Genomic DNA, 57,671 nt, shown 5'->3' with positions numbered 1-57,671 from the left:
TTCTCCGATCTCGTCGACGGAAACATGGCCCGCCAGCTGGGCCGCTCCAGCCGCTGGGGCGCCTTCCTCGACTCCACGCTCGACCGGGTCGCCGACGGCGCGATCTTCGGCGGGTTCGCCCTGTGGTACGCGGGCCACGGCGACGACAACACCCTGTGCGCGGTGTCGATCTTCTGCCTGGCGAGCGGCCAGGTGGTGTCCTACACCAAGGCCCGCGGCGAGTCGATCGGCCTGCCGGTCGCCGTCAACGGCCTGGTGGAGCGGGCCGAGCGGCTGGTGATCTCGCTGGTCGCGGCCGGGCTCGCCGGACTGCACGCGTTCGGGGTGCCCGGCATCCAGTACCTGCTGCCGGTCGCCCTGTGGATCGTCGCCGTCGGCAGCCTCGTCACGCTGGTCCAGCGGGTGGTCACCGTCCGGCGGGAGTCCGCCGAGGCGGAGGCCGCCGCCCACGACCGGCCCGAGGGCGCCTCCCACGGGAGCGAGGCCTCGTGAGCGTGCGGGACCGGCTGACCGACCTGGCGTACGGAGCCGGCTGGAGCACGGTGAAGACGCTGCCCGAGCCGGTCGCCGTCCGCCTCGGACGCTCCCTCGCCGACCTAGCCTGGAAGCAGCGCGGCAAGGGCGTGCTGCGCCTGGAGTCCAACTACGCGCGCGTGGTGCCCGACGCCACCCCCGAGCGCCTGGCCGAGCTGTCCCGTGCGGGCATGCGGTCCTACCTGCGCTACTGGATGGAGTCCTTCCGGCTGCCCGCGTGGAGCGCGGAGCGGATCGGCACCGGGTTCGAGTGCAAGGACCTGCACCACCTCACCGACGGCCTGGCCTCCGGCCGGGGCGTCGTCCTCGCCCTGCCGCACCTGGCCAACTGGGACCTGGCCGGCGCCTGGGTCACCACCCGGCTCGGGGTGCCCTTCACCACGGTCGCCGAGCGCCTGAAGCCGGAGTCGCTGTACGACCGCTTCGTCGCCTACCGCGAGGGCCTCGGCATGGAGGTCCTGCCGCACAGCGGCGGCTCCGCCTTCGGCACCCTGGCCCGCAGGCTGCGCGACGGCGGCCTGGTCTGCCTGGTCGCCGACCGCGACCTGTCCGCCTCCGGCGTCGAGGTGACCTTCTTCGGCGAGACCGCGCGGATGCCCGCCGGACCGGCCCTGCTGGCGCAGCAGACGGGCGCCCTGCTGCTGCCGGTCACACTCTGGTACGACGACTCGCCCGTCCTGCGCGGCCGGATCCACCCGCCGGTCGAGGTGCCCGCGAGCGGGACGCGCGCCGAGCGGACGTCCGTCATGACCCAGGCGCTGGCCGACGCCTTCGCCACCGGCATCGCCGACCACCCGGAGGACTGGCACATGCTCCAGCGGCTCTGGCTCGCCGACCTCGATCCCGCGAGGGATCCTGGAAATCCCGGGAAGGCAGCCTCGTGAGGATCGGCATCGTCTGCCCCTACTCCTGGGATGTCCCGGGCGGCGTCCAGTTCCACATCCGGGACCTGGCCGAGTACTTCACCGGCCTCGGGCACGAGGTGTCGGTGCTCGCCCCCGCCGACGACGACACCCCGCTGCCGCCCTACGTCGTCTCCGCGGGCCGCGCGGTCCCGGTCCCGTACAACGGCTCCGTGGCCCGGCTCAACTTCGGCTTCCTGTCCGCGGCCCGGGTCCGGCGCTGGCTGCACGACGGGGCCTTCGACGTCATCCACATCCACGAGCCGACCTCGCCCTCCCTCGGCCTGCTGACCTGCTGGGCGGCCCAGGGCCCGATCGTGGCCACCTTCCACACCTCCAACCCGCGCTCCCGTGCGATGATCGCCGCCTACTCGATCCTGCAGGCCGCGCTGGAGAAGATCAGTGCGCGGATCGCGGTCAGCGAGTACGCCCGCCGCACCCTCGTGGAGCACCTGGGCGGGGACGCGGTGGTCATCCCCAACGGCGTCGACGTCGACTTCTTCGCCAAGGCCGAACCGAAGGCCGAGTGGCAGTCGGGCCGGGCGCGGTGTGCGGCCGGCGGCCCCGTCGACGACGGCGCGGCCGACGCCACGATCGGCTTCATCGGGCGCATCGACGAACCCCGCAAGGGACTGCCGGTGCTGATGCGGGCGCTGCCGAGGATCCTCGCCGCCCGCCCCGGCACCCGGCTGCTGGTGGCCGGGCGCGGCGACGAGGAGGAGGCGGTGCGCACCCTGCCCGCCGAGCTGCGCTCGCGCGTGGAGTTCCTCGGCATGGTCAGCGACGAGGACAAGGCGCGCTTCCTGCGCAGCATCGACCTCTACGTGGCGCCGAACACCGGCGGCGAGAGCTTCGGGATCATCCTGGTGGAGGCCATGTCGGCGGGCGCCCCGGTGCTCGCCTCCGACCTGGACGCCTTCGCCCAGGTGCTGGACCAGGGAGCGGCGGGCGAGCTGTTCGCCAACGGGGACGCCGGCGCGCTCGCCGACGCGGCCGTGCGGCTGCTGGCCGACCCCGCCCGGCGGGCGGAGCTGGGCGAGCGCGGCAGCGCCCACGTGCGGCGCTTCGACTGGTCCACGGTCGGCGCGGACATCCTGTCGGTGTACGAGACGGTGACGGCCGGCGCGGCGGCGGTCGCCGCCGACGACCGCGCCACGGGTCTGCGGGCCCGGCTGGGCCTGGCCCGGGACTGATCTCCCGGGCCCCGGGTCCGGGGTCCGCCGGGGGGCGCCCGAACCCGGTTCGGACCGGCGGGCGGGTCCTCACCGCCGGGCACGGGCCCGGTGCTCGCCCCGGTAGCCTTGCCGCCCGTGACCGCAACCCTCATCTGGATCCTCGTCGCGCTCGTCGCCGTCGGCCTGTACCTGAGCTGGACGGCGGGCCGGCTGGACCGGCTGCACGCCCGCATCGACGCCGCCCGGGCCGCGCTCGACGCCCAGTTGGTGCGCCGCGCCTCCGTCACCCAGGAACTGGCGACCTCCGGCGTGCTCGACCCGGCCGCGTCCATCGTCCTGTACGAGGCCGCGCACGCCGCCCGGCAGGCCGAGGAGGACCAGCGGGAGGTCGCGGAGAGCGAACTGACCCAGGCGCTGCGCGCGGTCTTCGCGGAGGCCCAGCAGGTGGACGAGGTCCGCGGGGCGCCCGGGGGAGAGGACGCGGCCCGCGAACTCGCCGAGGCGGTGCGCCGGGTGCCGATGGCCCGCCGCTTCCACAACGACGCGGTGGGCGCGGCCCGCCGGCTGCGGGAGCACCGCAAGGTCCGCTGGTTCCGGCTCGCCGGCCACGCCCCGTTCCCCATGGCCTTCGAGATGGACGACGAGCCCCCCGCGGCTCTCACGGAGCGCACGGCGGCGGCCTGAGCGACCGTCCCGAACGACGGCCGGAGGGCCCCGGGGCGGTTCCCGGCGGCGCTCCCGGGGCCGGAACCGTGCGGGGCGCGCGGGCGAAAAGGATCCACCGGGTTGTCATTGGCCCTTGCGGTGGCCTGGTCCATTCGCGTTGTCTCGGTCCAGCACAACACCCTCTTCACCCAGTGAGGTCACCCGTGTCCACCACACCCGACGCCGCCCAGACCCCCGAGACCGGCACCGCCCGCGTGAAGCGCGGCATGGCCGAGCAGCTCAAGGGCGGCGTGATCATGGACGTCGTCACGCCGGACCAGGCGAAGATCGCCGAGGACGCGGGCGCCGTCGCCGTCATGGCCCTGGAGCGGGTCCCGGCCGACATCCGCAAGGACGGCGGCGTGGCCCGCATGTCGGACCCGGACATGATCGAGGGCATCATCGACGCGGTCTCCATCCCGGTGATGGCCAAGTCCCGCATCGGCCACTTCGTCGAGGCCCAGGTCCTGCAGTCCCTCGGCGTCGACTACATCGACGAGTCCGAGGTCCTCACCCCGGCCGACGAGGTCAACCACTCCGACAAGTGGGCCTTCACCACCCCCTTCGTCTGCGGTGCCACCAACCTCGGCGAGGCCCTGCGCCGCATCGCCGAGGGTGCCGCGATGATCCGCTCCAAGGGCGAGGCCGGCACCGGCAACGTCGTGGAGGCGGTCCGCCACCTGCGCCAGATCAAGAACGAGATCGCCCGGCTGCGCGGCTACGACAACAACGAGCTGTACGCCGCCGCCAAGGACCTGCGCGCCCCGTACGAGCTGGTCAAGGAGGTCGCCGAGCTGGGCAAGCTCCCGGTGGTCCTCTTCTCCGCCGGCGGTGTGGCCACCCCCGCCGACGCCGCCCTGATGCGCCAACTCGGCGCCGAGGGCGTCTTCGTCGGCTCCGGCATCTTCAAGTCCGGCGACCCGGCCAAGCGCGCCGCCGCCATCGTGAAGGCCACCACCTTCTACGACGACCCGAAGATCGTCGCGGACGCGTCCCGCAACCTCGGCGAGGCCATGGTCGGCATCAACTGCGACACGCTCCCCGAGGCCGAGCGCTACGCCAACCGCGGCTGGTAGTCGGCCCGGTGAAGGACCCGGTACCCACCTCATGAACACTCCTGTCATTGGCGTCCTGGCCCTCCAGGGCGACGTACGGGAGCACCTCATCGCCCTGGCCGCGGCGGACGCCGTGGCCAGGCCGGTGCGGCGCCCCGAGGAACTCGCCGAGATCGACGGCCTCGTGCTGCCCGGCGGAGAGTCCACCACCATCTCCAAGCTGGCCGTCCTGTTCGGAGTGATGGACCCGCTCCGCGCGCGCGTCCGCGACGGCCTGCCCGTGTACGGCACCTGCGCGGGCATGATCATGCTCGCCGACAAGATCCTCGACCCCCGCTCGGGCCAGGAGACCATCGGCGGCATCGACATGATCGTGCGCCGCAACGCCTTCGGACGGCAGAACGAGTCCTTCGAGGCCGCGGTCCACGTCGAGGGCGTCCCCGGCGAACCCGTGGAGGGCGTCTTCATCCGCGCCCCGTGGGTCGAGTCCGTCGGCGCCGGTGCCGAGGTGCTCGCCGAGCACGAGGGCCACATCGTCGCGGTCCGCCAGGGCAACGCGCTGGCCACCTCGTTCCACCCGGAACTGACCGGTGACCACCGTGTGCACGCCCTGTTCGTCGACATGGTGCGCGCGAATCGGACGCCCGAGTCCTTGTAGGATCTCTGGCGTTCACACAGAGACGGGTTACGCGAAGGAGACAGGCAGATGTCCGGCCACTCTAAATGGGCCACGACGAAGCACAAGAAGGCCGTGATCGATGCCAAGCGCGGCAAGCTCTTCGCGAAGCTGATCAAGAACATCGAGGTCGCGGCGCGCATGGGCGGTGTCGATCTCGAGGGCAACCCGACGCTCTATGACGCCGTCCAGAAGGCCAAGAAGCAGTCGGTCCCGAACAAGAACATCGACTCCGCGATCAAGCGCGGCGGTGGTCTCGAGGCCGGTGGCGCCGACTACGAAACGATCATGTACGAGGGCTACGGCCCCAACGGGGTCGCGGTGCTCATCGAGTGCCTCACCGACAACCGCAACCGTGCCGCGTCGGACGTCCGCGTCGCGATGACCCGCAACGGCGGCTCCATGGCCGACCCCGGTTCGGTGTCGTACCTCTTCCACCGCAAGGGCGTCGTGATCGTCCCCAAGGGCGAGCTGGCCGAGGACGACGTCCTCGGGGCCGTCCTGGACGCCGGCGCCGAGGAGGTCAACGACCTCGGCGAGTCCTTCGAGGTCCTCAGCGAGGCCACCGACCTGGTCGCGGTCCGCACCGCCCTCCAGGAGGCCGGCATCGACTACGACTCCGCCGAGGCCAACTTCGTCCCGACCATGCAGATCGAACTGGACGAGGACGGCGCCAAGAAGATCTTCAAGCTGATCGACGCGCTCGAGGACAGCGACGACGTGCAGAACGTCTTCGCCAACTTCGACGTCAGCGACGAGATCATGGAGAAGGTCGAGGCGTAACGCACGCGCCGCAGACGGGCCGACGGGGCGCCCCCGTCGGCCCGTCGCGTTGTCCGGCGTCGGTGCGGGGCGTTGTCGGTGCCACCCGATAGCCTGCACGAATTGGGGACACCGCCCGGCGGTGGCCGGGGCAGATCGATGGGAGGGGCCCGATGCGGGTGTTGGGGGTGGACCCCGGACTGACCCGGTGCGGCGTCGGCGTGGTCGAGGGGGTGGCCGGCCGTCCGCTCGCCATGGTCGGCGTCGGCGTCGTGCGGACACCGGCGGACGCCGAGCTCAGTCACCGCCTGCTCGCCGTCGAGCAGGGCATCGAGCACTGGCTGGACGAGCACCGGCCCGAGTTCGTCGCCGTCGAGCGCGTCTTCAGCCAGCACAACGTCCGCACCGTGATGGGCACCGCCCAGGCCAGCGCCGTCGCCATGCTCTGCGCGGCCCGTCGCGGCATCCCCGTCGCCCTGCACACCCCCAGCGAGGTCAAGGCGGCCGTCACCGGCAGCGGCCGCGCGGACAAGGCCCAGGTCGGCGCCATGGTCACCCGCCTGCTGCGGCTCGACGCGCCCCCGAAGCCCGCCGACGCCGCCGACGCCCTCGCGCTCGCCATCTGCCACATCTGGCGGGCCCCCGCCCAGAACCGTCTGCAGCAGGCCGTCGCCCTGCACGCATCGAAAGGCCGTACGGCATGATCGCGTTCGTCAGCGGCCCGGTCGCCGCCCTCGCACCGGACTCCGCGGTCGTCGAGGTGGGCGGGATCGGCATCGCCGTCCAGTGCACGCCCGGCACCCTCGCCGGGCTGCGCCAGGGACAGCCGGCCCGGCTGGCCACCTCCCTGGTCGTCCGCGAGGACTCGCTGACCCTGTACGGCTTCGCCGACGACGACGAGCGCCAGGTCTTCGAGCTCCTCCAGACGGCCAGCGGCGTCGGCCCCCGCCTCGCCCAGGCCATGCTCGCCGTGCACAGCCCGGACGCCCTGCGCCGCGCGGTGGCCGGCGGTGACGAGAAGGCGCTCACCGCCGTCCCCGGCATCGGCAAGAAGGGCGCCCAGAAGCTGCTCCTGGAGCTCAGGGACCGCCTCGGCGAACCGCTCGGCGCGGCGCCCGCCATCGGAACCCCCGTCACCAGCGGCTGGCGCGACCAGCTGCACGCCGCCCTGATCGGCCTCGGCTACGCGACCCGCGAGGCCGACGAGGCGGTGGCCGCCGTGGCCCCGCAGGCCGAGGCCGCCGGGGGCACTCCGCAGGTGGGCCGTCTGCTCAAGGCCGCCCTGCAGACCCTGAACCGCGCCCGCTGACCTGCGCCACCCCGCTAGGAGACTTCGTGAACCGGGACGACACGACCGGCAGCCCCGCCCCGGAGCGGCTGGTGGGCTCAGCGGCCGACGGCGAGGAGCAGGCCGTGGAGGCCGCCCTGCGCCCCAAGGACCTCGACGAGTTCATCGGCCAGCAGAAGGTCCGCGAGCAGCTCGACCTCGTGCTGCGCGCGGCCCGCGCCCGCGGCGCCACCGCCGACCACGTCCTGCTCTCCGGCGCCCCGGGCCTGGGCAAGACCACCCTGTCGATGATCATCGCGGCCGAGATGGGCGCCCCCATCCGCATCACCAGCGGTCCCGCCATCCAGCACGCCGGAGACCTCGCCGCGATCCTGTCCTCCCTCCAGGAGGGCGAGGTCCTCTTCCTCGACGAGATCCACCGGATGTCCCGGCCGGCCGAGGAGATGCTCTACATGGCCATGGAGGACTTCCGGGTCGACGTGATCGTCGGCAAGGGCCCCGGCGCCACCGCCATCCCGCTGGAGCTCCCGCCGTTCACCCTGGTCGGGGCCACCACCCGCGCGGGCCTGCTGCCGCCGCCGCTGCGCGACCGCTTCGGCTTCACCGCGCACATGGAGTTCTACGAGCCCGCCGAGCTGGAGCGCGTCGTCCACCGCTCGGCACACCTGCTCGACGTCGGGATCGAGGCCGAGGGCGCCGCGGAGATCGCCGGCCGCTCCCGCGGCACGCCCCGCATCGCCAACCGCCTGCTGCGCCGCGTCCGCGACTATGCGCAGGTCAAGGCGGACGGACGGATCACCCGGGAGATCGCCTCCGCGGCCCTCGCGGTGTACGAGGTCGACGCCCGCGGCCTCGACCGGCTCGACCGGGCTGTGCTGGAGGCCCTGCTGAAGCTGTTCGGCGGCGGCCCCGTCGGCGTGTCCACGCTCGCGGTCGCGGTGGGGGAGGAGCGTGAGACCGTGGAGGAGGTCGCCGAGCCGTTCCTCGTCCGGGAGGGCCTGCTGGCCCGCACCCCGCGCGGGCGGGTGGCCACACCCGCCGCCTGGACGCACCTCGGCCTCACCCCGCCCCGCCCGGCGTCGGCGGGAAACGGACAAGGGGACCTCTTCGGGGCGTGACGGCGAGGGCATTGGCCGGGGGCGGAACCCAGGTGCCATGCTGAGCGTTGTTCCATGCGCGTGGACTCGCTTAGACTCCGCCGATGCCGCCCTCGACGGCAGCACCCCCTGCACCCCCGACCAGCAGGCCGCTCACCACCGCGGTCGCGTGAAGGAAGTTCCCACCCGTGAAGCTCGTGACCCTCCTCCCGTTCATCGTGCTCATCGGGGCCATGTTCCTGATGACCCGGTCGGCCAAGCGCAAGCAGTCGCAGGCAGCCGACATGCGGAACCAGATGCAGCCCGGCAGCGGTGTCCGCACCATCGGCGGCATGTACGCCACGGTCAAGGAGGTCAGTGACGAGACGGTCCTCCTCGACGCGGGCCCGGGTGTCGAGCTCCTCTTCGCCAAGAACGCGATCGGTGCCGTCCTGACCGACGACGAGTACAACCGCATCGTCCACGGCGTCGAGCACGACCTGAAGTCCGACGCCGACCTCGTCCCCGACGACGCCTCCTCCCTCACCGAGACCGACGGGCCCGTCGCCGACGCCGCCGCCTCCGACGACAAGCCTCTCGACCTCGGCAAGAAGGACGCCGCCGAGAAGCCGGCCGCTGGGAAGCCCGTCGTCGAGAAGCCGGTCACCGAGGAGCCCGCCGCCGAGAAGCCGGCCGCCGAGGCCGCCCCGGTCGACGCCCCTGCGGCGAAGGCGGACGAAGAGCCGAAGAAGACCGACGGCGACACCGACGCGAAGTAGCCGCCCTCCCGGTCCCGCGGTCCGTCCGCGGGACCGGGGACGTGCTCTTGTCGCACGGATCCCGACACCATGTCATGGCCGTCGCCGAGCCCGACCGGCTCGGGGCGGCCCGAGAGGGAGTACGAGAAGGTGGCAGCACCTAAGAAGGGCCGGAGCGGGAGCGCCCAGAGCAGGCCGGGGCGCGCGCTGGCCTTCATCATGATCGCCATCGTGGCGCTCACCGGGGGAATGTTCGCCTCCGGACACATCACTCCGCGTCTCGGCATCGACCTCGCCGGCGGCACCAGCATCACGCTGACGGCGGTCAACGAGCCGGGTCAGCCCAATGCGATCAACAAGACCAACATGGACACCGCGGTCGAGATCATGAACCGCCGTGTCAACGGTCTGGGTGTCTCGGAGGCGGAGGTCCAGACCCAGGGCGATCGCAACATCATCGTCAACATCCCCCGGGGCACGAACTCGGAGGAGGCCCGCCAGCAGGTCGGCACCACCGCCAAGCTCTACTTCCGCCCGGTCCTGCAGAGCGCGGCCTCCGGCGCCGCCCCGGCCACCCCGAGCCCCGCCCCGGCCACCGGCAGTCCCTCGCCGAGCCCGTCCGGCTCGAAGGCCGCCACCGGCAAGAACAAGGCGACGCCCGGCACCCCCGCTCCCTCCGCCACCACGCAGGGCCGCCCGCTCACCGGCGCCCTGAAGGCCGGATCGCCCACGCCGTCGCCCACCGGCTCCGCGCCGGCGAAGCCCTCTGCCGGGTCGCCGTCGAAGCCCGCCGCCGGGTCGACGTCGAAGCCGTCCACCACGCCCGCCCCGAGCGGCAGCGCCGCCGCGACCGCGGCCAAGCTCGAGGCGCAGTTCGCCGCCCTCGACTGCACCAAGCCGGCACAGCGAGCCGCCGCCGGCAAGGGCGTCAAGCCGGGCGAGCCCACGGTCGCCTGCGGCCAGGACGGCAAGGTCTGGAGCAAGTTCCTGCTCGGCCCGGTCGCCGTCGACGGCACCGAGGTCAGCAAGGCCCAGGCCACCTTCGACACCCAGGGTGCCTCCGGGTGGCAGGTCGAAATGAGCTTCACGTCCAGCGGTTCCACGAAGTTCGCCGCCGTGACCAGCCAGCTCGCGCAGAAGCAGTCCCCGCAGAACGAGTTCGCGATCGTCCTCGACGACGCGGTGGTCTCCCACCCCTACGTCCAGCGGGCCATCACCGGCGGCAACGCGTACATCTCGGGCAGCTTCACCCAGGAGGAGGCACAGAGCCTCTCCAACATGCTGTCGTACGGTGCGCTCCCGCTCACGTTCAAGGAGTCCAGCGTCACCACGGTGACCGCCGCCCTCGGTGGCGAGCAGCTCCAGGCCGGCCTGATCGCCGGCGCCATCGGCCTCGCCCTCGTGGTGATCTACCTGGTGGCGTACTACCGCGGTCTGTCCGTCATCGCGGTCGCCTCGCTCCTGGTCTCGGCCGCGCTCACCTACGTGATCATGTCGCTGCTCGGTCCGACGATCCACTTCGCGCTGAACCTGCCGGCCGTGTGCGGCGCCATCGTCGCCATCGGCATCACCGCCGACTCGTTCATCGTGTACTTCGAACGGGTCCGGGACGAGCTCCGCGAGGGCCGCTCGCTGCGTCCGGCGGTGGAGCGCGCCTGGCCGCGCGCCCGGCGCACCATCCTGGTCTCCGACTTCGTGTCGTTCCTGGCCGCGGCGGTGCTGTTCATCGTGACCGTCGGCAAGGTCCAGGGCTTCGCGTTCACGCTCGGCCTGACCACGCTGCTCGACGTCGTCGTGGTGTTCCTGTTCACCAAGCCGCTGCTGACCCTGCTGGCCCGCACCAAGTTCTACGGCGGCGGCCACCCCTGGTCCGGCCTCGACCCCAAGCGGCTCGGCGCGAAGCCCCCGCTGCGCCGCACGCGCCGTCCCTCCCACCCCGCCGCAGGCCCTGTCGACCCGAAGGAGGCGTGAGATGTCGAAGCTCGGCAACCTCGGCGCCCGTCTGCACCGCGGCGAGGTCGGCTACGACTTCGTCGGCAACCGCAAGATCTGGTACGGCGTCTCCATCCTGATCACCATCACGGCCATCCTCGGCCTGGCGGTGCGCGGGCTGAACATGGGCATCGAATTCCAGGGCGGAGCCGTCCTCACCACGCCGAAGACCTCGGTGTCGGTGAACCAGGCGGAGACCTACGCCCAGGAGGCGTCCGGCCACCCGGCCGTGGTGCAGGAGCTCGGCACCGGCGGTCTGCGCATCCAGATCGCGGGCATCGAGACCGGCAAGTCCGACCAGATCAAGCAGGAGCTGGCCAAGGACCTCAACATCGACGCCAACAAGATCAACGCTGATCTCGTCGGCCCGAGCTGGGGCGAGCAGATCGCCAACAAGGCCTGGGAGGGTCTGGCGATCTTCATGGTCCTGGTCGTGATCTACCTGGCCATCGCCTTCGAGTGGCGCATGGCCCTGGCCGCCCTGGTCGCGCTGATCCACGACATCACCATCACCACCGGCATCTACGCCCTCGTCGGCTTCGAGGTCACGCCCGGCACGGTGATCGGTCTGCTGACGATCCTCGGCTACTCGCTCTACGACACGGTCGTCGTCTTCGACAGCCTCAAGGAGCAGACGAAGGACATCACCCGGCAGAGCCGCTGGACCTACAGCGACATCGCCAACCGCTCCATCAACGGCACCCTGGTGCGGTCGATCAACACCACCGTGGTCGCGCTGCTCCCGGTCGCGGGTCTGCTCTTCATCGGCGGCGGCTTCCTCGGCGCCGGCATGCTCAACGACATCTCGCTGTCGCTGTTCGTCGGCCTCGCGGCCGGCGCGTACTCCTCGATCTTCATCGCCACGCCGCTCGTCGCCGACCTCAAGGAGCGCGAGCCGCAGATGAAGGCCCTGCGCAAGCGGGTCCTGGCCAAGCGCGCCCAGGCCGGCCCCGCCGGTGCCCAGGAGACCGACCTGCGGGACGCCGACGGCGCCGAGGACGCGGCCCCCGCCGTCGTCGGCCCGCGCAACCAGCCCACCTCCCGCGGCCGGGGCCGCGGCCGTCCGTCCGGGAAGCGCCGATGACCGACATAGAGGAGCTGCTGCTCAGCCGCATCCGCGACGTGGCCGACTATCCGGAGCCGGGCGTGATGTTCAAGGACATCACCCCGCTCCTGGCGGACCCGCCGGCGTTCACCGCGCTGACCGACGCGCTGGCGGACATCGCCCTGCGCACCGGCGCCACGAAGATCGTCGGCCTGGAGGCCCGCGGCTTCATCCTGGGCGCCCCGGTCGCCGTCCGTGCCGGACTCGGCTTCATCCCGGTCCGCAAGGCGGGCAAGCTCCCCGGAGCCACGCTCAGCCAGGCCTACGACCTGGAGTACGGCTCCGCGGAGATCGAGGTGCACGCCGAGGACCTGCTCCCCGGCGACCGCGTGCTCGTCGTCGACGACGTGCTCGCCACCGGCGGCACAGCGGAGGCGTCGCTGCAGCTGATCCGCCGGGCGGGTGCCGAGGTCGCGGGCGTCGCGGTCCTCATGGAGCTGGCCTTCCTGTCCGGCCGCGCCCGTCTGGAGGCGCCCCTCGCCGGGGCGCCGCTGGAGGCGCTGATCACCGTCTGAATCAGAACGTCACCACCGCGAAGGGCGCCCGGCACATCGCCGGGCGCCCTTCGCGTCATGGCCGTCCGCGGGCGTCATGCACATGCGAAATTAGCTCAGATGTTCCTCAAGAATGTGTTCGCCTGCTGGCTCTGGGTGATTGGATCTCTCCGATGCCACTGACCAGGGCATCACATAGGAGGATTCAATGAGCAAGTCGGGCAAGTTCACCACGGGGATCGTCACAGCGCTCTCGCTGGCCGCGCTCACCGCCGCAGCGGCGCCGGCCAGCGCCACTCCGGTCGCGGTGGCCAAGTCCCCTCACCCCGTGGCGGCCAGCTGCGGCGAGTGGATCCGCGCGGGCAGCCTCCCGTTCAAGTGGAGCACCGTCAAGGACGGCTGCGGCCACTTCGGGCGCCCCGGGCTGCGGATGGGCTACTCCTGGGCTGTCTGGAAGGGCGGCGCGATCTGCGTCAAGGTGGAGGGCTTCAAGAACGGAAAGAAGACCTGGTACAACGCCGGCTGCGGCAAGAGCGGCTCCGTCACCGTGCCGTGGGGGAACGTGCTGGCCGAGAAGCAGATGCAGGTGAAGAACGCGGCGCTCTTCAACTGGAAGTGACGCGTGCCCCGCTGCCGGCGATCTGATCGGTAGGCGGAGCGATGTCGGGGACCCGGGCCGTGTCCGGGTCCCCGACGGGCCGCACACCACCTCGTCGTCGCCCGGGACGTCCGCTCGCTACCATGGGATCTCCGGAGCCTGACCGGGGGACCCGGATCGCGCACGAGGAGCCCTCTTGCCAGACGAGGCCCAGCCACTGACCGCCGCCAAGCCCGAGTCCGCCTCGGAGCCCGCGGCGAAGCCCGCGCCGGCCGCGAAGAACGACACCCGCGGGTCGACCGAGCACGACCGGTCCGCGCCCGCGGACCGGTCGGCCGAGTCCTCGCGTCCCAAGCCGGCCGCGCCCGAGGGCCCCTCCCGGCCGCCGGCGGTCCGCCCGGCCGCGAACCAGCCCGCGCGCTCCGGCTCCTCCAACCGCGTGCGGGCCCGCCTGGCCCGCCTCGGCGTCCAGCGCGCCAACCCGTACAACCCGGTCCTGGAACCGCTGCTGCGGATAGTGCGCAGCAACGACCCGAAGATCGACGCCGCCACACTCCGCCAGATCGAGCGTGCCTACCAGGTCGCCGAGCGCTGGCACCGCGGCCAGAAGCGCAAGAGCGGCGACCCGTACATCACGCATCCGCTCGCCGTGACCACGATCCTCGCCGAGCTGGGCATGGACCCGGCCACCCTCATGGCGGGCCTGCTGCACGACACGGTCGAGGACACCGAGTACGGCCTCGACCAGCTGCGCCGCGACTTCGGCGACACGGTCGCCCTGCTGGTCGACGGCGTCACCAAGCTGGACAAGGTCAAGTTCGGCGAGGCCGCGCAGGCGGAGACCGTGCGCAAGATGGTCGTCGCCATGGCCAAGGACCCGCGCGTCCTGGTCATCAAGCTCGCCGACCGGCTGCACAACATGCGCACCATGCGCTACCTCAAGCGTGAGAAGCAGGAGAAGAAGGCGCGCGAGACCCTGGAGATCTACGCGCCGCTCGCCCACCGCCTGGGCATGAACACCATCAAGTGGGAGCTGGAGGACCTCGCCTTCGCGATCCTCTACCCCAAGATGTACGACGAGATCGTCCGCCTGGTCGCGGAGCGCGCCCCCAAGCGCGACGAGTACCTGGCGAAGGTGATCGACGAGGTCCAGGCCGACCTGCGGGCCGCCCGCATCCGCGCCACCGTCACCGGACGCCCGAAGCACTACTACAGCGTCTACCAGAAGATGATCGTCCGCGGCCGAGACTTCGCGGAGATCTACGACCTGGTCGGCATCCGCGTCCTCGTCGACACCGTCCGCGACTGCTACGCGGCGCTGGGCACCGTCCACGCCCGCTGGAACCCGGTTCCGGGGCGGTTCAAGGACTACATCGCGATGCCCAAGTTCAACATGTACCAGTCGCTGCACACGACGGTCATCGGGCCCAGCGGCAAGCCGGTCGAGCTCCAGATCCGCACCTTCGACATGCACCGCCGCGCGGAGTACGGCATCGCCGCGCACTGGAAGTACAAGCAGGAGGCCGTCGCCGGAGCCTCCAAGGTCCGCACCGACGCGCCCCGCACGTCCGGCAAGGACAAGGACGCCATCAACGACATGGCGTGGCTGCGGCAGCTGCTGGACTGGCAGAAGGAGACCGAGGACCCGGGCGAGTTCCTGGAGTCGCTGCGCTTCGACCTCTCCCGCAACGAGGTCTTCGTCTTCACCCCGAAGGGCGACGTCATAGCGCTCCCGGCCGGGGCCACCCCGGTGGACTTCGCCTACGCGGTCCACACCGAGGTCGGCCACCGCACCATAGGGGCACGGGTCAACGGCCGTCTCGTCCCCCTGGAGTCGACCCTCGACAACGGCGACCTGGTCGAGGTGTTCACCTCCAAGGCGACCGGCGCCGGGCCCTCCCGGGACTGGCTCGGCTTCGTCAAGTCGCCGCGCGCCCGGAACAAGATCCGCGCCTGGTTCTCCAAGGAGCGCCGGGACGAGGCGATCGAGCAGGGCAAGGACGCCATCGTCCGCGCGATGCGCAAGCAGAACCTGCCGATCCAGCGGATCCTCACCGGCGACTCGCTGGTCACCCTCGCGCACGAGATGCGCTACTCCGACATCTCCGCGCTCTACGCGGCGATCGGCGAGGGCCATGTCTCCGCACAGAACATCGTGCAGAAGCTGGTCCAGGCGCTCGGCGGCGAGGAGGCGGCCACCGAGGAGATCGACGAGAGCGTGCCGCCGGCCCGCGGGCGCGGCCGCAAGCGCCGTACCAGCGCCGACCCGGGCGTGGTCGTCAAGGGCGTCGACGACGTGTGGGTCAAGCTGGCCCGCTGCTGCACGCCGGTCCCCGGCGACCCGATCATCGGCTTCGTCACGCGCGGCAACGGCGTATCGGTTCACCGAAACGACTGCGTCAACGTGGACTCACTGTCCCGCGAGCCCGAGCGCATCCTGGACGTCGAGTGGGCCCCGACGCAGTCCTCGGTGTTCCTCGTCGCCATCCAGGTCGAGGCCCTGGACCGCTCCCGGCTCCTGTCGGACGTCACGCGCGTGCTGTCCGACCAGCACGTCAACATCCTCTCCGCGGCCGTCCAGACCTCCCGCGACCGCGTCGCCATCTCCCGCTTCACCTTCGAGATGGGCGACCCCAAGCACTTGGGCCACGTCCTGAAGGCGGTCCGCGGCGTGGAGGGCGTCTACGACGTGTACCGGGTGACGTCGGCACGGCATCGGTCGTAGGGAGCAGCCGCCTGCTCGGGACACATGGTGGCGTCGCGCACCGTGCTGCACGCACAACGCCCGGCCAGGAAGCCTGGCCGGGCGTTGTGCGTCATTGAAGAACGGTCTGTCCGTGACACGCTCAGCGCGTTCGTCGAAGACGCACCGTGTATTCGGTGGCCAGGAAAGGACCGGACCCGGTGAGCAGGGCTCCCAGGGCCACGATCCATCCGGACTTCTCCGGCTCCGTTGCCAGATGCCCCAGGCCTGTCAGGGCCGGAAGGACACCCAGGACGAGGCCTGAGAAAGGTGCCCGGAGAGGCTTCGTGCCGACTCTCCTCCGGTCGGGTCTCGTCACGAAGTTCCGAAGACGGGCCACAGCCTCGGGTTGCTGCGACTCGGCTGTGGCGGAGTCCGCGGTCCCTACCTGAGTACCGTACCGGTGAAGATCATCGTGCCGCCCGGGTTGCACGCTCTCTGGCCACGGGAACGGCCGGACTCTCCGCTGCAGGTGGACCTGATGTCGTGCTCTGCACCGGAGATCCCTGGAATCCACCGGGCGAGGAGCCGGCGCAGGCGGGTGCCGACGGCGGGAACGGCGCCCCCGTGCAGACTGGCCCCGATCCGGGCGGACCGGGGCCAGAATCCCGACTCAGCGAGCTGCTAGCCGCCGAACTCCTCCAGGCCCTTCAGCGCCTGGTCGAGGAGTGCCTGGCGGCCCTCCAGCTCCCGCTCGAGCTTCTCGGCCCGCGCGGTGTTGCCCTGCGCGCGCGCCTGCTCGATCTGGCCCCGCAGCTTGTCCACCGCGGACTGGAGCTGACCGGTCAGACCCGCGGCACGCGCGCGTGCCTCCGGGTTGGTCCGGCGCCACTCGGTCTCCTCGGCGTCCTGGAGGGCCCGGTCCACCGCGTGCATCCGGCCCTCGACCCGGGGACGGGCGTCCCGGGGCACATGGCCGACGGCCTCCCACCGCTCGTTGATCGAGCGGAAGGCGGCCCGGGCGGCCTTCAGGTCCGTGATCGGCAGCAGCTTCTCGGCCTCCTCGGCCAGCTCCTCCTTCAGCTTCAGGTTCTCCGACTGCTCGGCGTCCCGCTCCGCGAAGACCGCGCTGCGGGCGGCGAAGAAGACGTCCTGGGCGCCGCGGAAGCGGTTCCACAGGTCGTCCTCGTGCTCGCGCTGGGCACGGCCCGCGGCCTTCCACTGCGTCATCAGGTCGCGGTACCCGGCCGCCGTCGGCCCCCAGTCCGTCGAACCCGACAGCGCCTCGGCCTCGGCGACCAGGCGCTCCTTGGTCCGGCGCGCCTCCTCGCGCTGCGCGTCCAGCTGCGCGAAGTGCCCCTTGCGGCGCTTGGAGAACGCCGACCGGGCATGCGAGAAGCGGTGCCACAGCTCGTCGTCGGACTTGCGGTCCAGCCGCGGCAGCCCCTTCCAGGTGTCCACCAGGGCGCGCAGCCGCTCACCGGCCGCCCGCCACTGCTCGGACTGCGCCAGCTCCTCCGCCTCGGCCACCAGGGCCTCCTTGGCGTGCCGGGCCTCGTCGGCCTGCTTGGCACGCTGCACCTTGCGCTCCTCGCGCCGTGCGTCCACCGTCGCGACCAGCTTGTCCAGGCGCGCCCGCAGGGCGTCCAGGTCGCCCACCGCGTGGTGCGCCTCGACCTGCTCACGGAGATGGTCGATGGCGACCTGGGCGTCCTTGGCCGACAGGTCGGTGGTCTGCACTCGCTTCTCGAGGAGGCCGATCTCGACAACCAGGCCCTCGTACTTGCGCTCGAAGTAGGCCAGCGCCTCCTCGGGGGAGCCTGCCTGCCAGGAACCGACGACCTGCTCGCCGTCGGCCGTACGCACGTACACGGTCCCCGTCTCGTCGACGCGGCCCCACGGGTCGCTGCTCACAGCGCCTCCTCCACATGATGCCTGCGGGGGGCCTTCGAGCTCCCCCGGGCATCGTCCACAGTTTCGTCACGGCCAACATAGGCGACCGGCGGGCGGCCTGTCCGCATCCAGCGCGACCGAAATTCCGCAGTTGACCGTCCTGACCTTCAGGACTTCGCCACCGTCGCGCTGTTGATCACCACGGTCGCGTTGGGGGCCGTGTTCTGCGTGGTCGGGTCGGCCGGCTGCGCCCCGGCGGCCGCGATCTTCTTCAGGACCTTCATGCCCGACGCGGACACCGTGCCGAACGGCGTGTAGCTGGGCGGCAGCTGGCTGTCCTGGTAGACGAGGAAGAACTGGCTGCCCCCCGTGTGCGGCTTCCCGGTGTTCGCCATCGCCACCGTGCCCGCCGGGTACACGTTGGCCTTCAGGCTCCTGTCCTTCAGGTTCTCGTCGGGGAGCGTGTAGCCGGGGCCGCCCATGCCGGTGCCGGTGGGGTCGCCGCACTGCAGCACGTAGATGCCCGCGGTGGTGAGCCGGTGGCACTTGGAGTGGTCGAAGTAGCCCTTGCCGGCGAGGAAGGCGAAGGAGTTGACGGTGTGCGGGGCGGCCGCCGTCTTCAGCGGGAGGTCGATCTCGCCGCACGTCGTCGCGAGCTTCATCGTGTACTTCGCCGAGGTGTCGATGGCCATCGCCGGCTCCTTGGCGAACTTCAGCTTCTTCACCGCACCGGCGGCCGGCTTGGCGCACGGGTCCGGCGCCTTGCTCGTGGCCGGGGCGCTCGGCGTGGGCCGCGCGGAGACGTCGTCCTTGCCGTCGCTCCTGAGGACGCCGGTCGTGTACAGCGCGACGCTGCCGATCACGACCACGCCGAGCACCGACGCGATCACGGAGTTGCGGACGCGCGCCTTGCGCCGCGCCTCGGTGCGCCGCTGCTGCTGCCGCAAGAACTTCTCCCGGGCGAGCTGACGGCGCCGCTGTTCCTGGGTGACCACCGGGTTTCTCCTCATGCGTCTCGTGCGTCGACCGGTACCCGAGCGTCCTGTGGGCCGACCGCTGGCGTGTGACCCGTACCGTATATGGGTTCGCTGAGGATTCGGCAGCGCCGGTAGGCTCTGACGACGGGCGGTGGCCGAGTGCGCACGCGCGCGGTCGCCGTGGACCACACCCGAACCGACACAACGAGGGACGATCGTGCTCATTGCCGGGTTCCCCGCCGGGGCCTGGGGGACGAACTGCTATCTCGTCGCCCCCGCCGCCGGCGAGGAGTGCGTGATCATCGACCCCGGCCACCAGGCCGCCCAGGGAGTCGAGGAGGCGATCGCCAAGCATCGGCTCAAGCCCGTCGCCGTCGTCCTCACCCACGGCCACATCGACCACGTCGCCTCGGTCGTCCCGGTGTGCGGCGCCCACGACGTGCCCGCCTGGATCCACCCCTCCGACCGGTACATGATGAGCGACCCCGAGAAGGCGCTCGGCCGCTCCATCGGGATGCCGCTGATGGGCGAGCTGACCGTGGGGGAGCCCGACGACGTACGGGAACTCGCCGACGGCGCCCGGCTGGACCTGGCCGGGTTGTCGTTCTCCGTCGCGCACGCGCCGGGCCATACCAAGGGGTCGGTGACCTTCCGGATGCCCGAGGCCGCGGACGTCCCGCAGGTCTTCTTCTCCGGGGATCTGCTGTTCGCCGGCTCCGTCGGACGTACCGACCTGCCCGGCGGCGACATGGCCGAGATGCTCGACTCGCTGGCCCGCGTGTGCCTGCCGCTCGACGACTCGACCGTGGTGCTGTCCGGCCACGGCCCCCAGACGACCATCGGCCAGGAGCGCGCCACCAACCCGTATCTGCGGCAGGTGGCGGCGGGCCGCCAGGAGCACGGCGCCGCCGAGGCTCCCCGACGAGGAATGTGACGAGAGACCTTCCGTGAGCACCTTCAAGGCCCCCAAGGGCACGTACGACCTGATCCCGCCGCACTCCGCGACCTACCTCGCGGTCCGCGAGGCCATCTCCGCCCCGCTGCGCACCTCCGGGTACGGCTACATCGAGACGCCCGGCTTCGAGAGCGTGGAGCTGTTCGCGCGCGGTGTCGGCGAGTCCACCGACATCGTCACCAAGGAGATGTACGCCTTCGAGACCAAGGGCGGCGACCGGCTGGCGCTGCGCCCCGAGGGCACCGCGTCCGTGCTGCGCGCGGCCCTGGAGGCCAACCTGCACAAGGCCGGCAACCTCCCGGTCAAGCTCTGGTACTCGGGCTCGTACTACCGCTACGAGAAGCCGCAGAAGGGCCGCTACCGCCACTTCTCCCAGGTCGGCGCCGAGGCGATCGGCGCCGAGGACCCGGCGCTGGACGCCGAGCTGATCATCCTGGCCGACCAGGCGTACCGCTCCCTGGGCCTGCGGAACTTCCGCATCCTGCTGAACTCGCTCGGCGACCAGGAGTGCCGCCCGGTCTACCGCGCCGCGCTCCAGGACTTCCTGCGCGGCCTGGACCTGGACGACGACACCCGGCGCCGCGTCGACATCAACCCGCTGCGCGTCCTCGACGACAAGCGCGAGTCGGTGCAGAAGCAGCTCACCGGCGCGCCCATGCTGCGCGACTACCTGTGCGACGCGTGCAAGGCGTACCACGAGGAGGTCCGCGAGCTGATCACCGCGGCGGGCGTCTCCTTCGAGGACGACCCCAAGCTGGTGCGCGGCCTGGACTACTACACCCGCACGACCTTCGAGTTCGTCCACGACGGCCTGGGCTCCCAGTCCGCGGTCGGCGGCGGCGGGCGCTACGACGGCCTGTCCGAGATGATCGGCGGTCCCGCGCTGCCGTCGGTCGGCTGGGCCCTCGGCGTCGACCGCACGGTGCTGGCACTGGAGGCGGAGGGCGTGGAGCTCCCGCTCCCGTCCACCACCAGCGTGTACGCCGTCCCGCTCGGGGAGGAGGCCCGCCGCGTGCTGTTCGCGAAGGTCACCGAGCTGCGCAAGGTCGGCATCGCGACGGACTTCGCCTACGGCGGCAAGGGCCTCAAGGGCGCCATGAAGAACGCCCACCGCAGCGGAGCCCGCTACACGGTCGTCGCCGGTGAGCGGGACCTCGCCGAGGGTGTCGTCCAGCTGAAGGACATGGAGTCCGGCGAGCAGTCCGCGATCGGCGTCAACGAGATCGTCGCCGAGCTGGAGTCGCGGCTCGGCTGACGCACCGCCCGCTCCACCGCGCCGGCAGCACCGGGCGCCGGGTCCTCCGGGAGGGCCCGGCGCCCGTGCCGTCCTCCGGGAGGACGCGGCGCCCGTGTCACCCGCAGCCGTCAACCCGCCGCCCGGGACGTCATCCCCACGGACGAAAAAACCCCGCCCGCGCGACCGTCCCCCCGCCCGTCGCTCCCCGCCCGTCCGGCACCGCGCGCCCCGCGAACCCCTCCGTCACCGGGCCGCCCCCCTGTCCGGATCCGAACGCCCCGGGGCCGCCGTCCGTACTTCCCTGTGTCCGCCGGACGGTGGACGCGGGCACGCGTGCGGCACAATGGCCGTGCCCGAAGGTTTTCCAGTTCTCGAGTGACGGAATCGGCGTGATGAGCAAGACGACAGTCAACGACGTCTCCACCGAGCCGGAAGCGGAGCACACGGAGGGAGCCCCGCGGACGGTGGGCGGCAGCCGCGCCTTCGCCCTGCTGCTGGTGATCACCGGGGCGGCCGGCCTGCTCGCCGCGTGGGTCATCACCCTGGACAAGTTCAAGATCCTCGAGGGCAAGGTGAGCGGCAAGACGTTCACCCCCAGCTGCAGCCTCAACCCGATCGTGTCCTGCGGCAGCGTCATGGAGAGCAAGCAGGCCGCCGTCTTCGGGTTCCCCAACCCGATGCTCGGCCTGGTCGCCTACGGCATCGTGATCTGCGTCGGGATGAGTCTCCTCGCCCGCGCCCACTTCCCGCGCTGGTACTGGCGCACCTTCAACTTCGGCACGCTGTTCGGCGTCGCCTTCGTGACCTGGCTGCAGTTCCAGTCGCTGTACCGCATCAACGCGCTGTGCCTCTGGTGCTCGCTGGCCTGGGTCGCCACCATCACGATGTTCTGGTACGTGACCTCGTTCAACGTCCGCCACGGCTTCCTGCGGGCCCCGCGCCCGGTGAAGAACTTCCTCGCCGAGTTCACCTGGGTGCTCCCGGTCACCCACTGCGGTGTGATCGCCATGCTGATCCTCACCCGCTGGGGCAGCAGCCTCTGGGCCTGAGCCGGGGCCGCCCGCCGGGCCGGGGGCGCTGTCGGTGCGGTGGCATAGGGTTGCGGACGTGGAGCCCGACCTGTTCACCGCCGCAGCAGAAGAACGCCAGGAGAAGGACCCGTCCGCGAGCCCCCTCGCGGTGCGGATGCGCCCCCGCACCCTCGACGAGGTCGTGGGCCAGCAGCACCTTCTGAAGCCGGGCTCCCCGCTGCGCCGCCTGGTCGGCGAGGGTGCGGGCGGCCCGGCGGGGCCCTCGTCGGTGATCCTGTGGGGCCCGCCCGGGACCGGCAAGACCACCCTGGCGTACGTCGTCTCCAAGGCGACCAACAAGCGCTTCGTGGAGCTGTCGGCGATCACGGCGGGCGTCAAGGAGGTGCGCGCGGTCATCGACGGCGCCCGCCGCGCCTCCGGCGGCTACGGCCAGGAGACCGTCCTCTTCCTCGACGAGATCCACCGCTTCAGCAAGGCCCAGCAGGACTCCCTGCTCCCCGCGGTGGAGAACCGCTGGGTCACCCTGATCGCGGCCACCACCGAGAACCCGTACTTCTCGGTCATCTCCCCCCTGCTCTCCCGCTCCCTCCTGCTCACCCTCGAACCGCTCACCGACGACGACGTGCGGGGCCTGCTGCGCCGCGCCCTCGCCGACGAGCGCGGACTGAGGAGCGCGGTCACCCTCCCCGAGGACACCGAGGCCCATCTCCTGCGGATCGCCGGCGGCGACGCGCGCCGTGCCCTGACCGCCCTGGAGGCGGCCGCCGGAGCCGCCCTGGACAAGGGCGAGAGCGGGATCGGGCTGCGGACCCTGGAGGAGACGGTCGACCGGGCCGCCGTTGCCTACGACCGCGACGGGGACCAGCACTACGACGTCGCCAGCGCCCTGATCAAGTCGATCCGCGGCTCCGACGTCGACGCCGCCCTGCACTACCTGGCCCGGATGATCGAGGCCGGCGAAGACCCCCGCTTCATCGCCCGCCGCCTGATGATCTCCGCCAGCGAGGACATCGGCCTGGCAGACCCGCAGGCCCTGCCCGTCGCCGTGGCCGCCGCCCAGGCCGTGGCGATGATCGGCTTCCCGGAGGCCGCGCTCACCCTCAGCCACGCCACCATCGCCCTCGCCCTGGCCCCCAAGTCCAACTCGGCCACCACGGCGATCGGCGCCGCTCTGCAGGACGTGCGCGCCGGCAAGGCCGGACCGGTCCCCGCCCACCTGCGCGACGGCCACTACAAGGGCGCCGCCGAGCTCGGCCACGCCCGGGGCTACGTCTACCCGCACGACCTGCCCGAGGGCATCGCCGCCCAGCAGTACGCACCGGACGCCCTGAAGGACCGCTCCTACTACACCCCGAGCCGGCACGGTGCCGAGGCCCGGTACGCCGACGCCGTCGAGTGGACCCGCAAGCAGCTCGGTCGTCAGCGCTCCTGAGCACCCTGTAGACTCCCCCGAAGCGCTGCGTCCCGCGTCCGGCCCCTCCCCGAGGGTCCGGCACCACCAGAGTGGGACATCCAGCCGGAGCCCCGGCCCCCGGGCCGGGAATCCAGGAGCGTCGCGCACCGTCGAAGGTGTCGCGGGCAGCCCACCACCACCCGGAGCTCCGGGACCGGCCGGTGGGCCACTCGCGTGCTGCACGTATGTGCCCAGACCGAGGAGCGGCTGCCCCTCGGGTCCCGAGCGGACCCGGCGGGTTTCCCCGGCTGCGGACTGCGACCTCCCCTAACCCTGGTGAAGCCGTATTCGTACAGAGAACACGAGGTGTTTGGTTCATGGCGAACCAGTCCCGCCCCAAGGTCAAGAAGTCGCGTGCCCTCGGCATCGCGCTGACCCCGAAGGCCGTCAAGTACTTCGAGGCCCGCCCCTACCCGCCGGGCGAGCACGGCCGCGGCCGCAAGCAGAACTCGGACTACAAGGTCCGTCTGCTCGAGAAGCAGCGTCTGCGCGCGCAGTACGACGTGTCCGAGCGCCAGCTCGTCCGCGCCTACGAGCGTGCCTCCAAGGTCCAGGGCAAGACCGGTGAGGCCCTGATCATCGAGCTGGAGCGCCGCCTCGACGCGCTGGTCCTGCGTTCGGGCATCGCCCGCACGATCTACCAGGCCCGCCAGATGGTCGTCCACGGCCACATCCAGGTCAACGGCCAGAAGGTCGACAAGCCGTCCTTCCGCGTCCGTCCGGACGACGTGGTCCAGGTCCGCGACCGCAGCAAGGACAAGACGCTCTTCCAGGTCTCCCGCGAGGGTGGCTTCGCTCCCGAGGGCGAGACCCCGCGCTACCTGCAGGTGAACCTCAAGGCCCTGGCGTTCCGCCTGGACCGCGAGCCGAACCGCAAGGAGATCCCGGTGATCTGCGACGAGCAGCTCGTCGTCGAGTACTACGCCCGCTGACCCTTCAGCAGGCGGCAGCACCCTCAGCCCGCCGTCTCCCCGTCCTTGCGGACGCGGGAGGCGGCGGGTTCGTGCGTCCCGGCGGCGTCCTCCTCCCGGGACCCGGGGCCCCGCTGGGCGGGCAGGCCCTCCAGCGAGCGCGCGCCCGGCCGCCCGAGCGCCCGGGCCACGGCCGCCTCCCGGCCCAGCCGGGCGCCGACCCGCCGGCACTCCTCGTACCGCGCGTCGCCGAGCTGCGCCCGGGCCGTCGCCGCGCACAGCTCGTGCGGCGCGTTGAAGTACGCCGAGCCGAACAGCCGCAACCCCACCGCGGGCCACATCCCGCCCGCCGCGCCCTGCAGCACCGCCGCCTCCGCCGCGTCCCCCTGGGCCGCCCTCACCAGCGCCAGCAGCTCCACCGCCAGCACCGACCCCAGCAGGTCGCCGAAGGCGTGCGCGCTGCTCAGGCAGTCGGTCAGCAGATCCCGCGCCGCGCCCGCCCGCCCGTCACGCCAGGCCGCGTACGCCAGCACGTACAGCGCGTAGGCGCGGGTCCACCGCTCGCCGTGGTCGTCGCACACCCGGCGGACGTCCTCGCACATCCGCACCGCGTCCGGCAGGTCGCCGCGGAACGCCCGCGTCATGGCCAGCTCCACCTGGGCCATCAGGACGTTGCTGTTCAGCTCGCCGATCTCCTGGTAGCGGCCGAGGGCCGAGCGCAGCAGGAGTTCCGCCCGCTCCATGTCGTCGGTGACCAGGGCCAGACAGCCCGCGCGGTGCTCCGCGTACGCCATCGCCGTCGCGCTCGCCGCCCGCTGCGCCGTCTCCCGGCACTCCTGGAGAGCGGCCAGCGCGGGCACCGTGTCGCCCTGCAGGATCGCCACGTAGGCCAGCACCCACAGGGCCTTCAGCCGGGACCGTTCGTGGCCGCCGTCCACGGCGACGGCCCGCGCCAGCCAGTGCCGGCCCTCCGCCAGGCGACCGCAGCCCGCCCAGTAGAACCACAGGCAGCCCGCCAGGTACTGGCCGAGGTGCGTCTCGTCCGGCCCGGCCAGGCCGTACTCCAGCGCGCAGCGCAGATTCGGCAGCTCGGCCCCGGTCCGGGCGGCCACCTCCGCCTGGCGCGGCGAGAACCAGTCCAGCTCGCACGCGGTCGCCAGGCCCACGTACCAGTCGCGGTGCCGCCGCCGCAGCCGGTCGGTGTCCCCGACGGCGTCCAGCCAGCAGGCGCCGTAGGCGCGGACCGTGTCGAGCATCCGGTAGCGCACCCCCGTCGCGGACTCCTCGCGGGTCACCACGGACTGGGCGAGCAGCTCGGACAGCACGTCCAGCACCTCCCCGGCAGGCAGCCCGCCGCCGCTGCACACGTACTCCGCGGCCTCCAGTCCGAACGGGCCGGCGAACACCGACAGCCGCGCCCACAGCAGCCGCTCGGCGGGGGTGCACAGCTCGTGGCTCCAGCCGATGGCCAGGCGCAGCGTCCGGTGGCGGGGGAGCGCGTCCCGGGCGCCGCCGCTCAGCAGCCGGAACCGGTCGCCCAGCCGCTCCAGCAGTTGCGCCGGGGACAGCGCCCGCAGCCGTCCCGCGGCCAGTTCGATCGCCAGCGGGATGCCGTCCAGACGCCGGCACAGCTCCCGCACGTCGGCCTCGCCGCCGGGGACCACGGGCTGCCCGTGCTGTGCGGCCCGGTCGGTGAACAGACGCACCGCCTCGTCCTCGGCCAGCGGCCCGAGGCGGAACAGCCGCTCGCCCGACACCCCCAGCGGCCGGCGCCCGACGGCGAGCACCCGCAGGCCCGGCGCCCGCCGCAGCAGGGCGGCGACCAGTGCCGCACAGGCGTCCACCAGGTGCTCGAACCCGTCCAGCACCAGCAGGAGTTCGCATCCGGCCAGGTGTTCCAGCAGGGTCTCGCGCGGCGGCCTGGCCGTGTGGTCCGACAGCCCGAGCGCCTCGGCGAGCGCGTGGTCGGCCAACTCCGCGTCCCGCACCGCCGCGAGGTCCACCCGCCACACCCCGTCCCGTGCGGAGGACCGTGCCGCCGCCCGGGCCGCGAGGCGCGACTTGCCCACCCCGCCCGCGCCCGTCACCGTCACCAGCCGTGCGGCCCCAAGGGCCGCGGCCAGCCCGGCCATTTCGGCGCGGCGGCCCACGAAGCGGTCCACCTCCGCCGGCAGACCGCCGCCCGCGAGGCCCGCGCGACGCTGAGAACCCCCCATGGGATACGCAGCGTACTCAAGCGTGTTCACCGCGTACAATCGCCTCCCGCGAATTCGCCGGGGCGCGCGCGGTAATCCGGTACGGAGCCCCTTGCCCGGCGCGATAGGCTCGGTGCACGACTTTTCGATGTTCAGGCACGTTTCAGGGAGCGGGTGCGCTGTGTCCGGTGGCGAGGTGGCCGGGATCCTGGTGGCCGTCTTCTGGGCGATCCTGGTCTCCTTCCTCGCCGTGGCGCTGGCGAGGCTGGCCCAGACGCTCAGGGCGACCACCCGGCTGGTGGCGGACGTGACCGACCAGGCCGTCCCGCTGCTGTCGGACGCCTCGCAGGCGGTCCGCTCGGCGCAGACCCAGATCGACCGCGTCGACGCCATCGCCTCCGACGTCCAGGAGGTCACGTCCAACGCCTCCGCGCTCTCGACCACCGTGGCCTCCACCTTCGGCGGCCCCCTGGTCAAGGTCGCCGCCTTCGGCTACGGCGTCCGCCGGGCCCTCGGCGGCCGCAAGGAGGACGTGCCCGCCCGGACGTCGAGGCGTACCGTGATCGTGGGCCGCACCGTCCCGGCCGCACGGCGGGGGAAGCGGAACAACCGGGAGAAGTAAGGACTAGCGATGTTCCGCCGTACCTTCTGGTTCAGCACCGGTGTCGCCGCCGGTGTGTGGGCCACCACCAAGGTCAACCGCAAGCTGAGGCAGCTGACGCCCGAGAGCCTCGCCGCGACCGCGGCGAACAAGGCCGTCGAGGCCGGTCACCGGCTCAAGGACCGCGCGGTCGGCTTCGCCCTCGACGTCCGCGACAACATGGCCCAGCGGGAGGCCGAACTCGGCGACGCGCTCGGTCTGAACGCGTCCGCCGACCCCGAACTCCCCGCACCCGGGCGCCCGCCCGCGCTCGAGCAGGGGGTGCCCCCGTCGAGGCGGCCCACCGCCGAGAACCGCACCAAGCCGAAGTACGCCGAGCCCACGACGTACTCGTACAACCGGAATGAGGACCACTGATGGAGTCGGCTGAGATCCGCCGCCGCTGGCTGAGCTTCTTCGAGGAGCGCGGGCACACCGTCGTCCCTTCGGCGTCGCTCATCGCGGACGACCCGACTCTGCTGCTCGTCCCGGCCGGCATGGTGCCCTTCAAGCCCTACTTCCTCGGCGAGGTCAAGCCGCCCTTCCCGCGCGCCACCAGCGTGCAGAAGTGCGTGCGCACGCCGGACATCGAAGAGGTCGGCAAGACCACCCGGCACGGCACGTTCTTCCAGATGTGCGGCAACTTCTCCTTCGGCGACTACTTCAAGGAAGGCGCCATCACCTACGCCTGGGAGCTGCTCACCACGCCCCAGGACAAGGGCGGTTACGGCCTGGACCCCGAGCGCCTGTGGATCACCGTCTACAAGGACGACGACGAGGCCGAGCGCATCTGGCACGAGGTCGTCGGCGTGCCCAAGGAGCGCATCCAGCGCCTGGGCATGAAGGACAACTACTGGTCCATGGGCGTTCCCGGCCCGTGCGGCCCGTGCTCCGAGATCAACTACGACCGCGGCCCCGAGTTCGGCGTCGAGGGCGGCCCGGCCGTCAACGACGAGCGGTACGTCGAGATCTGGAACCTCGTCTTCATGCAGTACGAGCGCGGCGAGGGCATCGGCAAGGACAACTTCGAGATCCTCGGGGACCTGCCGAGCCAGAACATCGACACGGGCCTCGGCCTGGAGCGTCTCGCCATGATTCTGCAGGGCGTGCAGAACATGTACGAGATCGACACTTCGATGGCCGTCATCAGGAAGGCCACCGAGCTCACCGGAGTCGCCTACGGCGATGCCCACGTCTCCGACGTCTCGCTGCGCGTGGTCACCGACCACATGCGCACCGCCACCATGCTCATCGGCGACGGCGTCACCCCCGGCAACGAGGGACGTGGCTACGTGCTGCGCCGCATCATGCGCCGCGCCATCCGCAACATGCGCCTGCTCGGCGCCACCGGCCCGGTCGTCCAGGACCTGATCGACGTCGTGATCGGCATGATGGGGCAGCAGTACCCGGAGCTGGTCACCGACCGCGAGCGCATCGAGAAGGTCGCCCTGGCCGAGGAGAACGCCTTCCTGAAGACGCTGAAGGCCGGCACCAACATCCTCGACACCGCCGTCACCGAGACCAAGCAGTCCGGCGGCACCGTCCTCGCCGGCGACAAGGCCTTCCTGCTCCACGACACCTGGGGCTTCCCGATCGACCTCACCCTGGAGATGGCCGCCGAGCAGGGCCTGTCCGTGGACGAGGAGGGCTTCCGCCGCCTGATGAAGGAGCAGCGGGAGCGCGCCAAGGCCGACGCCCGGTCCAAGAAGACCGGCCACGCCGACCTCGGCGCCTACCGGGAGATCGCCGACACCGCCGGCGCCACCGACTTCACCGGCTACCTCGACACCGAGAGCGAGACCACGGTCGTCGGCCTCCTCGTCGACGGTGTGTCCTCCCCGGCCGCCACCGAGGGCGACGAGGTGGAGGTCGTCCTCGACCGCACCCCGTTCTACGCCGAGGGCGGCGGGCAGATCGGAGACACCGGCCGCATCCGCACCGACACCGGTGCCGTGATCGAGGTCCGCGACACCCAGAAGCCCGTCCCGGGCGTCTACGTCCACAAGGGCGTCGTCCAGGTCGGCGAGGTCACGGTCGGCGCCAGGGCCCACGCCTCGATCGACTCGCTGCGCCGCAAGGCCATCGCCCGCGCCCACTCGGCCACCCACCTGACCCACCAGGCCCTGCGCGACGCCCTCGGCCCGACGGCCGCCCAGGCCGGCTCCGAGAACCAGCCCGGCCGCTTCCGCTTCGACTTCGGCTCCCCGTCCGCCGTCCCGACGGCCGTGATGACCGACGTCGAGCAGAAGATCAACGAGGTGCTGGCCCGCGACCTCGACGTGCACGCCGAGGTCATGGGCATCGACGCCGCCAAGAAGCAGGGCGCCATCGCCGAGTTCGGCGAGAAGTACGGCGAGCGGGTCCGCGTGGTGACCATCGGCGACTTCTCCAAGGAGCTGTGCGGCGGCACGCACGTGCACAACACCGCCCAGCTGGGCCTGGTGAAGCTGCTCGGCGAGTCCTCCATCGGCTCCGGTGTGCGCCGGATCGAGGCCCTGGTCGGCGTGGACGCCTACCACTTCCTCGCCCGTGAGCACACGGTCGTCGCCCAGCTCCAGGAGCTGGTCAAGGGGCGCCCGGAGGAGCTGCCGGAGAAGGTCTCCGCGATGCTCGGCAAGCTGAAGGACGCCGAGAAGGAGATCGAGAAGTTCCGCGCCGAGAAGGTGCTCCAGGCCGCCGCCGGGCTCGCCGAGTCCGCCAAGGACGTCCGCGGTGTGGCCGTCGTCACGGGCCGGGTGCCGGACGGCACCGCGCCGGACGACCTGCGCAAGCTGGTCCTCGACGTGCGCGGCCGCATCCAGGGCGGCCGGGCCGCCGTGGTCGCCCTGTTCACGGTGAACAACGGCAAGCCGCTCACCGTCATCGCCACCAACGACGCCGCCCGCGAGCGCGGTCTGAAGGCCGGCGAGCTGGTGCGCACCGCCGCCAGGACCCTCGGCGGCGGCGGTGGCGGCAAGCCCGACGTCGCCCAGGGCGGCGGCCAGAACCCGGCCGCGGTCGGCGAGGCCGTCGAGGCCGTCGAGCGCACGGTCGCCGAGACGGCCAAGTAGGAACGGGCGCAGAGGACCGCATGATGAGACGAGGACGCCGGCTCGCGATCGACGTCGGGGACGCCCGGATCGGGGTCGCCTCCTGCGACCCCGACGGGATCCTCGCCACTCCGGTGGAGACGGTCCCGGGCCGCGACGTCCCGGCGGCGCAGCGGCGCCTGCGGCAGCTCGTCGAGGAGTACGAGCCGATCGAGGTCGTCATCGGGCTCCCTCGCTCCCTCAAGGGGGGCGAGGGCCCGGCCGCCGTGAAGGTCCGTGGCTTCGCCGGGCAGCTGGCCGGTATGATCGCGCCCGTTCCGGTCAGGCTGGTGGACGAGCGCATGACGACCGTGACGGCGAGCCAGGGGCTGCGTGCCTCGGGCGTGAAGTCCAAAAAGGGCAGGTCCGTCATCGATCAGGCGGCTGCGGTCATCATTCTGCAGCAGGCCCTGGAATCCGAACGGGTGTCAGGTAAAGCACCCGGCGAGGGCGTCGAAGTGGTCATCTGATCGCGATACGGTAACGTTCCGCGCGATGCGCCGGTGTTCGAACAGCCGGCGCACAGCAAGAGGCGGAACGGGCACCGGGCCAGCAGCCGTGTGACCGTCGTCTCGCGGCTCTAGGGGATCGATGACTGAGTATGGCCGGGGCCCAGGCCCCGAACCGTGGCATCCGGAGGACCCGTTGTACGGGGACGGCGGATGGGGAGGACAGCAGGCCCACCCGGGCCCGCAGTCCTACGGCGGCCAGCAGCAGCACCCGCAGTCGCAGTACGGCGACTGGAGCCAGGAGCAGCACGCCGGGTACGGCGGGGAGCATCCGCAGGGACAGGCGTACCCGCAGTACGACGGCCAGGGGCACGGCGGTTACCCGGGCCACCCGCAACAGCCCTATCAGCAGGGTGCCTGGGACGGCACCGGCCCGCAGCCCCAGGTCCCGCACCCCGCCGCCGGGCCGCAGATGGCCTACCCCGCCGACCCGGCCGACCCGTACGGGCAGCAGACCGTCGCCTACGACGGCGGGCAGCCCGACTTCTACGCCACCCCCGAGGCGTACCCGCCGCCCGAGCCGCCGGGCCGCAGGCGCACCGAGCCGGAGCCGCACCCGGACTGGGACCCCGAGTCCGAGGCCGGCCCCGGTGACGAGCAGCACCCCTTCTTCACGGGCGGCGACCAGGACGAGGACGACGAGCACGAGCTCGCCGACGACCGCTTCGGCTCCGACCGCCGCGGCGGCAAGGCCAAGGGCGGCAAGGCCAAGGGGAAGAAGCGCCGCAACGGCTGCGCGTGCCTGGTGGTCGTGCTGGTCCTGGGCGGCGGCCTGGGCGGGGCGGGCTACTACGGGTACCAGTTCTACCAAAATCGTTTCGGCGTGGCGCCGGACTACGCCGGCAACGGCACCAGCGAGACGGTGACCGTCGAGATCCCCAAGGGCGCGGGCGGCTACGACATCGCCCGGAAGCTCAAGGAGGCCGGCGTCGTCAAGAGCATGGACGCCTTCGTCGCCGCCCAGTCGCAGAACCCCCGCGGCAAGACGCTGCAGGCGGGTGCGTACCTGCTGCACAAGCAGATGTCCGCGGCGAGCGCCCTGGCGCTGATGCTCGACCCCAAGAGCCAGAGCAACGTGCTCGTGAAGCCGGGGGAGCGCAACGCCCAGGTCTACGAGGCCGTCGACAAGCAGCTCGACCTGGCCTCCGGCACCACGAAGAAGATCGCGACCACCCAGTACAAGGCCCTCGGCCTGCCCAACTGGGCGAACAACAACAGCAAGATCCTCGATCCGCTGGAGGGCTTCCTCTTCCCGGGCACGTATCCCGCCGCCAAGGGCATGAAGCCCGACGCCGTGCTCAAGCAGATGGTCGCCCAGGCCGACGAGTCCTACGGCCGGTACAACCTCGCCGCGAAGGCGAAGGCGCTCAACCTGCAGGACCCGCTCCAGCTCGTCACCGTCGCGAGCCTGGTGCAGGCCGAGGGCAAGACGCCCGACGACTTCCGCAAGATGGCGGAGGTCGTCTACAACCGCCTCAAGCCCACCAACACCGAGACCAACCAGTTGCTGCAGTTCGACTCGACCTTCAACTACCTGAAGGGCCAGAGCAACATCCACATCAACGAGAAGGAGATCAACAGCAACCGGAGTCCGTACAACACGTACACCAACAAGGGCCTGCCGCCCGGACCGATCGGGAACCCGGGCGACGACGCGCTGAAGGCGGCGCTGAACCCGACCGCCGACGGATGGATCTACTTCGTGGCCACCGACGGCATGAACAAGACCGAATTCGCCCGGACCTACGCCGAATTCCAGAAGCTCAAGGACAAGTTCAATGCGAGTTCGGGCAACTGACGCCCGCCGGGCGGCCGTTCTCGGGTCGCCCATCGCCCACTCCCTCTCCCCGGTGCTGCACCGGGCCGCCTACCGGGAACTGGGGCTCACGAACTGGTCGTACGACCGGTTCGAGGTCGACGAGGCCGGACTGCCCGGCTTCCTCGACGGCCTCGGACCGGAGTGGGCGGGGCTGTCGCTGACCATGCCGCTCAAGCGGGCCGTCATCCCGCTGCTGGACGGGATCAGCGACACGGCGGCCTCGGTCGAGGCGGTCAACACGGTGGTGTGCACGGAGGACGGCCGCCGCCTCGGCGACAACACCGACATCCCCGGCATGGTCGCCGCGCTGCGCGAACACGGCATCGGCCAGGTCGACTCCGCCGCGATCCTCGGCGCCGGGGCCACCGCGTCCTCGGCGCTGGCTGCGCTGGCGCGCATCTGCACCGGCGAGGTCGTCGCCTACGTCCGCAGCGAGGCCCGCGCCGCCGAGATGCGGCAGTGGGGGGAGCGGCTGGACGTCGGCGTCCGGATCGCCGACTGGGCCGACGCGGCCCGTGCGCTGCGGGCGCCGCTCGTCGTGGCCACCACCCCGGCCGGCACCACCGACGCGCTCGCCGCCTCCGTCCCCGAACGGCCCGCCGCCCTCTTCGACGTGCTCTACGACCCGTGGCCGACCACCCTCGCCGCCCGCTGGTCCATGGCGGGCGGGGCGGTCGTCTCGGGACTCGACCTGCTCGTGCACCAGGCCGTGCTCCAGGTGGAGCGGATGACCGGCCGCGCCCCGGCCCCGCTCGACGTCATGCGCCGCGCCGGTGAGAAGGCGCTCGCCGGTCACTGACCCCGCGCCGCACGGCGCCGCACCCGCCCGCCGGGCACCGCCCCCGGTCGGCGCCGCACCGGCCCGCCCCGGTCGGGGACCCGGCAGGGGCGGCCGACCCGGCGCGGCCCGGACGCGTCCGTTTCCTGGACCGCGGCCGGTCTCCGGCCCCGGACGTGGGAGGATCGAAGACGGCGGGTCCGGGCCGCGCACCCGGTCGCGCCGTCGCAGTACCAGGCGCGAGCATGAGGAGCACCGTTGAGCAGGTTGCGTTGGCTGACCGCGGGAGAGTCCCACGGACCCGCACTTGTCGCCACGCTGGAGGGCCTTCCCGCCGGCGTACCGATCACCACGGAGATGGTGGCGGACCACCTCGCACGGCGGCGGCTCGGCTACGGCCGCGGCGCACGGATGAAGTTCGAGCGCGACGAGGTCACCTTCCTCGGCGGCGTCCGGCACGGCCTCACCCTCGGCTCCCCGGTCGCCGTGATGGTGGGCAACACCGAGTGGCCCAAGTGGGAGCAGGTCATGGCCGCCGATCCGGTGGATCCGGCGGAGCTGGCCGAGCTCGCCCGCAACGCCCCGCTCACCCGCCCCCGCCCCGGCCACGCCGACCTGGCCGGCATGCAGAAGTACGGCTTCGACGAGGCCCGGCCGATCCTGGAGCGCGCCTCCGCCCGGGAGACCGCCGCGCGGGTGGCGCTGGGCGCGGTGGCCCGGTCGTACCTGAAGGAGACGGCCGGCATCGAGATCGTCAGCCACGTGGTCGAACTGGCCGCGGCGAAGGCCCCCTACGGCGTGTACCCGACGCCGGCGGACGTGGAGCGGCTGGACGCGGACCCGGTGCGCTGCCTGGACGCCGACGCATCGAAGGCGATGGTCGCGGAGATCGACCAGGCCCACAAGGACGGCGACACCCTCGGCGGCGTCGTGGAGGTGCTCGCCTACGGCGTGCCCGTCGGCCTTGGCTCGCACGTGCACTGGGACCGGCGCCTGGACGCCCGGCTGGCGGCGGCGCTGATGGGGATCCAGGCGATCAAGGGCGTCGAGGTCGGCGACGGCTTCGACCTGGCGCGGGTGCCCGGCTCCAAGGCGCACGACGAGATCGTCACCACCCCCGAGGGGATCAAGCGCGCCACCGGCCGCTCCGGCGGCACCGAGGGCGGCCTGACCACCGGGGAGCTGCTGCGCGTGCGCGCCGCCATGAAGCCGATCGCGACCGTCCCGCGGGCCCTGCGGACCATCGACGTCGCCACCGGCGAGGAGGCGCAGGCCCACCACCAGCGCTCCGACGTGTGCGCGGTCCCGGCCGCCGGCATCGTCGCCGAGGCGATGGTGGCCCTGGTGCTGGCGGACGCGGTCGCGGAGAAGTTCGGCGGCGACAGCGTGGCCGAGACCCGGCGCAACGTGCGGTCCTTCCTGGACCACCTGGAGATCCGGTGACCGGGGTCCCGGTCGTCGTCCTGGTCGGGCCGATGGGGGTGGGCAAGTCCACCGTCGGGCGGCTGCTGGCCGACCGCCTCGGCGTCGCCTACCGCGACACCGACGACGACATCGTGACCGCCGAGGGCCGCACCGTCGCGGAGATCTTCGTCGACGACGGCGAGCCGGCCTTCCGCGCCCTCGAACGGCAGGCGGTGCACGCGGCGCTGGCCGGCCACGACGGCGTCCTCGCCCTGGGCGGCGGCGCCGTCCTCGACGACGGGACCCGGGCCCGGCTCGCCGCCCACCGCGTCGTCTACCTGTCGATGGACGTGGAGGAGGCGGTCCGGCGCACCGGCCTGAACGCGGCCCGGCCGCTGCTCGCCGTCAACCCGCGCCGCCAGTGGCGCGAGCTGATGGAGGCCCGCCGCCCGCTGTACGAGGAGGTCGCCACCGCGGTGGTGGCCACCGACGGCCGCACGCCCGACGAGGTCGCCCGAGCCGTCCTGGACGCACTGGAGTTGAAGGAAGCATGAGCGAGGCAGTGACGCGGATCCCCATCGGCGGCACGGCGGGCACCGACCCCTACGACGTGCTGGTCGGCCGGCAGCTGCTGGGCGAGCTGGCCGGACTGGTCGGCGAGAAGGCCAAGCGGGTCGCCGTGATCCACCCCGAGGCGCTCGCCGAGACCGGCGACGCGCTGCGCGCCGACCTTGCCGCGCAGGGGTACGAGGCCGTCGCCGTCCAGGTGCCGAACGCGGAGGAGGCCAAGACCGCCGAGGTCGCCGCCTACTGCTGGAAGGCCCTGGGCCAGTCCGGGTTCACCCGTACCGACGTCATCGTCGGCGTGGGCGGCGGCGCGACCACGGACCTCGCCGGGTTCGTGGCCGCCACCTGGCTGCGCGGGGTGCGCTGGATCGCCATTCCGACGACCGTGCTCGCCATGGTCGACGCGGCGGTCGGCGGCAAGACCGGCATCAACACCGCCGAGGGCAAGAATCTGGTGGGAGCCTTCCACCCGCCGGCGGGCGTGCTGTGCGACCTGGCGGCGCTGGACTCCCTCCCGGTCAACGACTACGTCTCCGGTCTCGCCGAGGTCATCAAGGCCGGCTTCATCGCCGACCCGGTCATCCTCGACCTGATCGAGTCCGACCCCGGGGCCGCCCGCACCCCGGCGGGCCCGCACACCGCCGAACTGATCGAGCGCTCCATCCGGGTCAAGGCCGACGTGGTCTCCTCCGACCTGAAGGAGTCCGGCCTGCGGGAGATCCTCAACTACGGGCACACCCTCGGGCACGCCATCGAGAAGAACGAGCGGTACAAGTGGCGGCACGGCGCCGCGGTCGCCGTGGGCATGCACTTCGCCGCCGAACTGGGCCGCCTGGCGGGCCGGCTGGACGACGCGACGGCGGACCGCCACCGGACGGTCCTCGAGGCCGTGGGACTGCCGCTCCACTACCGCTACGACCAGTGGCCCAAGCTGCTGGAGACGATGAAGGTCGACAAGAAGTCCCGCGGCGACCTGCTCCGCTTCATCGTCCTCGACGCGCTCGGCAGGCCGACCGTCCTGGAGGGACCGGACCCGGCGGTGCTGCTCGCCGCGTACGGCGAGGTCGGGCAGTAGGTCCCGGCTCGCGCCGTCCGTCCGTTTCGCCTTCCGGCGCCGGGCACTTCGTGCCGCCCCCGGCCGTTCACCAAAGGACGGCCGGGGGCGGTACCGTTCGGTAGCAAGCGGGCCCGCCCCGCAGCCAGGCCCATTGCCTTGTACGAGACGGAGTGGCACCGGATGCAGCACGCAGGGGGGAGTCCGCTGCCGCCCCACCAGCCGGGGCACGGACCGGCCACCGGCTGGCCGTCGGCCGCGCACCACCCGGGACCGCACCCGGGCGCCCACCCGGACCCGCTCCAGGGCGCCGCACCCGTGCCCCCGGCGCCCCCTGTCCCGGGGTACCAGGGCGTCGCGCCGGGACCCCACGCCCCGCATCCCCCCGCCGCCGGCCGCGGCGCGCCGGTGCCTTCCCCCGGGCCGGTCCCGCCGCCCGGGCCGCAGGTCCCGCCGCCCGCACCGCCCGTCCCGGACGTCACCGGGCATGTGCAGCTGCCGCCGGGCGGCCCGGTCGCCGTGCCCAGCGTGCCGCCCGCGCAGACCGCGCCCGACCCGACGACGACCACGCTCGCGGTGCTGCTCATCGGACCGGCGGGGGCCGGCAAGACGAGCGTCGCCCAGTACTGGGCCGAGACGCGCCGGGTGCCCACCGCGCACATCAGCCTCGACGACGTCCGCGAATGGGTCCGCTCCGGTTTCGCCGACCCCCAGTCCGGGTGGAACGACCACTCCGAGGCCCAGTACCGACTCGCCCGCCGCACCTGCGGGTTCGCCGCGCGCAACTTCCTGGCCAACGGCATCTCGTGCATCCTCGACGACGCCGTCTTCCCGGACCGCCCGGTCGTCGGCCTCGGCGGCTGGAAGCGGCACGTCGGGCCCGGCCTGCTGCCGATCGTCCTCCTGCCGGGCCTGGACGTCGTCCTGGAACGCAACGCGGAGCGCTCCGGCAACCGCCGCCTCAGCGACGAGGAGGTGGCCCGCATCCACGGCCGCATGGCGGGCTGGTACGGCTCGGGCCTCCCCATCATCGACAACTCCCAGCTGGACGTCCCCGCCACGGCCCGCCTCCTGGACGAGGCACTGGCCCGGGCGATCGCCAGCCCTCCCCAGTGGTGACGTCCCCCTCACCCACCCAGCAAAACCGTTCCGCCGCGGCGCGGGCGGGCGGACGGCCGAACCTCCCGGCCCGCCGCCGGCTCCGCAGGCCGGCCCACTGCCCACGATGCTCGCGGCGGCCCTCGCCCTTCCTCCGCCACCCCCTCCGGCCTGCGTGAACGGCCGCGGCGCGGTCGGCGGTGGCGCGGTCGGCGGTCCCGGGGAACGCCCACTCGGCCCTCCCCGGCGGCGCCATCCCGCCCGCGCTCTTACGCTCGGGTCATGTCAGAGGTGTACGCGGCCCGCCGGACCCGGCTCCGGGAGCACTGCAACGCGGGCGGCAGCGCCGCGGCGCTGGTGACCCGTCCCGCCAACGTGCGGTACCTGGCGGGGGCCGCCCCGCTGGGTGCCGTCCTGCTCCTCGGAAAGCGCGAGGACCTGCTGGTCTGCACGAGTCCGCCGGACGACCGGCCGCACGAGGGCCGCCCGGACGACGCGCTGCGCGCGCAGCTGCTGTCCCGTCCCGCGGCCGACGCCGCCGTCGCCGCCGCCGAACTCGCCCAGAACCAGGGCGCCGACTCCCTGGCCGTCGAGGAGCACCACCTCACCGTGGCCCGCCACCGCGAACTGGCCGCTGCCGCGCCCGGACTCCGCCTCGACGCGCTCGGCTGCGCCGTGGAGCAGCTCCGCGTGGTGAAGGACGAGGAGGAGATCTCCTGCCTGCGCATCGGCGCCGAGATCGCCGACCAGGCCCTCGGCGAACTCCTGGAGTCGATCCTGGTCGGCCGTACCGAGCGCCATCTGGCCCTGGAGCTGGAGCGGCGGCTGGTCGACCACGGCGCCGACGGTCCGGCCTTCCCCACCTCCGTCGCCACCGGACCCCATTCCGGCCGGCGCGGCCACCGTCCCACCGACCGCCGGGTGGAGGAGGGCGACTTCCTCTCCGTCTGCCTGGGCGCCGCCTACCGCGGCTACCGGTGCGAGATCGGCCGGACCTTCGTCATCGGCACCTCTCCCGCGGACTGGCAGATCCAGCTCTACGACCTGGTGTTCTCCGCCCAGCGGGCGGGCCGCGAGGCCCTCGCGCCCGGCGCCGGCTACCGCGACGTGGACCGCGCGGCGCGCCAGGTCCTGGACTTCGCCGGGTACGGCGAGGGGCTGCAGCCGCTCATGGGACACGGGGTCGGACTCGAAATCGACGAGGACCCGCAGTTGGCTCCCGCAGCCATGGGTAAACTGGACGCTTGCGTGCCGGTCACCGTCGAACCGGGGGTCCACCTCCCGGGCCGGGGCGGCGTCCGGATCGATGACACGCTCGTCGTACGCCCCGAGGCGGACGGCGGACCCGAGCTACTCACCATCACGACCAAGGAGCTGCTCGCGCTCTAGCCTCGCGCTGTGCGCCTGCCCCGGGGTCGTACGTCAGTCCAGGAGATTCCGCAACCGTGGCTTCCACGAACGACCTCAAGAACGGCATGGTGCTCAAGCTCGAAGGCGGCCAGCTCTGGTCCGTCGTCGAGTTCCAGCACGTCAAGCCCGGCAAGGGCCCGGCCTTCGTGCGCACCAAGCTCAAGAACGTGCTGTCCGGCAAGGTCGTCGACAAGACCTTCAACGCCGGCGTCAAGGTCGAATCGGCCACCGTCGACAAGCGCGACATGCAGTTCTCCTACATGGACGGCGAGTACTTCGTCTTCATGGACATGGAGACCTACGACCAGCTCCACATCGACCGCAAGGCCGTCGGCGACGCCGCGAACTTCCTGGTCGAGGGCTTCACGGCCACCGTCGCGCAGCACGAGGGCGAGGTGCTCTTCGTCGAGCTGCCCGCCGCCGTCGAGCTGACCATCCAGGAGACCGAGCCGGGCGTCCAGGGCGACCGCTCCACCGGCGGCACCAAGCCCGCCACGCTGGAGACCGGCCACCAGATCCAGGTGCCGCTCTTCATCACCACCGGTGAGAAGATCAAGGTCGACACCCGGAGCAGCGACTACCTCGGCCGGGTGAACGGCTAACCGTGGCTGCCCGCAACACGGCCCGCAAGCGTGCCTTCCAGATCCTCTTCGAGGGCGACCAGCGCGGCACCGACGTCCTGACCGTCCTCGCGGACTGGGTCCGGCACGCCCGGTCCGACACCCGGCAGCCGCCGGTGAGCGAGTACACGATGGAGCTCGTCGAGGGGTACGCCGAGCACGCCTCGCGCATCGACGAGCTGATCGCCCAGTACGCGGTCGGCTGGACGCTGGATCGCATGCCGGTCGTCGACCGCAACATCCTCCGCCTCGGCGCCTACGAGCTGATCTGGGTCGACGAGACCCCGGACGCCGTCGTCCTGGACGAGATGGTGCAGCTGGCGAAGGAGTTCTCCACGGACGAGTCGCCCTCGTTCGTGAACGGGCTGCTCGGCCGCCTGAAGGACCTCAAGCCGTCGCTGCGCCGCGACGGCGTCTGACGCCTTAGCGGCCCGGATCGGCCGACACACCGAGGGGCCCGCAGCGCGCTTGCTGCGGGCCCCTCGGCGTGTCCCGGCACATCCGTACCCCGACGGCACGTTTCTGCTGAGGTCGCGAGAGGCTCAGCTCTCGTCGTGGGACGCGACGGCACGACGCGCGTCGGCGTCGAGCACGCCCCAGCTGATCAGCTGCTCGGTGAGGACCGAGGGCGACTGGTCGTAGATGACGGCGAGGGTGCGCAGGTCGTCCTGGCGGATCGACAGCACCTTGCCGTTGTAGTCACCGCGCTGGGACTGGATGGTCGCCGCGTAGCGCTGCAGCGGGCCCGCCTTCTCGGCCGGCACGGTGGCCAGCCGCTCCAGGTCCAGGACCAGCTTCGGCGGGGGCTCGGCGGCGCCGCCCGGCGTGGTGCCCGGCAGCAGCTCCTGCACGGGAACCCCGTAGAAATCCGCCAGCTCGGCGAGACGCTGCACGGTCACGGCCCGGTCGCCGCGCTCGTACGAGCCGACCACGACCGCCTTCCAGCGTCCCTGGCTCTTCTCCTCGACACCGTGGAGGGAAAGGCCCTGCTGGGTGCGGATCGCCCGGAGCTTGGCCCCGAGCTGTTTGGCGTATTCGCTGGACATATGGCTCCCCGGACACTGTGTCGACGCGGCCGGCTTCGATTCCCGCCGCGCGGCTGGTAACTCACTGTGAGGTTACGCAGCGTTACTCTGCCGCGTCAAGCCGAACGGTCCGCACTGCCGGTTCCGTCCCGGCGGCGGCCGGTTGCTCCGAAGGGGTGATCGAGGCACCCGCCCGGGTCTGCTAGCGTGTGTGGCGCAATTCCGACGTCCTTTAAGGTCCGTCCCGTGAGGCGGAGAAGGAGGTCCGTTTCGTATGGACACGCACACCTCCGATGCGCGGCCCGTTCTCGAGGGGCCCGACATCGCGCGGGTTCTGACCCGCATCGCCCACGAGATCGTCGAGCGCGCCAAGGGCGCAGACGACGTGGTGCTCCTCGGCATCCCGACCCGGGGCGTCTTCCTCGCCCAGCGGCTCGCCGTCAAACTGGAGCAGATCACCGAGCGCACGGTCCCCTGCGGCTCGCTCGACATCACCATGTACCGCGACGACCTGCGCATGCACCCGCCGCGTGCGCTGGCGCGCACCGAGATCCCCGGTGACGGCATCGACGGCCGCCTCGTCGTCCTCGTCGACGACGTGCTCTTCTCAGGCCGCACCATCCGCGCCGCCCTCGACGCCCTGAACGACATCGGGCGCCCGCGCTCCGTGCAGCTCGCGGTCCTCGTCGACCGGGGCCACCGCGAACTGCCCATCCGCGCCGACTACGTCGGCAAGAACCTCCCCACGTCGCTGCGGGAGACGGTCAAGGTCCAGCTCGCCGAGGAGGACGGCCGCGACACCGTGCTGCTCGGCGCCAAGCCGGCCGCACCGGGCGAGCAGCCGTAACACCCCGGCGCACGGCGCGCCGACGCGTGCCGTGCCGCCGCGCCCCCGCCTGCCCGGCTGCGCCTTCCGGGGACACTCCGGGCCCCCGCTTCCCGCATGAACTGCCTTACGGAGCCTGACAGATGCAGCGTCATCTCATCTCGGCCGCCGACCTCACCCGCGACGACGCCGTCCTGATCCTCGACACCGCCGAGGAGATGGCCCGGGTCGCCGACCGGCCGATCAAGAAACTGCCGACCCTGCGCGGCCGCACGGTCGTCAACCTCTTCTTCGAGGACTCCACCCGCACCCGCATCTCCTTCGAGGCCGCCGAGAAGCGGCTGTCCGCGGACGTCATCAACTTCACCGCCAAGGGCTCCAGCGTCTCCAAGGGCGAGTCCCTGAAGGACACCGCGCAGACCCTGGAGGCCATGGGCGTGGACGCCGTGGTCATCCGGCACGGCGCCTCCGGAGCCCCGTACCGCCTGGCGAACTCGGGCTGGATCGACGCCGCCGTCATCAACGCCGGCGACGGCACCCACCAGCACCCCACCCAGGCGCTGCTCGACGCCTTCACCCTGCGCCGCCGCCTCGTCGGCCGCGACGCCGGGCTGGGCCAGGACCTCGCCGGCCGCCGCGTCACCCTCGTCGGCGACATCCTGCACAGCCGGGTCGCCCGTTCCAACGTCGACCTGCTGCACACCCTCGGCGCCGAGGTCGTCCTCGTCGCGCCGCCCACCCTGCTGCCGGTCGGCGTCGGCTCCTGGCCCTGCGAGGTCTCCTACGACCTCGACAGCACACTCAGCAAGTCCGACGCGGTGATGATGCTGCGCGTCCAGCGCGAGCGCATGAACGCCGCCTTCTTCCCGACCGAGCGCGAGTACTCCCGGCGCTACGGCCTCGACGGCGAGCGGATGGCGAGACTGCCCGAGCACGCCGTCGTGATGCACCCCGGCCCGATGGTCCGCGGCATGGAGATCACCGCCGAGGTCGCCGACTCCCCGCGCTGCACCGCCGTCGAGCAGGTCGCCAACGGCGTCTCCATCCGGATGGCCGTGCTGTACCTGCTGCTCGGGGGCGCCGTGTTCGACACGAAGAACGCGCCCGCCGCCACCCACACCCGTACCGAGGAGAAGTGACCCCCATGAGCAAGATCCTGATCCGTGGTGCGAAGGTGCTCGGCGGCGAGCCCGGGGACGTCCTGATCGACGGCGGCACCGTCGCCGCCGTCGGCCCCGACCTCGCGGCCGAGGCGGGGGAGGGCGCCGAGATCGTCGAGGCCGGCGGCAAGGTGCTGCTCCCCGGCCTGGTCGACCTCCACACCCACCTGCGCGAGCCCGGCCGCGAGGACTCCGAGACCGTCCTCACCGGCACCCGCGCCGCCGCGTCCGGCGGCTACACCGCCGTGTTCGCCATGGCCAACACCTTCCCGGTCGCCGACACCGCCGGCGTGGTCGAGCAGGTCTACCGGCTCGGCCGCGAGCACGGGTACTGCGACGTCCAGCCCATCGGCGCCGTCACCGTGGGCCTGGAGGGCCGGAAGCTCGCCGAGCTGGGCGCCATGCACGACTCGGCGGCCGGCGTCACCGTCTTCTCCGATGACGGCAAGTGCGTCGACGACGCGGTGATCATGCGCCGGGCGCTGGAGTACGTGAAGGCCTTCGGCGGCGTCGTCGCCCAGCACGCGCAGGAGCCGCGGCTGACCGAGGGCGCCCAGATGAACGAGGGCGTCGTCTCCGCCGAGCTGGGGCTCGGCGGCTGGCCGGCCGTCGCCGAGGAGTCGATCATCGCGCGGGACGTCCTGCTCGCCGAGCACGTCGGCTCCCGCGTCCACATCTGCCACCTGTCCACGGCCGGGTCGGTGGAGATCGTCCGCTGGGCCAAGTCCCGCGGCATCGACGTCACCGCCGAGGTGACCCCGCACCACCTGCTCCTCACCGACGAGATGGTGCGCTCCTACAACCCGGTCTACAAGGTCAACCCGCCGCTGCGCACCGACCGCGACGTGATGGCCCTGCGCGAGGCGCTCGCCGACGGCACGATCGACATCGTCGCCACCGACCACGCCCCGCACCCGCACGAGGACAAGGACTGCGAGTGGGCCGCGGCCGCCATGGGCATGGTCGGCCTGGAGACCGCGCTGTCGGTGGTCCAGGAGACCATGGTCGACACCGGGCTGCTGGACTGGGCCGGCGTCGCCGACCGCATGTCCGTCCGGCCGGCGCAGATCGGGCGGGCCACCGGCCACGGCCGCCCCGTCTCGGCCGGCGAGCCCGCGAACCTCACCCTGGTCGACACGGCATACCGTGGGCAGGTGGACCCCGCGGGCTTCGCCTCGCGCAGCCGCAACACCCCGTACGCGGGACGCGAGCTGCCGGGCCGTGTCACCCACACCTGGCTGCGGGGCAAGGCCACGCTCGTCGACGGGAAGCTCACGTGACACCAGCAACTCTGCTCGCCGCCCGCCTCGCGGCCCCCCTCGCCGCCGAACGGAAGTCGGCCGCGGTCACCGACTGGGCCGCCCGGATCGGCTGGCTCGTCGGTCTGGCCCTCTTCGTCGCCCTGGTCTACTGGCTGATGCGCGAGGGCTGGAAGTGGCGCGGCACTCTCCAGGGGGACCTGCCGGAGTTGCCCACCGCGCCCGACACGCCCGGCGAGGCGACACTGACCATGAGCGGCCGCTACCACGGCTCGACCACGGCCGGGCAGTGGCTGGACCGGATCGTGGCCCGCGGACTCGGCACCCGCAGCCGGGCCGAGCTCACCCTGACCGACGCGGGCCTGGACGTCGTGCGCCCCGGTGCCGAGGACTTCTTCGTCCCGGCCGCCCGGCTGCGCGGCGCGCGGCTCGACAAGGGCATCGCCGGCAAGGTCCTCACCGAGGGCGGCCTGCTGGTGGTGACCTGGGAGCACGGTGAACGGCTGATCGACTCCGGGTTCCGCTCCGACCGCTCGGCCGAGCACACCGAGTGGGTCGCCGCCCTCACCACCATGATCGAGAAGAACACCACGGAAGGCGCCGAACGATGACCACCTCCAGCAGGGGAACCGCACCGAAGGTTCCCGCCGTCCTCGTCCTGGAGGACGGCCGCTTCTTCCGCGGCCGCGCCTACGGGGCCGTGGGGGAGACGTTCGGCGAGGCCGTTTTCTCCACCGGCATGACCGGCTACCAGGAGACCCTCACCGACCCGTCGTACCACCGCCAGGTCGTCGTCATGACCGCCCCGCACGTCGGCAACACCGGCGTCAACGACGAGGACCCCGAGTCCGGGCGGATCTGGGTCTCCGGCTACGTGGTCCGCGACCCCGCACGCGTGCCGTCCAACTGGCGCGCCAAGCGCTCGCTGGACGAGGAACTGCGCCACCAGGGCGTCGTGGGCATCAGCGGCATCGACACCCGCGCCCTCACCCGCCACCTGCGTGAGCGTGGCGCCATGCGCGTCGGCATCTTCTCCGGCAACGCGCTGCCCGACGAGGGCACCATGCTGGCCGAGGTCCGCCAGACCCCCGAGATGAAGGGCGCCGACCTGTCCGCCGAGGTCGCGACCAAGGAGGCGTACGTCGTCCCGGCGATCGGCGAGAAGAAGTACACCGTCGCCGCCGTCGACCTCGGCATCAAGGGCATGACCCCGCGCCGCATGGCCGAGCGCGGCATCGAGGTGCACGTCCTGCCCGCCACCGCCACTGTCGAGGACATCTACGCGGTCGCCCCCGACGGCGTGTTCTTCTCCAACGGCCCGGGCGACCCGGCCACCGCCGACCACCCGGTCTCCGTGATGCGGGGCGTGCTGGAGCGCGGCACCCCGCTGTTCGGCATCTGCTTCGGCAACCAGATCCTCGGCCGCGCGCTCGGCTTCGGCACCTACAAGCTGAAGTACGGCCACCGGGGCATCAACCAGCCGGTGCAGGACCGCACGACCGGCAAGGTCGAGGTCACCGCGCACAACCACGGCTTCGCCGTCGACGCGCCCACCGACCGCGTCACCGACACCCCGCACGGCCGGGTCGAGGTCTCCCACGTCTGCCTCAACGACGACGTGGTGGAGGGCCTCCGCCTCCTCGACAAGCCGGCCTTCAGCGTCCAGTACCACCCCGAAGCGGCCGCGGGCCCGCACGACGCCGCCTACCTGTTCGACCGCTTCGTTTCCCTGATGGAGGGCCAGCGTGCCTAAGCGCACCGATATCCAGTCCGTCCTGGTCATCGGCTCCGGCCCGATCGTCATCGGCCAGGCCGCCGAGTTCGACTACTCCGGCACCCAGGCGTGCCGCGTCCTCAAGTCCGAGGGCCTGCGGGTCGTCCTGGTGAACTCCAACCCGGCGACGATCATGACCGACCCGGAGATCGCCGACGCCACCTACGTGGAGCCGATCACCCCCGAGTTCGTCGAGAAGATCATCGCCAAGGAGCAGCCGGACGCCTTGCTGCCCACCCTGGGCGGCCAGACGGCCCTCAACACGGCGATCTCCCTGCACGAGAACGGCGTCCTGCAGAAGTACGGCGTCGAGCTGATCGGTGCCAACGTGGAGGCCATCCACAAGGGCGAGGACCGCGACCAGTTCAAGAACGTCGTGGAGGCCGTCCGGCAGAAGATCGGCCACGGCGAGTCCGCCCGCTCCGTCATCTGCCACACCATGGACGACGTCCTCGCGGGCGTCGACCGGCTCGGCGGCTACCCGGTCGTGGTCCGCCCCTCCTTCACCATGGGCGGCGCCGGCTCCGGCTTCGCGCACGACGAGGAGGAGCTGCGCCGGATCGCCGGCCAGGGCCTCACGCTCTCCCCGACCACCGAGGTGCTCCTGGAGGAGTCCATCCTCGGCTGGAAGGAGTACGAGCTGGAGCTGATGCGCGACAAGCACGACAACGTCGTGGTGGTCTGCTCCATCGAGAACTTCGATCCGATGGGCGTGCACACCGGCGACTCGATCACCGTCGCCCCGGCGATGACGCTGACCGACCGCGAGTACCAGATCCTTCGGGACGTCGGCATCGCCGTCATCCGCGAGGTCGGCGTCGACACCGGCGGCTGCAACATCCAGTTCGCGGTGAACCCCGAGGACGGCCGGGTCATCGTCATCGAGATGAACCCGCGCGTGTCGCGCTCCTCCGCGCTCGCCTCGAAGGCCACCGGCTTCCCGATCGCGAAGATCGCCGCCCGGCTCGCCGTCGGCTACACCCTCGACGAGATCCCGAACGACATCACGCGGGAGACCCCGGCCTCCTTCGAGCCCTCGCTCGACTACGTGGTCGTCAAGGCGCCCCGGTTCGCGTTCGAGAAGTTCCCCCAGGCCGACTCCACGCTGACCACCACCATGAAGTCGGTCGGCGAGGCCATGGCCATCGGCCGCAACTTCACCGAGGCGTTCCAGAAGGCCCTGCGCTCGCTGGAGAAGAAGGGCAGCCAGTTCACCTTCACCGGCGACCCCGGCGACAAGGACGAGCTGCTGCGCGCGGCGGTCCGGCCCACCGACGGCCGCATCAACACCGTCATGCAGGCCGTCCGCGCCGGCGCCACCCCGGAGGAGGTCTTCGCGTTCACGAAGATCGACCCGTGGTTCGTGGACCAGCTCTTCCTGATCAAGGAGATCGCGGACGAGCTGGCCGAGGCGCCCGAGCTGACCGCCGACCTCTTCACCGAGGCCAAGCGGCACGGCTTCTCCGACCACCAGATCGGCGAGATCCGCGGACTGCGTGAGGACGTCGTGCGCGAGGTCCGCCACGCGCTCGGCATCCGCCCCGTCTACAAGACGGTCGACACCTGCGCCGCCGAGTTCGCCGCGCAGACGCCGTACTTCTACTCCTCCTACGACGAGGAGAGCGAGGTCGCGCCCCGCGAGAAGCCCGCGGTGATCATCCTCGGCTCCGGGCCCAACCGCATCGGCCAGGGCATCGAGTTCGACTACTCCTGCGTGCACGCCTCCTTCGCGCTGTCCGACGCCGGGTTCGAGACCGTGATGGTCAACTGCAACCCGGAGACCGTCTCCACCGACTACGACACCTCCGACCGGCTGTACTTCGAGCCGCTCACGCTGGAGGACGTCCTGGAGATCGTCCACGCCGAGCGCCTGGCCGGCCCCGTCGCCGGTGTCGTGGTGCAGCTCGGCGGGCAGACCCCGCTGGGCCTGGCCCAGGCGCTCAAGGACAACGGCGTGCCGGTCGTCGGCACCTCGCCCGAGGCGATCCACGCCGCCGAGGACCGCGGCGCCTTCGGCCGCGTCCTCGCGGAGGCCGGCCTGCCCGCCCCCAAGCACGGCACCGCCACCACCTTCGCCCAGGCCAAGGCCATCGCCGACGAGATCGGTTACCCGGTCCTCGTCCGGCCGTCGTACGTCCTCGGCGGCCGCGGCATGGAGATCGTCTACGACGAGGCGCGCCTGGAGGCGTACATCGCCGAGTCCACCGAGATCAGCCCCTCCCGCCCGGTCCTGGTCGACCGCTTCCTCGACGACGCCATCGAGATCGACGTCGACGCGCTCTACGACGGCGAGGAGCTCTTCCTCGGCGGCGTGATGGAGCACATCGAGGAGGCCGGCATCCACTCCGGCGACTCGGCGTGCGCCCTGCCGCCGATCACGCTCGGGGCGCACGACATCAAGCGCCTGCGCGCCTCCACCGAGGGCATCGCCAAGGGCGTCGGCGTCCGCGGTCTGATCAACATCCAGTTCGCCCTGGCCGGAGACATCCTCTACGTCCTGGAGGCCAACCCGCGCGCCTCGCGCACCGTCCCCTTCACCTCGAAGGCGACCGCGGTGCCGCTGGCGAAGGCCGCCGCCCGGATCTCCCTGGGCGCGACGATCGCCCAGCTGCGCGCCGAGGGACTGCTGCCGAGGACCGGCGACGGCGGCACCATGCCGCTGGACGCGCCGATCTCCGTCAAGGAGGCGGTCATGCCGTGGACCCGCTTCCGGGACATCCAGGGCCGCGGCGTCGACACCGTGCTCGGCCCGGAGATGCGCTCCACCGGCGAGGTCATGGGCATCGACTCCGTCTTCGGCACGGCGTACGCGAAGTCGCAGGCGGGCGCCTACGGCCCGCTGCCCACCAAGGGCCGCGCCTTCATCTCGGTCGCCAACCGGGACAAGCGGTCGATGATCTTCCCGGCGCGCGAGCTGGTCGCCCACGGCTTCGAGCTGCTCGCCACCTCCGGCACCGCCGAGGTCCTCCGGCGCAACGGCATCAACGCCACCGTCGTGCGCAAGCAGTCCCAGGGCCCCGGCCCGGACGGCGAGCGGACCATCGTCCAGCTCATCCACGACGGCGAGGTCGACCTCATCGTGAACACCCCGTACGGCACCGGTGGCCGTCTCGACGGCTACGAGATCCGCACCGCCGCCGTGGCGCGGTCCGTGCCGTGCCTGACGACGGTGCAGGCGCTGGCCGCCGCGGTCCAGGGCATCGACGCCCTCAACCACGGCGACGTCGGCGTCAGCTCGCTCCAGGAACACGCGGAGTTCCTGACCGCGGCCCGCGACTAGCAGCCCCGAGGGGGACACCGGAAACGGTGTCCCCCTCTTCACGAGGCCCCTTCACGAGGCCCCTTCACGAGGCCGCTCCACGAGGCCGTACGAGGACGCACGAGGACCCCACATGTACACGTTCTTCTTCCGCCTGGTCTTCCGGCGGATGGACCCCGAGGCGGCGCACCACCTCGCCTTCGACTGGATCCGGCTGGCCGCGCGGACCCCCGTGCTGCGCACGCTCGTCGCGGCCGCGCTCGCGCCCCGGTACCGGGAGCTGCGCACCGAGGCCCTCGGGCTGCGGATGCACGGCCCCTTCGGGCTCGCCGCCGGCTTCGACAAGAACGCCGTCGGCATCGACGGCATGGCCATGCTCGGCTTCGACCACGTCGAGATCGGCACGGTGACGGGCGAGCCGCAGCCCGGCAACCCCAGGAAGCGGCTGTTCCGCCTGGTCGCGGACCGTGCGCTGATCAACCGCATGGGCTTCAACAACGAGGGCTCCCTCGCCGTCGCCGCCCGCCTGGCCGCACGCACGCCGGTCTTCCGTACCGCCGTCGGCGTGAACATCGGCAAGACCAAGGCCGTCCCGGAGACGGAGGCCGCCGCCGACTACGTGAAGTCCACCGAGCGGCTCGCGCCGCACGCCGACTACCTGGTCGTCAACGTCTCCTCGCCGAACACCCCCGGCCTGCGCAACCTCCAGGCCACCGAGGCGCTGCGGCCGCTGCTCAGCGCGGTGCGCGAGGCCGCCGACCGGGTCGTCGCCGGCCGCCGGGTGCCGCTGCTGGTGAAGATTGCGCCGGACCTCGCCGACGAGGACGTCGACGCGGTGGCCGACCTCGCCGTGGAGCTGGGCCTGGACGGGATCATCGCCACCAACACCACCGTCGCACGCGAGGGGCTCGGCCTGCGGTCGGAACCCGCCCTGGTGCAGGAGACCGGCGGCCTGTCCGGCGCCCCGCTCAAGGAGCGCTCCCTGGAGGTGCTGCGCCGCCTCTACGCGCGCGTGGGCGACCGCATCACCCTGGTGGGCGTCGGTGGCGTCGAGACCGCCGAGGACGCCTGGCAGCGCATCCTGGCCGGCGCCACGCTCGTCCAGGGCTACAGCGCCTTCATCTACCAGGGGCCCTTTTGGGCCCGCTCCGTCCACAAGGGGCTCGCCGCACGGCTGCGCACGAGTCCGTACGCCACCCTCGCCGACGCCGTCGGCGCGGACGTCAGGAAGGCCCGGGAGACCGCATGACCGCTCTGGAGCCCTTCGGCGCACGCCTGCGCCGCGCCATGGACGAGCGCGGCCCGCTGTGCGTCGGCATCGACCCGCACGCCTCCCTGCTCGCCGAGTGGGGGCTGAACGACGACGTGGCCGGCCTGGAGCGGTTCAGCCGCACGGTCGTGGAGGCCGTCGCCGGCCGGGTCGCCGTGCTGAAGCCGCAGATCGCCTTCTTCGAGCGGTTCGGCTCCCGGGGCCTGGCGGTCCTGGAGGCGGCGGTCGCCGAGGCGCGGGCGGCCGGTGCGCTGGTCGTCATGGATGCCAAGCGCGGCGACATCGGGTCCACCATGGCCGCCTACGCCGAGTCCTTCCTGCACAAGGACGCGCCGCTGTTCTCCGACGCGCTGACCGTCTCGCCGTACCTGGGCTACGGCTCGCTGGCGCCCGCGGTCGAGCTGGCCCGCGAGAACGGCACCGGCCTGTTCGTGCTGGCGCTGACCTCCAACCCGGAGGGCGCCGAGGTCCAGCACGCCCTGCGGCCCGACGGCCGCTCGGTCGGTGCCACCGTGCTCGCCCGGCTCGCCGCGGAGAACGCGGGACAGGCCCCCCTGGGCTCCTTCGGCGCCGTGGTGGGCGCCACGCTCGGTGACCTGTCGCCGTACGACCTGGAGATCGGCGGGCCGCTCCTCGCGCCCGGCATCGGCGCCCAGGGGGCGACGCCGGCCGACCTCCCCCGGGTCTTCGGTGCCGCCGTGCGCAACGTGGTGCCGAACGTCAGCCGGGGTGTTCTTCGTCACGGCCCCGACGTCGTCGCGCTGCGTGACGCGGCGGAACGCTTCGCGGAGGAGATCCGGGCCGCGGTGACGTCCGGCTGAGCCCGCTCGGGTCCGCGCGGGCGGCGTCCCCGGACGCCGTGAGTCTGGATACCGGCTCAAATCCGGGGCAATATGTCCTAAATGTCTAGCCTGGCGGAGGCTGACCAGGACTTTTCCGCTGTTCTCGCTGACTCTGGCGGACTTGACCGCTAGTCTCCGTCGAGTGGGAGCCCCTCCTGCCCCTCCAGGTAGCGGGGGACGACGGGCAGGCGTGTTGCTCGTGGCTCCCCAGGTGTGGGGCGACTAGGTTCCTCACCGGTCCGTATCCGACAGTTCGACATCCGAGGTGACGTAGGCGTGGCTCTTCCGCCCCTTACCCCTGAACAGCGCGCAGCCGCGCTCGAAAAGGCCGCCGCGGCTCGCCGGGAGCGGGCCGAGGTCAAGAATCGACTCAAGCACTCCGGCGCCTCGCTTCACGAGGTCATCAAGCAGGGCCAGGAAAACGACGTCATCGGCAAGATGAAGGTTTCCGCGCTGCTGGAGTCCCTGCCGGGCGTGGGCAAGGTCCGCGCCAAGCAGATCATGGAGCGACTCGGCATCTCCGAGAGCCGCCGCGTGCGGGGTCTCGGTTCCAACCAGATCGCCTCCCTGGAGCGTGAGTTCGGCAGCACCGGATCCTGAGTCCGGGGCAGTCCGGGATTGCTGGAATAATCGCTGCATGGCTGTAACACCCCGGGGGACGACCCCCGTGCCCCCGGACGCACGTCCGCGGCTGACCGTGCTCTCCGGCCCCTCGGGGGTCGGCAAGAGCACGGTCGTCGCCCATATGCGCAAGGAACACCCCGAGGTCTGGCTCTCGGTGTCGGCGACGACCCGCAAGCCCCGCCCCGGCGAGCAGCACGGTGTCCACTACTTCTTCGTCTCCGACGACGAGATGGACAAGCTGATCGCCAACGGCGAGCTGCTGGAGTGGGCCGAGTTCGCCGGCAACCGCTACGGCACGCCGCGTGCGGCCGTGCTGGAGCACCTGGAGTCCGGGGTGCCCGTGCTCCTCGAGATCGACCTGCAGGGGGCCCGCCAGGTCCGCGCGTCGATGCCGGAGGCCCAGCTGGTGTTCCTGGCCCCTCCCTCCTGGGAGGAGCTGGTGCGCAGGCTCACCGGCCGGGGCACGGAGCCGCCCGAGGTGATCGAGCGCCGGCTCGGCGCCGCGAAGGTCGAGCTGGCGGCCGAACCCGAGTTCGACGAGACCCTGGTCAACACCTCCGTCGAGGACGTGGCCCGCGAGCTGCTAGCCTTGATGGACGTTGTGTGATCGTGACGATCGCACCGTCAGCATCTTTCCCACCCATCGGAAGGTAGAGCGTGTCCTCTTCCATTTCTGCGCCCGAGGGCATCATCAACCCGCCGATCGACGAGCTCCTCGAGGCCACCGACTCGAAGTACAGCCTCGTGATCTACGCGGCCAAGCGGGCCCGCCAGATCAACGCGTACTACTCGCAGCTCGGCGAGGGCCTCCTGGAATACGTCGGTCCGCTCGTCGACACCCATGTCCACGAGAAGCCGCTCTCCATCGCCCTGCGCGAGATCAACGCGGGTCTGCTGACCTCCGAGGCCATCGAGGGCCCGGGGCAGTAAGTCATATCTGCAGATCGCAGTAGGTTTTTTCCACAGGCCCGGCAGCGCGACTGCCGGGCCTGTGGTGTGTCATAGACCCGTGCGCACGTCCCGGCGCACGGAGCCGAGTTCCGGGGAGAGACGGTGGACAAGCCCAAGGTCGTTCTGGGGGTCACGGGCGGCATCGCCGCGTACAAGGCCTGTGAGCTGCTCCGCAGGCTCACCGAGTCGGGTCACGACGTCCGCGTCGTCCCCACGGCCTCCGCGCTGCACTTCGTCGGCGCCCCCACCTGGTCGGCACTCTCCGGCAACCCCGTCTCCACCGAGGTCTGGGACGACGTCCACGAGGTCCCGCACGTCCGCATCGGCCAGCACGCCGACCTGGTCGTGGTGGCCCCCGCCACGGCCGACGTGCTCGCCAAGGCGGCCCACGGCCTCGCGGACGACCTGCTGACCAACACCCTGCTCACCGCCCGCTGCCCGGTGGTCTTCGCCCCGGCCATGCACACCGAGATGTGGGAGCACCCCGCCACCCGGGAGAACGTGGCGACGCTGCGCCGCCGCGGCGCCGTCGTGATCGAGCCCGCCGTCGGCCGCCTGACCGGCGTCGACACCGGCAAGGGGCGGCTGCCCGACCCCGTCGAGATCTTCGAGGTCTGCCGCCGGGTGCTCGCCCGCGGCGCCGGCGAGCCGGACCTCGCCGGCCGGCACGTCGTGGTCAGCGCCGGAGGCACCCGCGAGCCCTTCGACCCCGTCCGCTTCCTCGGCAACCGCTCCTCCGGCAAGCAGGGCTACGCCCTGGCGCGCACGGCGGCGGCGCGCGGCGCCCGTGTCACGCTGGTCGCCGCCAACACCGGCATGCCGGACCCCGCGGGCGTCGACGTCGTCCCGGTGGGGACGGCCGTGCAGCTTCGCGAGGCGGTCCTGAAGGCCGCCGGGGACGCGGACGCGGTGGTCATGGCGGCCGCCGTCGCCGACTTCCGACCCGCCGCCTACGCGACCGGAAAGATCAAGAAGAAGGACGGGCAGGAACCGGAACCGATCGCTCTGGTGCGTAATCCGGACATCCTTGCCGAGATGGCGGCCGATCGGGCGCGGCCCGGACAGGTGATCGTCGGCTTCGCCGCGGAGACCGACGACGTCGTCGCCAACGGCCGGGCGAAGCTCGCCCGCAAGGGCTGCGACCTCCTCGTGGTCAACGAGGTGGGGGAGCGCAAGACCTTCGGCTCCGAGGAGAACGAAGCTCTGGTCCTGGGCGCCGACGGCAGCGAAACCCCTGTTCCGCACGGCCCCAAGGAGGCCCTGGCCGAAATCGTCTGGGACCTGGTGGCGGCCCGGCTCGACTGAATGTTCCATTCGGCTCAAGGATCGCTCCAGCCCCGCAGTTCGGCGCGCGGCGGCTCTGGTCAAGGCCGCTCGACATTGGGCAGAATGCTCGTGCCGCAGGTCACAGCGTTTCCGAGAGGCGAGACGGGTGGGCCTGCGGTCGAGTGCGACCGATAAACTGTTCTCGGACGACCGGGCGCAGCCCCGCGCCGTCCGCCCATGATCAGCCAGCAGCCGCTGCAACCCCAGGGAGCGTTGTGTCCCGTCGCCTGTTCACCTCGGAGTCCGTGACCGAGGGTCACCCCGACAAGATCGCTGACCAGATCAGCGACACCATTCTCGACGCGCTTCTGCGTGAGGACCCGGCCTCCCGGGTCGCCGTGGAGACGCTGATCACCACCGGCCTGGTCCACGTGGCCGGCGAGGTCACCACCAAGGCCTACGCCGACATCGCGACCCTGGTCCGCAACAAGATCCTCGAGATCGGTTACGACTCCTCGAAGAAGGGCTTCGACGGCGCCTCCTGCGGCGTGTCGGTGTCCATCGGCGCACAGTCCCCGGACATCGCACAGGGCGTGGACACCGCCTACGAGAACCGGGTCGAGGGCGACGAGGACGAGCTGGACCGGCAGGGCGCCGGCGACCAGGGCCTGATGTTCGGCTACGCCTCGGACGAGACGCCGACGCTGATGCCGCTGCCGATCTTCCTGGCGCACCGCCTCTCCAGCCGCCTCTCCGAGGTCCGCAAGAACGGGACGATCCCCTACCTGCGCCCGGACGGCAAGACGCAGGTCACCATCGAGTACGACGGTGACAAGGCGGTCCGTCTGGACACCGTCGTGGTCTCCTCGCAGCACGCCTCCGACATCGACCTGGAGTCGCTGCTGGCGCCGGACATCCGCGAGTTCGTCGTGGAGCCGGAGCTGAAGGCACTGCTCGAGGACGGCATCAAGCTCGACACCGAGGGCTACCGCCTCCTGGTCAACCCCACCGGCCGCTTCGAGATCGGCGGCCCGATGGGCGACGCCGGCCTCACCGGCCGCAAGATCATCATCGACACCTACGGCGGCATGGCCCGCCACGGAGGCGGCGCCTTCTCCGGCAAGGACCCGTCCAAGGTCGACCGCTCCGCCGCCTACGCAATGCGCTGGGTCGCGAAGAACGTCGTCGCCGCGGGCCTCGCCGCCCGCTGCGAGGTCCAGGTGGCGTACGCCATCGGCAAGGCCGAGCCGGTCGGCCTCTTCGTCGAGACCTTCGGCACCCACAAGATCGACCCGGAGAAGATCGAGAAGGCGATCGACGAGGTCTTCGACCTCCGTCCGGCCGCCATCATCCGCGACCTCGACCTGCTGCGCCCGATCTACGGCCAGACCGCGGCCTACGGCCACTTCGGCCGTGAGCTGCCCGACTTCACCTGGGAGCGCACCGACCGCGTCGACGCCCTCCGTGCGGCGGCGGGCCTCTAGACCGCACCCGTCGAGCCCGTTGTGAGGCCCGGTTCCCCGCGCGGGGGCCGGGCCTCGGCCGTGCCCGCGGGCCGCGGCACGGCGGAGCGCACCCGGGCAGCGGGCTCCGGGCGGCGGCCGCTGTCGGTGGGGTTTGGTAAGAATGCAAGCGTGAGCAGCGAGAACGGGCCGGGGGACGGCGGGGCCGCGGGGGCGCCGCCGGAGCAGCTTGCGCTCATCCGGGAGAGCGTGCGGAAGGCGAAGGAGCCCCGGGCCCGGCCGCGGACCTGGCGGGGCGCCGCGCTCGCCGAGGAGCTGCCGGTGGCCCGGGTGCTGGTCGACAAGGGCGTCCTCCACCTCGACCGCTGCTTCGACTACGCCGTCCCGGCCGAGCTGGACGCCGAGGCCCAGCCCGGGGTGCGGGTCCGGGTGCGGTTCGGAGCCGGTCGGCACCGGGTGCGCGAGGGACGCCGCGAGGGCGGCGGCCTCATCGACGGCTTCCTCATCGAGCGGCGCGCCGAGTCCGACTACTCCGGCCCGCTCGCCGCCCTGGCCCAGGTGGTGTCGCCCGAGCCCGTCCTCGATCCCGAGCTGCTGGGCCTGGCCAGGGCCGTTGCCGACCGGTACGCGGGCAGCCTCGCCGACGTGCTCCAGCTCGCCGTGCCGCCGCGCAGCGCACGCGCCGAGAAGCGGCCCTCGCCCGCCCCGCTGCCCCCGCCCTCCGCCCCCGGCCCCGGCTCCTGGGCGCGCTACGAGCACGGTCCCGCCCTCCTCCGGGCCCTGGCCTCGGGCGGCTCCCCGCGCGCCGTGTGGCACGCGCTGCCCGGACCCGGCTGGAGCGAGGAGCTGGCCCGCGCCGTCGCCGCCGCGCTCGCCTCGGACCGCGGGGCGCTGGTCGTCGTACCGGACGGCCGGACCGCGTCCCGGGTCGACGCCGCGCTGACCGCGCTCCTCGGCGAGGGCCGGCATGCGCTGCTCACCGCGGACGCCGGCCCCGAGAAGCGCTACCGCCAGTGGCTCGCGGTGCGCCGCGGATCGGTACGGGCGGTGGTCGGCACCCGCGCGGCGATGTTCGCGCCGGTGCGCGACCTGGGGCTCGTGGCGCTCTGGGACGACGGGGACGGCAGCCACAGCGAGCAGCACGCGCCGCAGCCGCACGCCCGGGAGGTGCTGCAGTTGCGCGCTGCCCAGGACACGTGCGCCTTCCTGCTCGGCAGCTGGAGCTGCACGGTGGAGGCCGCGCAGCTCGTCGAGAGCGGCTGGGCCCGGCCGGTCGTGGCGGGCCGGGACCAGGTGCGGCGGGCCGCGCCCCTGGTGCGGACCGTCGGCGACGGGGACCTCGCCCGGGACGAGGCCGCCCGGGCCGCCCGGCTTCCCTCACTCGCCTGGCAGGCGGCCCGGGAGGGGCTGCGGCACGGGCCGGTGCTGGTGCAGGTGCCCCGGCGCGGTTACCTACCGCGGATGGCGTGCGCGCAGTGCCGCGCGCCCGCGCGGTGCCGGCATTGCGCGGGCCCGCTGCAGGGCCAGGACGCCGGGGTGCTCCGCTGCGAGTGGTGCGGCCGGGACGAGGCCGCCTGGCACTGCCCGGAGTGCGGTGCGTTCCGGCTGCGCGCCCAGGTCGTCGGCGCGCGGCGGACCGCGGAGGAGCTGGGGCGCGCGTTCCCGGCCGTGCCGGTGCGGACGTCGGGGCGCGAGCACGTGCTCGACACGGTCCCGGGGGCGCCCGCGCTGGTCGTGAGCACCCCGGGGGCCGAGCCGGTCGCCGAGGGCGGGTACGCGGCGGCGCTGCTGCTGGACGGCTGGGCGATGCTGGGCCGCCCCGACCTTCGGGCGGGCGAGGAGGCGCTGCGCCGCTGGATCGGCGCCGCCGCCCTGGTCCGGCCCCAGGAGGAGGGCGGGACGGTGGTGGTCGTCGCCGAGCCGACGCTGCGGCCCGTCCAGGCGCTGGTGCGCTGGGACCCGGTCGGGCACGCGCTGCGGGAGCTGGCCGAACGGGCCGAGCTGGGCTTTCCGCCGGTGTCCCGGATGGCGTCCGTGGCGGGCCCGGCGGAGGCGCTGGCGGACTTCCTGGGCACGGCCCGGCTGCCCGGGGAGGCCGAGGTGCTGGGACCGGTTCCGGTGCCCGATGCGCCCGCGGGCCGCCCCCGCCGGCCGGGTGCGTCGCCGCCGGGGGAGCACGGGGAGCGGGTGCTGATCCGTGTCCCGCCCGGCAGCGGGGCGGCGCTGGCCGCCGCGCTCAAGGCCGCCCAGGCGGCACGGACGGCACGCGGTGGCGCGGAGGGCGTCCGGGTACGCATCGACCCGCCGGACATCGGCTGAGGGCCCTTCCTCGGCGGGGGAGCGGCCGAGGGCATCCCTCGTTCCGTCCGGCGGTCACGCCCGGCAGCCGTCCGGTCGTGGGGGCGGGGGGGCGCCCCCCCGGGGGGGGCGCCGCCGCGGGTGTCCAGGAGGAGTTGGGCCTTCACGGACAGGCCCTGGAGGTCGTAGGTGCGGTGCTGCTGGAGCAGGACGGTCAGGTCCGCGTCGGCGA

The 57,671-nt window shown here is 72.3% G+C and carries 52 protein-coding genes (1 of these 52 running past the window's edge); 48 read left to right on the top strand and 4 right to left on the bottom strand.

What is annotated here, in order from left to right; translation table 11 throughout:
• The 16 genes from pgsA to P3H78_RS13975 all read left to right on the top strand — a co-directional run.
• Positions 1-492, top strand: partial view of a phosphatidylinositol phosphate synthase gene (pgsA, locus tag P3H78_RS14050; protein WP_276109294.1) — the 3' portion only. Its footprint begins 189 nt before the window's first position; only the last 492 of its 681 coding nucleotides appear in the window; its start codon lies off the left edge, out of view; it ends in the stop codon at positions 490-492.
• Entirely contained in the window at positions 489-1,418 is a 930-nt protein-coding gene (locus P3H78_RS14045) for a phosphatidylinositol mannoside acyltransferase (RefSeq protein WP_276109293.1), read from the top strand. The genes pgsA and P3H78_RS14045 overlap by 4 nt, the downstream gene beginning before the upstream one ends.
• On the top strand, positions 1,415-2,629 hold the full coding sequence (locus P3H78_RS14040) for a glycosyltransferase family 4 protein (protein ID WP_276109292.1): 1,215 nt from the start codon (positions 1,415-1,417) through the stop codon (positions 2,627-2,629). Before P3H78_RS14045 ends, P3H78_RS14040 begins: the two co-directional genes overlap by 4 nt.
• Before the next feature lie 117 nt (positions 2,630-2,746).
• Complete coding sequence (locus tag P3H78_RS14035) at positions 2,747-3,295, top strand: LemA family protein (protein WP_276109291.1); 549 nt, start codon at positions 2,747-2,749, stop codon at positions 3,293-3,295.
• Between the two features lie 185 nt (positions 3,296-3,480).
• Positions 3,481-4,392: a pyridoxal 5'-phosphate synthase lyase subunit PdxS gene (gene pdxS / locus P3H78_RS14030; protein ID WP_276109290.1), complete on the top strand. Its 912-nt coding sequence runs from the start codon at positions 3,481-3,483 to the stop codon at positions 4,390-4,392.
• A 31-nt stretch (positions 4,393-4,423) separates the two neighbouring features.
• Positions 4,424-5,029, top strand: a complete 606-nt coding sequence (pdxT, locus tag P3H78_RS14025) for a pyridoxal 5'-phosphate synthase glutaminase subunit PdxT (RefSeq protein ID WP_276109289.1) — start codon at positions 4,424-4,426, stop codon at positions 5,027-5,029.
• Between the two features lie 48 nt (positions 5,030-5,077).
• Positions 5,078-5,830, top strand: a complete 753-nt coding sequence (locus P3H78_RS14020; protein WP_276109288.1) for a YebC/PmpR family DNA-binding transcriptional regulator — start codon at positions 5,078-5,080, stop codon at positions 5,828-5,830.
• A 152-nt stretch (positions 5,831-5,982) separates the two neighbouring features.
• Positions 5,983-6,513 (top strand): crossover junction endodeoxyribonuclease RuvC, encoded by a 531-nt coding sequence (gene ruvC / locus P3H78_RS14015; protein WP_276109287.1) that lies wholly within the window; start codon positions 5,983-5,985, stop codon positions 6,511-6,513.
• Positions 6,510-7,118, top strand: coding sequence for a Holliday junction branch migration protein RuvA (gene ruvA, locus P3H78_RS14010; RefSeq protein ID WP_276109286.1), 609 nt, complete (start codon positions 6,510-6,512; stop codon positions 7,116-7,118). Before ruvC ends, ruvA begins: the two co-directional genes overlap by 4 nt.
• Before the next feature lie 26 nt (positions 7,119-7,144).
• Complete coding sequence (ruvB, locus tag P3H78_RS14005; protein WP_276109285.1) at positions 7,145-8,215, top strand: Holliday junction branch migration DNA helicase RuvB; 1,071 nt, start codon at positions 7,145-7,147, stop codon at positions 8,213-8,215.
• A 167-nt stretch (positions 8,216-8,382) separates the two neighbouring features.
• Complete coding sequence (gene yajC / locus P3H78_RS14000) at positions 8,383-8,952, top strand: preprotein translocase subunit YajC (RefSeq protein WP_276109284.1); 570 nt, start codon at positions 8,383-8,385, stop codon at positions 8,950-8,952.
• 129 nt (positions 8,953-9,081) lie between these two features.
• Positions 9,082-10,902 carry a protein translocase subunit SecD gene (gene secD / locus P3H78_RS13995; protein ID WP_276109283.1) on the top strand — a complete coding sequence of 607 codons (1,821 nt, stop codon included), beginning with the start codon at positions 9,082-9,084 and terminating at the stop codon, positions 10,900-10,902.
• A gap of 1 nt (position 10,903) precedes the next feature.
• A complete protein-coding gene (secF, locus tag P3H78_RS13990) occupies positions 10,904-12,007 on the top strand; it encodes a protein translocase subunit SecF (protein WP_276109282.1) in 1,104 nt (367 codons plus the stop codon).
• The gene (locus P3H78_RS13985) at positions 12,004-12,543 is read left to right on the top strand and encodes an adenine phosphoribosyltransferase (RefSeq protein ID WP_276109281.1); all 540 of its coding nucleotides are present in this window, start codon (positions 12,004-12,006) and stop codon (positions 12,541-12,543) included. The genes secF and P3H78_RS13985 overlap by 4 nt, the downstream gene beginning before the upstream one ends.
• Positions 12,544-12,730: 187 nt before the next feature.
• Positions 12,731-13,141, top strand: coding sequence for a hypothetical protein (locus P3H78_RS13980; RefSeq protein WP_276109280.1), 411 nt, complete (start codon positions 12,731-12,733; stop codon positions 13,139-13,141).
• Between the two features lie 175 nt (positions 13,142-13,316).
• Positions 13,317-15,845: a RelA/SpoT family protein gene (locus tag P3H78_RS13975; RefSeq protein WP_276109279.1), complete on the top strand. Its 2,529-nt coding sequence runs from the start codon at positions 13,317-13,319 to the stop codon at positions 15,843-15,845.
• Positions 15,846-16,487: 642 nt separating this feature from the next.
• Here P3H78_RS13975 and P3H78_RS13970 read toward each other — a convergent pair.
• Positions 16,488-17,717 carry a DUF349 domain-containing protein gene (locus P3H78_RS13970; RefSeq protein ID WP_276109278.1) on the bottom strand — a complete coding sequence of 410 codons (1,230 nt, stop codon included), beginning with the start codon at positions 17,715-17,717 and terminating at the stop codon, positions 16,488-16,490.
• 146 nt (positions 17,718-17,863) lie between these two features.
• Positions 17,864-18,691, bottom strand: coding sequence for a peptidylprolyl isomerase (locus tag P3H78_RS13965; protein ID WP_276109277.1), 828 nt, complete (start codon positions 18,689-18,691; stop codon positions 17,864-17,866).
• A gap of 199 nt (positions 18,692-18,890) precedes the next feature.
• Here P3H78_RS13965 and P3H78_RS13960 point away from each other — a divergent pair, with 199 nt between their 5' ends.
• The 5 genes from P3H78_RS13960 to rpsD all read left to right on the top strand — a co-directional run bounded on the left by P3H78_RS13960 (position 18,891) and on the right by rpsD (position 24,281).
• Positions 18,891-19,607 carry an MBL fold metallo-hydrolase gene (locus P3H78_RS13960; protein WP_276109276.1) on the top strand — a complete coding sequence of 239 codons (717 nt, stop codon included), beginning with the start codon at positions 18,891-18,893 and terminating at the stop codon, positions 19,605-19,607.
• A 13-nt stretch (positions 19,608-19,620) separates the two neighbouring features.
• Positions 19,621-20,883, top strand: coding sequence for a histidine--tRNA ligase (gene hisS, locus P3H78_RS13955; RefSeq protein ID WP_276109275.1), 1,263 nt, complete (start codon positions 19,621-19,623; stop codon positions 20,881-20,883).
• A gap of 374 nt (positions 20,884-21,257) precedes the next feature.
• Positions 21,258-21,914, top strand: a complete 657-nt coding sequence (locus P3H78_RS13950; protein WP_276109274.1) for a vitamin K epoxide reductase family protein — start codon at positions 21,258-21,260, stop codon at positions 21,912-21,914.
• A 58-nt stretch (positions 21,915-21,972) separates the two neighbouring features.
• Positions 21,973-23,328 (top strand): replication-associated recombination protein A, encoded by a 1,356-nt coding sequence (locus P3H78_RS13945; protein ID WP_276109273.1) that lies wholly within the window; start codon positions 21,973-21,975, stop codon positions 23,326-23,328.
• Between the two features lie 338 nt (positions 23,329-23,666).
• Entirely contained in the window at positions 23,667-24,281 is a 615-nt protein-coding gene (rpsD, locus tag P3H78_RS13940) for a 30S ribosomal protein S4 (protein ID WP_276109272.1), read from the top strand.
• 23 nt (positions 24,282-24,304) lie between these two features.
• Here rpsD and P3H78_RS13935 read toward each other — a convergent pair whose 3' ends face one another.
• Positions 24,305-26,476, bottom strand: a complete 2,172-nt coding sequence (locus tag P3H78_RS13935) for an ATP-binding protein (protein WP_276109271.1) — start codon at positions 26,474-26,476, stop codon at positions 24,305-24,307.
• A gap of 160 nt (positions 26,477-26,636) precedes the next feature.
• On the opposite strand from P3H78_RS13935, the gene P3H78_RS13930 reads away from it, so the two are divergent.
• From P3H78_RS13930 to nusB, 13 genes are all read left to right on the top strand, one after another.
• Positions 26,637-27,077 carry a DUF948 domain-containing protein gene (locus tag P3H78_RS13930; RefSeq protein WP_276109270.1) on the top strand — a complete coding sequence of 147 codons (441 nt, stop codon included), beginning with the start codon at positions 26,637-26,639 and terminating at the stop codon, positions 27,075-27,077.
• Between the two features lie 9 nt (positions 27,078-27,086).
• Positions 27,087-27,473: a hypothetical protein gene (locus tag P3H78_RS13925; protein WP_276109269.1), complete on the top strand. Its 387-nt coding sequence runs from the start codon at positions 27,087-27,089 to the stop codon at positions 27,471-27,473.
• The gene (gene alaS / locus P3H78_RS13920; RefSeq protein ID WP_276109268.1) at positions 27,473-30,145 is read left to right on the top strand and encodes an alanine--tRNA ligase; all 2,673 of its coding nucleotides are present in this window, start codon (positions 27,473-27,475) and stop codon (positions 30,143-30,145) included. Before P3H78_RS13925 ends, alaS begins: the two co-directional genes overlap by 1 nt.
• A gap of 23 nt (positions 30,146-30,168) precedes the next feature.
• On the top strand, positions 30,169-30,633 hold the full coding sequence (gene ruvX / locus P3H78_RS13915) for a Holliday junction resolvase RuvX (RefSeq protein ID WP_276109267.1): 465 nt from the start codon (positions 30,169-30,171) through the stop codon (positions 30,631-30,633).
• Between the two features lie 121 nt (positions 30,634-30,754).
• Positions 30,755-32,470, top strand: coding sequence for an endolytic transglycosylase MltG (mltG, locus tag P3H78_RS13910; RefSeq protein WP_276109266.1), 1,716 nt, complete (start codon positions 30,755-30,757; stop codon positions 32,468-32,470).
• Entirely contained in the window at positions 32,451-33,290 is an 840-nt protein-coding gene (locus P3H78_RS13905) for a shikimate dehydrogenase (protein ID WP_276109265.1), read from the top strand. The genes mltG and P3H78_RS13905 overlap by 20 nt, the downstream gene beginning before the upstream one ends.
• A 237-nt stretch (positions 33,291-33,527) precedes the next feature.
• Positions 33,528-34,712 (top strand): chorismate synthase, encoded by a 1,185-nt coding sequence (gene aroC / locus P3H78_RS13900; RefSeq protein WP_276109264.1) that lies wholly within the window; start codon positions 33,528-33,530, stop codon positions 34,710-34,712.
• Positions 34,709-35,227 carry a shikimate kinase gene (locus tag P3H78_RS13895; RefSeq protein WP_276109263.1) on the top strand — a complete coding sequence of 173 codons (519 nt, stop codon included), beginning with the start codon at positions 34,709-34,711 and terminating at the stop codon, positions 35,225-35,227. The genes aroC and P3H78_RS13895 overlap by 4 nt, the downstream gene beginning before the upstream one ends.
• Positions 35,224-36,315, top strand: a complete 1,092-nt coding sequence (gene aroB / locus P3H78_RS13890; RefSeq protein WP_276109262.1) for a 3-dehydroquinate synthase — start codon at positions 35,224-35,226, stop codon at positions 36,313-36,315. Before P3H78_RS13895 ends, aroB begins: the two co-directional genes overlap by 4 nt.
• Before the next feature lie 162 nt (positions 36,316-36,477).
• On the top strand, positions 36,478-37,413 hold the full coding sequence (locus tag P3H78_RS13885) for a Pro-rich N-terminal domain-containing protein (protein ID WP_276109261.1): 936 nt from the start codon (positions 36,478-36,480) through the stop codon (positions 37,411-37,413).
• Positions 37,414-37,674: 261 nt separating this feature from the next.
• The gene (locus P3H78_RS13880; protein WP_276109260.1) at positions 37,675-38,781 is read left to right on the top strand and encodes an aminopeptidase P family protein; all 1,107 of its coding nucleotides are present in this window, start codon (positions 37,675-37,677) and stop codon (positions 38,779-38,781) included.
• A gap of 56 nt (positions 38,782-38,837) precedes the next feature.
• Positions 38,838-39,404, top strand: coding sequence for an elongation factor P (efp, locus tag P3H78_RS13875; RefSeq protein WP_276109259.1), 567 nt, complete (start codon positions 38,838-38,840; stop codon positions 39,402-39,404).
• A gap of 2 nt (positions 39,405-39,406) precedes the next feature.
• Positions 39,407-39,841, top strand: coding sequence for a transcription antitermination factor NusB (gene nusB / locus P3H78_RS13870; protein WP_276109258.1), 435 nt, complete (start codon positions 39,407-39,409; stop codon positions 39,839-39,841).
• 123 nt (positions 39,842-39,964) lie between these two features.
• Here nusB and bldD read toward each other — a convergent pair whose 3' ends face one another.
• A complete protein-coding gene (bldD, locus tag P3H78_RS13865) occupies positions 39,965-40,468 on the bottom strand; it encodes a transcriptional regulator BldD (RefSeq protein ID WP_276109257.1) in 504 nt (167 codons plus the stop codon).
• A 253-nt stretch (positions 40,469-40,721) separates the two neighbouring features.
• On the opposite strand from bldD, the gene pyrR reads away from it, so the two are divergent.
• The 14 genes from pyrR to P3H78_RS13795 all read left to right on the top strand — a co-directional run bounded on the left by pyrR (position 40,722) and on the right by P3H78_RS13795 (position 57,460).
• Positions 40,722-41,294, top strand: coding sequence for a bifunctional pyr operon transcriptional regulator/uracil phosphoribosyltransferase PyrR (pyrR, locus tag P3H78_RS13860; protein ID WP_276109256.1), 573 nt, complete (start codon positions 40,722-40,724; stop codon positions 41,292-41,294).
• Between the two features lie 122 nt (positions 41,295-41,416).
• Positions 41,417-42,412, top strand: a complete 996-nt coding sequence (locus P3H78_RS13855) for an aspartate carbamoyltransferase catalytic subunit (RefSeq protein ID WP_276109255.1) — start codon at positions 41,417-41,419, stop codon at positions 42,410-42,412.
• A gap of 5 nt (positions 42,413-42,417) precedes the next feature.
• The gene (locus P3H78_RS13850) at positions 42,418-43,713 is read left to right on the top strand and encodes a dihydroorotase (protein ID WP_276109254.1); all 1,296 of its coding nucleotides are present in this window, start codon (positions 42,418-42,420) and stop codon (positions 43,711-43,713) included.
• Positions 43,710-44,303: a PH-like domain-containing protein gene (locus P3H78_RS13845; RefSeq protein WP_276109253.1), complete on the top strand. Its 594-nt coding sequence runs from the start codon at positions 43,710-43,712 to the stop codon at positions 44,301-44,303. The genes P3H78_RS13850 and P3H78_RS13845 overlap by 4 nt, the downstream gene beginning before the upstream one ends.
• Positions 44,300-45,445, top strand: a complete 1,146-nt coding sequence (gene carA / locus P3H78_RS13840) for a glutamine-hydrolyzing carbamoyl-phosphate synthase small subunit (protein WP_276109252.1) — start codon at positions 44,300-44,302, stop codon at positions 45,443-45,445. Before P3H78_RS13845 ends, carA begins: the two co-directional genes overlap by 4 nt.
• Positions 45,438-48,746: a carbamoyl-phosphate synthase large subunit gene (gene carB, locus P3H78_RS13835; protein WP_276109251.1), complete on the top strand. Its 3,309-nt coding sequence runs from the start codon at positions 45,438-45,440 to the stop codon at positions 48,744-48,746. The genes carA and carB overlap by 8 nt, the downstream gene beginning before the upstream one ends.
• A 112-nt stretch (positions 48,747-48,858) precedes the next feature.
• A complete protein-coding gene (locus P3H78_RS13830; RefSeq protein ID WP_276109250.1) occupies positions 48,859-49,974 on the top strand; it encodes a quinone-dependent dihydroorotate dehydrogenase in 1,116 nt (371 codons plus the stop codon).
• Positions 49,971-50,816: an orotidine-5'-phosphate decarboxylase gene (gene pyrF, locus P3H78_RS13825; RefSeq protein WP_276109249.1), complete on the top strand. Its 846-nt coding sequence runs from the start codon at positions 49,971-49,973 to the stop codon at positions 50,814-50,816. Before P3H78_RS13830 ends, pyrF begins: the two co-directional genes overlap by 4 nt.
• Before the next feature lie 297 nt (positions 50,817-51,113).
• The gene (locus P3H78_RS13820; RefSeq protein WP_003977346.1) at positions 51,114-51,437 is read left to right on the top strand and encodes an integration host factor; all 324 of its coding nucleotides are present in this window, start codon (positions 51,114-51,116) and stop codon (positions 51,435-51,437) included.
• Positions 51,438-51,474: 37 nt separating this feature from the next.
• Positions 51,475-52,068 (top strand): guanylate kinase, encoded by a 594-nt coding sequence (gmk, locus tag P3H78_RS13815; protein WP_276109247.1) that lies wholly within the window; start codon positions 51,475-51,477, stop codon positions 52,066-52,068.
• 50 nt (positions 52,069-52,118) lie between these two features.
• Positions 52,119-52,391 (top strand): DNA-directed RNA polymerase subunit omega, encoded by a 273-nt coding sequence (rpoZ, locus tag P3H78_RS13810; RefSeq protein ID WP_030577387.1) that lies wholly within the window; start codon positions 52,119-52,121, stop codon positions 52,389-52,391.
• 123 nt (positions 52,392-52,514) lie between these two features.
• Positions 52,515-53,717: a bifunctional phosphopantothenoylcysteine decarboxylase/phosphopantothenate--cysteine ligase CoaBC gene (coaBC, locus tag P3H78_RS13805; protein WP_276109246.1), complete on the top strand. Its 1,203-nt coding sequence runs from the start codon at positions 52,515-52,517 to the stop codon at positions 53,715-53,717.
• Positions 53,718-53,953: 236 nt separating this feature from the next.
• Positions 53,954-55,162, top strand: a complete 1,209-nt coding sequence (gene metK / locus P3H78_RS13800) for a methionine adenosyltransferase (RefSeq protein WP_276109245.1) — start codon at positions 53,954-53,956, stop codon at positions 55,160-55,162.
• A 150-nt stretch (positions 55,163-55,312) separates the two neighbouring features.
• Positions 55,313-57,460, top strand: a complete 2,148-nt coding sequence (locus P3H78_RS13795) for a primosomal protein N' (RefSeq protein WP_276109244.1) — start codon at positions 55,313-55,315, stop codon at positions 57,458-57,460.
• Positions 57,461-57,671: the final 211 nt, after the last annotated feature.

It is taken from the genome of Streptomyces tropicalis, from assembly GCF_029269835.1.
In the GTDB taxonomy this organism is placed as follows: Bacteria; Actinomycetota; Actinomycetes; order Streptomycetales; family Streptomycetaceae; genus Streptomyces; species Streptomyces tropicalis.
The sequence above is the reverse complement of the archived record's forward strand: the minus strand, read 5'-3'. Positions and strand labels throughout refer to the sequence as shown.

Bases quoted from the DNA above. Each gene is read 5' to 3' on its own strand.
- pdxT (WP_276109289.1), top strand. From the start codon at position 4,424: ATGAACACTCCTGTCATTGGCGTCCTGGCCCTCCAGGGCGACGTACGG.
- P3H78_RS14020 (WP_276109288.1), top strand. From the start codon at position 5,078: ATGTCCGGCCACTCTAAATGGGCCACGACGAAGCACAAGAAGGCCGTG.
- ruvC (WP_276109287.1), top strand. From the start codon at position 5,983: ATGCGGGTGTTGGGGGTGGACCCCGGACTGACCCGGTGCGGCGTCGGC.
- ruvA (WP_276109286.1), top strand. From the start codon at position 6,510: ATGATCGCGTTCGTCAGCGGCCCGGTCGCCGCCCTCGCACCGGACTCC.
- secF (WP_276109282.1), top strand. From the start codon at position 10,904: ATGTCGAAGCTCGGCAACCTCGGCGCCCGTCTGCACCGCGGCGAGGTC.
- P3H78_RS13985 (WP_276109281.1), top strand. From the start codon at position 12,004: ATGACCGACATAGAGGAGCTGCTGCTCAGCCGCATCCGCGACGTGGCC.
- P3H78_RS13980 (WP_276109280.1), top strand. From the start codon at position 12,731: ATGAGCAAGTCGGGCAAGTTCACCACGGGGATCGTCACAGCGCTCTCG.
- P3H78_RS13950 (WP_276109274.1), top strand. From the start codon at position 21,258: ATGAGCAAGACGACAGTCAACGACGTCTCCACCGAGCCGGAAGCGGAG.
- rpsD (WP_276109272.1), top strand. From the start codon at position 23,667: ATGGCGAACCAGTCCCGCCCCAAGGTCAAGAAGTCGCGTGCCCTCGGC.
- P3H78_RS13935 (WP_276109271.1), bottom strand. From the start codon at position 26,476: ATGGGGGGTTCTCAGCGTCGCGCGGGCCTCGCGGGCGGCGGTCTGCCG.
- P3H78_RS13925 (WP_276109269.1), top strand. From the start codon at position 27,087: ATGTTCCGCCGTACCTTCTGGTTCAGCACCGGTGTCGCCGCCGGTGTG.
- alaS (WP_276109268.1), top strand. From the start codon at position 27,473: ATGGAGTCGGCTGAGATCCGCCGCCGCTGGCTGAGCTTCTTCGAGGAG.
- ruvX (WP_276109267.1), top strand. From the start codon at position 30,169: ATGAGACGAGGACGCCGGCTCGCGATCGACGTCGGGGACGCCCGGATC.
- mltG (WP_276109266.1), top strand. From the start codon at position 30,755: ATGACTGAGTATGGCCGGGGCCCAGGCCCCGAACCGTGGCATCCGGAG.
- P3H78_RS13905 (WP_276109265.1), top strand. From the start codon at position 32,451: ATGCGAGTTCGGGCAACTGACGCCCGCCGGGCGGCCGTTCTCGGGTCG.
- aroB (WP_276109262.1), top strand. From the start codon at position 35,224: ATGAGCGAGGCAGTGACGCGGATCCCCATCGGCGGCACGGCGGGCACC.
- P3H78_RS13885 (WP_276109261.1), top strand. From the start codon at position 36,478: ATGCAGCACGCAGGGGGGAGTCCGCTGCCGCCCCACCAGCCGGGGCAC.
- P3H78_RS13880 (WP_276109260.1), top strand. From the start codon at position 37,675: ATGTCAGAGGTGTACGCGGCCCGCCGGACCCGGCTCCGGGAGCACTGC.
- bldD (WP_276109257.1), bottom strand. From the start codon at position 40,468: ATGTCCAGCGAATACGCCAAACAGCTCGGGGCCAAGCTCCGGGCGATC.
- pyrR (WP_276109256.1), top strand. From the start codon at position 40,722: ATGGACACGCACACCTCCGATGCGCGGCCCGTTCTCGAGGGGCCCGAC.
- P3H78_RS13855 (WP_276109255.1), top strand. From the start codon at position 41,417: ATGCAGCGTCATCTCATCTCGGCCGCCGACCTCACCCGCGACGACGCC.
- P3H78_RS13850 (WP_276109254.1), top strand. From the start codon at position 42,418: ATGAGCAAGATCCTGATCCGTGGTGCGAAGGTGCTCGGCGGCGAGCCC.
- carA (WP_276109252.1), top strand. From the start codon at position 44,300: ATGACCACCTCCAGCAGGGGAACCGCACCGAAGGTTCCCGCCGTCCTC.
- P3H78_RS13830 (WP_276109250.1), top strand. From the start codon at position 48,859: ATGTACACGTTCTTCTTCCGCCTGGTCTTCCGGCGGATGGACCCCGAG.
- pyrF (WP_276109249.1), top strand. From the start codon at position 49,971: ATGACCGCTCTGGAGCCCTTCGGCGCACGCCTGCGCCGCGCCATGGAC.
- gmk (WP_276109247.1), top strand. From the start codon at position 51,475: ATGGCTGTAACACCCCGGGGGACGACCCCCGTGCCCCCGGACGCACGT.